Origin of the sequence: Trebonia sp. (assembly GCF_030042015.1) — a bacterium.
GTDB lineage: Bacteria > Actinomycetota > Actinomycetes > Streptosporangiales > Streptosporangiaceae > Trebonia.
Window position 1 is genome coordinate 1 of the sequence record NZ_JASIAL010000436.1, and the last position, 56,342, is coordinate 56,342.

The window sequence follows — 56,342 nt, forward strand, 5'->3', positions numbered from 1 at the left end:
ACCTCAATCGTTCAGGCGTGCCGAGGGCCGGTTACCGATTGTGCCTGCTTCCGTTTTCGGTCCCCGTGTCCGTTTCGGCTGGGTCTTGGGGTGCACGGGTTCCCGGTGTGCCCGGGAGTGCGCCGGCTCCGACCGCGCCGGCCTTGTCCTCCTTCCGTGTCGCTGGGATGGCTCGTGCTGGTCACGCGGGTGCGGGCAGGGCGCAGAGCCGGTGCCAGCAGTCCAGGAATGCCTGGGCCCATGGCCAGTCGCCGCTGATGTTGAGGGTGCGCTGGCGGGCGTGGCGGACGAGCCTGGCCGGCAGGTGCCAGATCCGGTAGCGAAGTGTGTCCGGGTTGGCGGCGCGGAGTTCCTCGTCGTGGTGGCCGAGGAGGCGGGTCCAGGCGGCGAGGTCGGCTGCGATATTCGCAGCGATGACCCACCCTGCGTTGACCTGCCAGGTTTTCGACGGGAGGTTCCGCAGTCCCATGGCCTTGGCGGTGCGGACGCCGGCGGTCTCGACGCAGGCGTGCTCGCGGTGCAGCACGTCGGTGAACTGCGGGTGGTGGCTGCCGGGAACCCCTTCGATGCCGGAGTCGGGGATATTGGTGCAGATCACGGAGTAGCGCCAGCCGGTCTTCTTCTCGAAGGCGGTCAGGTTCTTCATCTGCCGGCGCGACGGCTTCACTCTGCGGACGATGAACCGCAGGCCGTCCGGCCAGTTCTCCGCCCTGGTCAGCAGGTGCGTGATCTCGGCGACGTCCTTGTCTTCCTCGGCGGTGCCGTCCTGGCAGGTCCCGGGCTTCCACACGCCGGCGGGGACCATCGCGATGGCGTCCTCGTCGGCGGCGGTGATCATCCAGCCGGTCGTGAACAGCACCTTCTTCCTTTTCGTGTTCAGGGACAGCAGGTGCTTGATCAGGTCGTGGCTGGCCCCGGCCCCGTCGACCCGGACGAGGATCTTCCGCCGGAACCGGGACGGGACCTGTCTCAGCGCGGCGGCCAGTATCTCCTTATGATCCGTGAAGGTGTTCGACCCGGCGTTCCCGGGCCTGAGCAGCATGGCCAGGCACTCCCGCGTGTTCCGGCACCAGGCCCCCAGCGGGTGGAAACCGTATCCTTTCTTCCAGGTGGGAGCTGCTCCCTCCTTGGCGCTGTGGGCGGTGACCAGGGTCGCGTCCATGTCGATGACGACCCACCCGTCGAGGACCTTCCCTGCGACGGCCAGCCACGGGAACCCCGTCGCGGCCGCGGCGATGAGCGCCCACGCGTGTGCCCTGGCCTTCGCGCGGGCGCGGGCGATCCGGTCCAGCATCCGCGGGCTTCCTGCCAGGTCCAGGGCCCGGCGGACCGTCGGCCCGCTGGGGGCGGCACCGAACAGCGGGGCGAGGTGGGCGAGCAGGGCGATGTCGCTCATGCTCGTGGCCCCGAGCGCGATCGCTGCGGCCATCGAGACGATGGCAATCCCGCGGTCGAGCAGCGGTGACGTGCGCTTTTCCTTCAGTGCGCAGCTGAGGCCGTCCGTGAGCCCGGCCTGGTCGGCGGCCTTGCGGAGCAGGATCGCGCCGGCGTGGCCGACCAGGCCCTTTCCGCCCGCGGTGACCTTCAGGGCATCGTCCCACCCGTTATGCTTCATCGCGAAGAGCGCTCCAGTGCTGGTTTTTGCTTGGTGTGGTAACCCGCAATCTCCCAGAACCCGGGCGCTCTTCGCCTTCGGAACACCGAAAGAGGGGACGGCCGCTGCGCGGCCGTCCCCTCTTTCAAGTCCTCCGGGCCCTGATGGCCCCGCACCCATAAGGTGCACGCCCCTGCAACCAGCAGGACCGAGAAATACCAGCTCACAGCCGCTTCACAAGCGTCAGCACCGAAGTCGGTCCTTAACTGCTGAGTACTGGAGGTTGACCAGGTCTTGCTCGGCAGTAGAGAGCGTGTTCTCCGCGGTGATGCTCGGCGGGTTGACGGCGCTGAGCGTGCCCACCGCCTTGAGCGCGGCGATGACCTGCGCCGTGGTAAGCGGAGGCTGCCCATTAGCCTGCAGGTTGCCGTGGTCAGTTGTGCTCTGGCAGGTGAGCACGCCGTTAGAGGCCATGCCGCCTGGGGTCTGGCTCTGGTCGGCAAGCTGAGCCGCTGTCGCCGCCTGGGCCTGGTTACCGTCGCCTGCCGTAGGCTTCGGTGATGCTGGCGCAGCCCCGTGTGTCGTAGCAGGCGGTGCTGGCTTCGGTGCCGATGCTGAAATGCTGCCGCCGCATCCGCTGATTCCTGCTACCGTCGCCAGCACGGTCATTCCGATAGCGGCAACGATGATCCCCTTATTCATGTCAGCCCCCCGTAACATTGGTCAATAGCCAGCGCGCCCTACGCGGGCTGGACGAGATTCCGTGGAGTCCCATGGATTGTCTTTAGCGAGCGGCGCGTTCTTTCCCGCCCCGGCAAACAACATGACCATCCAAATTGATCCCCGGCACCAGTCGATCTGCGTGGATCATGATGCCCTTAACCACGGCCGCGAGCGCGGAACGGTTCAGACTGCGCGGCGGTAAATTTCCTATGGCCACGGCCGCGCTGCGGCGAGCAGAGCGCCGACTCGCCATGGACCGGTTCAAGCGTGCAACTCGGGTTCGCTCTGGCTGTGGTCGCTGATCGTGGGGGGCAGTTGTCCCGCGCGGCGCCGGGTGGGTGAGGATGCCGCCATGAGGGTTCGGTTCGCTGGCAGCGGTGACGCGTTCGGCAGTGGCGGGCGGTGGCAGACGTGCATCCACTTGTCTGGCCAGGAGCAGGTTCTGCTAGTTGATTGCGGGGCTACCAGCCTGGTGGCGCTCAAGGCCCAGGGGCTTGACCCGAACGCGGTCGGCGCGGTCGCGGTGACTCACCTGCACGGGGATCATTTCGGCGGACTGCCCTTCTTGATCCTCGACGGCCAGTTCTCCCGCCGGACCGCGCCGCTGCAGGTGGCCGGCCCGCCGGGCATCCGGGCGCGGCTGGCCGAAACGATGGAGACACTGTTCCCCGGCTCCAGCCAGGCGCGGCGGCGGTTCCCGGTACAGGTAACCGAACTGGCTACCGACGGGCAGCCGGCCGCCCTGGGCGCGGCGACGGTGCGCGGATGGCAGGTCGAGCACCCCTGCGGCGCGCCGCCGCTGGCACTGCGGGTCGACCTGGACGGCGTGAGCTTCGCCTACTCCGGGGACACGCAGTGGACCGCGGCGCTGGCCGAGGCAGCGGACGGGGCGGACCTGTTCGCCGTGGAGGCCTACACCTTCGACCGGCCCGTCCGCTACCACCTGGACTACCAGACGCTGTGCGCGCACCTCGGACAGATCACCGCCCAGCGGATCGTGCTCACTCATATGTCGCCTGGCATGCTCACCAGGCTCGCCAACGCCGACGTGCCCGCCGCTTACGACGGGATGGTCCTGGACCTGTAACCCGGGCTGGCGACCACGGACCCACGGCGGGCCAATCCCCCAGGTAAGGCACGCCGGCCCGGGTGAGTGAGGCGAACCGCCATGCTTCCCACTCACGCAGGGCCGACCGCGGAGCCAGGGGACGAGCAAACCCGGCCATCAACCGGATGGGCTGCTGTAACGAGCCGAACGCGGCGTACGCGGCCGACGGATACGCGCGCATTCGCCGGCGCCGGAGCGGTCACCGCCAGAGCCGACCGAGACGGACCGAGACGGACCGAGACGCCCTCTTCCGCCGAATAGAGGACGTTGCACCCGTGCCGAAATGAGAGTGTTGTGAGGGCGGATACTCAGGCGTCAGGTAAGGCCGATGTAACTCTTTAGTTAGAGACCGAATTGAGACATGCGCCCAATAACCTCACCCGCTCCGATGCGCGCCTCCTCCGATGGAGCGCGTTACCTGGTAACGCTCTGTCGGCAAACCAGCATGAATGGGAGAGAGCTATGCGGTGGCGAGATAGCTGCGGATAACGCAGAATTGCCGCGCACCGATGAGAGTCCGAAGGCAACGTAGATGACTGGAGATGCGGGCGGTTGCGCGGTCGTGCCGCAGCCGGCCGGTCGGCTGGTACGCGGTGTGCGATCAGCGAGGCGGCCCCCTGTTTGCCGGCACCGTGCCGCTTTCCGATCAGGTGGCCGGACGGGCGCTCGCCGGGATTGTCAACCCTGTGCGCTGTTCGGGCGTCCTATCTCCAGCGGTGAAGCCGTGTCTTGTCGGCCTGGGGGCGGGACGTCCGGCATTCTCCAATGATCATCCAATCAGGAGGCAGCTATGCTGGGCCAGCTCGCGCACAAGGAGATAGTGTTCGCCATTGTCGCGGTCATCGCCATAGTCGTAGCAATGGGCATAGCGGCTCTCATTATCAAGACCAAGAAGCCTGCCGAACTTCCGCCGAGCATGCGGCCAGAGGAGCACCATGGGCACCGTAATCGTTAATGACTATACTCTTTCTACATCCGCCGATCCCGATACGGTGGCCGTGCTGCTTGGTAAGGTGTGGACCGCTAACTCCATGCGCGCTCGTATTGGACAGATTCAGGAGCTTGGCAGGTACAGCTACCGCCTGGAGACGGCTCTGGCCGGCACATTCGATGTGCAAATCTCACCCAACGGTCGCGGCAGCGTCCTCACCACCATGATCCGGAGATCTAGGACCACGCAGGCGAAGTTCCTTCTGCTGATCCCGCTGGGGCCGAAGAAAGTGCATGCGAATATCCTGGTGCGGACCATCATCGAAAAGGGGCTATCGCAGTATCTCATCGAGCAAGGCTATGAGGTAACCACCGAAATGCATAGCCATCCGTTGAACCGATGAGAGCGAGAGCCCTGACTTGGCCCGCAGCGGCACCCGCCGCCATGCGCCGCCGTTCCAGTGCAGGGCGGTCGGCCGGGGGTCGCTGGCAAGCGGATGGGCAGATGTGAGGTAAGGACGTCGGGCCCAGGCGTTGGAGGGCGAGGTCACCGACACCGAGGACAGGCCGGTGCCCGGCGGATGAGAGATGCCGGGGGTCAGGCCGCTGTCGCCGACGGGGAGCGGGCCGGCGGCGGTGATGGTGCGGTCCGGTCACCTGGTGCGGGAGTACGCCCGGCACCTCGGCCACCTGGGTATCGTGAGCGAACTAGCTGGGACGACTTCCGGCGAGTGATCAGCGCAGTCACAATTGACCGCAGCGCCACTCCTGGCGATCTGGCCCCGCCGCACCGAACGGAGGCTGCCATGCAGCGCAGCGTTGACCGTATCTACACCACGCACGTCGGCAGCCTGGCCCGGCCTGTGGCGCTGCTGGACCTGATGCGGGCGTCCGCCGCGGGCGAACTGGTCGACCAGGAGAAATTCGATACCGTGCACCGCCAGGCGGTCGCGGACGCGGTCGCGAGGCAGCGCGCGGCCGGGCTTGACGTGATCAGCGACGGAGAGCAGGGCAAGGCGGGATTCTTCTCCTACATCGGGCAGCGGCTGAGCGGGTACACCCCGGGCGCGGGGCGCACCACCCAGGACAAGTTCCGGCCGGAGATCGACGCGTTCCCCGAGTATTACGAGGCGTACTTCAAGCGCGCGATGACCGGCGGAATGGCCGTCCCCGCCCCTTCCCTCGACTGCACCGGCCCCGTCTCCTACATCGGGCAGGAACAGATCGCGGGCGACCTGGCGGCGCTGCGCGCCGCGGTTGGCGACGCCGGCCCTGACGAGGTGTTCGTCTGCGCCGTGGCGCCGAGTGGCGTTGGCGACAATCACTACTACCGGGATGAAGAGGAGTACCTGGACGCGGTCGCCGACGCGCTGCACGTCGAGTACCGGGCGATCGTCGACGCCGGGTTCACGCTGCAGATCGACGAGCCCTTTCTCACCGAGGAGTTCAGCTACCTGCCGGCCTCCCATGCGGAGAAGCTCGAGACCGTGCAGCTGTACGTCGACGCGATCAACCGCGGCCTGGCGGGCATTCCGCGGGACCGGGTCCGGCTGCACACCTGCTACGGCATCAACGAGGGCCCGCGCGTGCACGACGCGCCGCTGTCGGACCTGATCGACACGCTGCTGCAGATCGACGCGGGCGCCTTCTCCTTCGAGGCCGCCAACCCGCGGCACGAGCACAGCTACCACGTCTTCGAAACCGTCAAGCTCCCGCCGGACACGGTGCTGCTGCCCGGAGTGATCAGCCACGCCACGAGCATCGTCGAGCACCCCGACACGATCGCCGACCGCATCGTCAGGTTCGCCGAGGTCGTCGGCAGGGAGAACGTCGTCGCCAGCGCCGACTGCGGCTTCTCCTCGCAGGCCACCTACATCCCCGAGATCCAGCCCAAGATCGTCTGGGCGAAGTTCGAGGCCCTGGCCGAAGGCGCTCGGCGGGCGACCGCCCGGCTCTGGTAGCCGGTAACAGCAAGAAGAAGGAGCGGAGGGCGGAGCACCAGCGGGGAGGACGGCACGGGCGTCACGCCGGCCCGAGGGCCGGTCGCACCGCGGGCATGCCCGGCGTCGGCCCCTCCCCGATGAGCCGCAGCAGCGCGCCGGTGTCCAGGTGCCGCTCCACGGCGTCCGCCAGCAGGTCGAACTGCGCCTGCCGCGCCGCCTCGAACGACGTGCCTGGCACCGGCTTCCAGTCGAGTCCCGCCGCCAGCGCGACCTCTGACAGGTAGGCCTGCCGGAACGCGTCGTTCTCCAGCACGCCATGCCACAGCGTGCCGTCGACCGAGCCAAGCCGGCAGCCGTCGAGGGCGTCGCCCCCGCCTGGCGCGCTGGTGAACCACGGCGATCCCCCGGTCACGCGCACCTCGCCGTGGTGGATCTCATACCCGGCTACCGGCAGCTGGCCCGCGTACCCGCACGGCCGTCCGAGCACCTTGTCCGCCGCGAACCGCGTCGTCACCGGCAGCAGGCCAAGCCCGGAGGCGACCGGCGACGTGCTCTCCACCCCGTCGTGAATAAGCCCGCCGAGAATCTGGTAGCCGCCGCAAATGCCGAGCACGGGACGCCCCGCCGCCGCCCGGCGCGCCAGCGCGGCGTCAAGCCCGCGCTCGCGCAGCCACCCGAGATCACTGATCGTGGCCCGCGTCCCCGGCACCACCACGAGGTCGGCCTCGGCCACCTCGGCCGCAGAAGCGACGAAGCGCACCGCGACCCCGGGCTCGATCGCGAGCGCGTCGACGTCGGTGAAATTGGAGATGCGCGGCAGCCGGATGACCCCGACCCGCAGCACATCGCGCGCCGCCACGGGGGCACACCCGCCGTTCGGGATGATCATCGGCGAACGCTCGACGACCACAGCGTCCTCGGCGTCGAGCCAGATCCCCGGCAGCCAGGGCACCACCCCGAGCACCGGCCTGGCCGTGAGTTCGCGCAACCGGCGCAGCGCCGGTGCGAGCAGCGCTTGTTCGCCGCGGAACTTGTTGACCACGAAGCCGCTGACCAGCGCCTGATCCGCCGCGGACAGCAGCGCCAGCGTGCCGAACAGCGCCGCGAACACGCCCCCGCGGTCGATGTCCCCGGCGACGATCACCGGCAGGCCCCGCGCCCGCGCCAGCCCCATGTTCACGATGTCGTTCCGCCGCAGGTTGATCTCGGCCGGCGACCCGGCGCCCTCGCACACCACGACATCGAACCGGGCCCGCAGGTCGTCGTAGGCCGCGAGCACCGTGTCGAACAGCCGTGCCCGTCCCTCGCCGCTCCCCCAGTACCCCGCGGCGCTGGCCTCGCCCGCCGGGTGCCCCATGACCACCAGGTGGCTGCGCTTGTCGCTGCCGGGCTTGAGCAGGACCGGGTTCATCGCCGCCTCCGCGGGCACGCCGGCCGCCGCGGCCTGCATCCACTGCGCCCGCCCGATCTCGGCGCCGTCGGGCGCGACCATGGAGTTGTTGGACATGTTCTGCGCCTTGAAGGGAGCCACCCGCACGCCCGCGCGCGCGAGCCACCGGCAAATGCCCGCGGTCAGCACCGACTTGCCGGCATCCGACGTGGTACCGGCGACCAGGAGCGACCCGCGCATCCCCCCAGTGTGCGGCAAGATGACACCATGCGCATCGAACGCCGCCTGGCCGAACTCGGCCTCGAGCTCCCCCAGCCCATGCAGACGCCGTCGGGCGTGGCGCTGCCGTTCCCGTGGGTGCGGCTATGGCCCGGCCGCGCCTTCGCCTCCGGCCACGGCCCCCTCCAGCCCGACGGCTCGCTGACCGCGACGCTCGGCAAGGTCGGCGCCGACGTCACGGAAGAACAGGCCTACGCGGCCGCCCGCGCGACCGCGCTCGCCATGCTGGCCAGCCTGCAGCGCGCCCTCGGCGACCTGGACCGGGTGACGGGTTGGCTGCGGGTGTTCGGCATGGTGAACACGGCGCCCGGCTTCTCCAGGACGCCCGCGGTCATCAACGGCTTCTCCGACCTCATCATCGACCTGTGGGGCCCCGAGGCCGGCCCGCACGCCCGCTCCGCGATCGGGGTGGCGGCGCTCCCGTTCGACATCCCGGTGGAGATCGAAGCCGAGGTTGCGGTGGATTAAGGCAATTATCCCGAACGATCCCGGCTTACTCTGTGGCAGCGGTTTACTTCTTCCGCGCGAGCCCGCCGAAGAAGCTGTGGTAAACCTCGTCCCGCTCGATGTGCTCAGGCGTCGGCGGCCGCCATTCCAGCAGGGACACGAACCCGGGCGGGAGCAGCTCCCAGTCGCCGAACCAGGTGCGGAGCTCCTCTTCCTCCCGCCAGCGGCCGCTGCCGAGCCCCTGGGCGAGGAGCTTTTCGCCCTCGATCGTCTTGGCGCGCAGTTCCGGAAGCTCAGGGCCGGGCATGCGGAAGCTTGAGATCGCGAGATAACTGCCCGACGGCATGGCGTCGCGGAGCCGGGCCACGATCCAGGCCGGATCCTCGTGATCCTCGATGTGGTGCAGGACCGCGAGCAGCAGCAGGCCGATGGGCCGGTCAAAGTCGAGCAGGCGCAGGACGGCGGGGTCGGTGAGGATGGTGGCGGGATCGCGGATGTCGGCGTTGATGATGTCGACCGTCACGGAGTCGGCGAGCAGCGCCTTGCTGTGCGTGTAAACGACCGGGTCGTTGTCGACGTAGACGACGTGGGCGTTGGGGTTGATCTCGTGCGCGACCTCGCTCGTGTTGCCCGCGGTGGGCAGCCCTGAGCCGATGTCGAGAAACTGGGTGATGCCCGCCTCGCCGGCCAGGTAGCTCACCACCCGGCGCAGGAACATCCGGTTGGCCTGGGCGGCGAGCGGCGCCTTGGGGGCGATATCCATGGCCTTGTTCGCGAACTCACGGTCGGCCGCGAAGTTGTCCTTCCCGCCGACGAAGTAGTCGTACACGCGTGCGACATTGGGCCTGGTGATGTCGATATCGGCGAGTGCCTTGCCGATGTCGCGGGGTATGCCTTCAGTCATCGAAGATCTCCATGCCGCCGTGCGCCCTGCACCCTCACGTAACACTAGCGCGTGTCGTTGGCGGTTAGTCCAGGTTATCCGCTTCTTGTGCATGCACAATCGCTATGAGGCGGCGGATGGCGCGGGCGAGCGCGCGGTCAAGTTCCTGGTCCGTATCGGGTTCCGGCGGGTTGGCACGTGCCGGTGTTTCCGGCAGGCTGCCCCCGTCAATGGTCAGGTTGTCCATCCAGTGCTTCCCGTGCGGTCAAGCGGCCTGGGGAAACGTACACCCTCGGCCAAAGCTCGCCCGGTCGCGACACGCCGGCGCTATCCCGTCCCGGTCAGCCCCCAGCGGCGGCGGATGGCGCGGTCGGCGGCCCCGAACGCGCTGTCAACGCACAGGCCGAGGATGAGGATCACGATCATGATCGCGACGGTGCTGGCCATGTCGGCCTGCGCCTGGTAGGTGGAGAGCAGGACGCCGATCGACGGCTGGTTGGCGATGAGCACCAGGAGCTCGCCGGCCAGCAGGCTGCGCCAGGCGAACGCCCAGCCTTGCTTGAGCCCGGCCACGAACGACGGCAGCGAGGCGGGCAAGATCAGGTGCCGGTACAGCGACAGCCTGCGCAATCCCATCAGCGTCCCGGCCTTGAGCAGCAGCGGCGGGGTGTAGTCCACGCCGGTGATGAGCCCATTGGCGATCGACGGGGCGGCGCCGAGCACGATGACGAACAGGATCGCGCTCGTGGTCTCGCCGAACAGGATGATCGCGAACGGGAACCAGGCGATCGACGGCATCGTCTGCAGGGCAGTGATCATGCTGCCGACCGCGGCGCGCAGCGGGGGGATGCGCGAGACGAGCGCGCCCACGACCATGCCGATCAGGACCGCCAGCGCGAAGCCGATCACGGCGCGCTCAAGCGTGGTGCGGATCGCGTGCCAGAGCAGGGCAGTCTGCGCCTGGTCCCACAGGTTGCTCAGCGTCACCCCGGGGCCGGGGAGGACGTATTTCTTCCAGCCGGTGAGGTGCACGAGCTCCCACGCGAGGATCACCAGCGCGACGGCGAGCGCCTTGGGCCACAGCCAGGCCCAGGCGCGGTAGCCGAGCCGCCCGCTGTCGCGCGCCGGGACGTCCAGGTCGAGCGCGTCCAGCCCGGCCAGCGTGTTACTTGCCATGGCGGCCTACCTCCTCGCGCAGCCGGTCGGTGATCGTCCCGGCGAGCTCGGCGACCGGCGCGGAGTCGATCCGCCGCGGCCGCTGCATGGGCACCGGGTACTCGGCGATGATCCGGCCCGGACGGCTGCTGAGCAGGATCACGCGGTCCCCCAGGCGCACCGCCTCGCGGACGTTGTGCGTGACGAACAGCACCGTGAGGTTGCGGCCGGCGCAGATCCGGTCAAGCTCGTCATGGAGGAAGTCCCTGGTCATCGCGTCCAGTGCGCCGAACGGCTCGTCCATAAGGAGGACGTCGGCCTCCTGCGCGAGCGCGCGGGCCAGCGCGACCCGCTGGCGCATGCCGCCGGACAGCTCATGCGGCTGCTTCTTGCCGAACCCGCCGAGGTGCACGACGTCGAGCAGTTCGGCCGCCCGCCTCTTGCGCTCCGCGCGGCCGATCCCGCGGGCCCGCAGCGCGACCTCGACGTTGCCTGCCGCGGACAGCCAGGGGAACAGCCCGGGCTCCTGGAACATCAGCGCGACCCGCCCGCCCACGGTGACCTGGCCGCTCGTCGGCTTGTCCAGGCCGGCGACCAGCGAGAGCAGCGTGGACTTCCCGCAGCCGGACGCGCCGATCAGGCAGGTGAACTCCCCCGGCGGCGCGGTCAGCGACACCTGGTCGAGAGCGTGCACTGCGCCGCGGCCGTGCCCGTGCACCTTGGAGACGCCGGAGAGCGTGACCGCCGCAGGCGCCTCCGTCACGGCTGTGCTCATGGCTACGAGCTGACCTGCGGCTGGCCGTCCGCGGCGAGCAGCGTGTTGAGCGGCGTGAGGTCGAAGATGCCGGCCAGGTTGACCGGCTTGAGCAGCCCGAGGCTGACGGCCTGCTGGGCGTCGGCGGTCAGCGAGGACGCGTCCGGGTCGAGCGTGAAGTCGATCTCGTTGAAGGACGCGGCCACGATGCTCGCCTTCAGCGGCTTGCCCGTGTAAGCGGCAAGCTCAGCGTTGGCGTCCGCCTGCGCCGCCGTCGGGTTGCTCTTGATGAAACCGATCGCCTCGATCTCCGCCTTCAGCAGGTCGGCGACGATCGCCGGGTGCGCCGACAGGAACGACTGGGTGACCATCAGCACGGTCGTGACGCCAGGCTCGGACAGCAGCACCCTGCCGCCGTCCTTGACCATCTCGACGTCGTACGGGGCCGGCTCGGACGCGCCCGCGATCTGCCCGGACTCGAACTCGAGCACCGCGGCTGAGTTCGGGGTGGTCGGCTTGATGGACACGTCACCGCCGCCGGTCGCGCTCGTGGTGAGGCCGTGCTGCTTGAGCCAGTACCGCAGCGCCACGTCCTGGGTGTTGCCGAGCGACGGCGTGGCCAGCGACTGGCCCTTGAGCTGGGCGGCGGAGGTGATCGATGGCTTCACGACGATCGAGGCGCCGCCGGTCGCGGCGCCGGCGACGATCTTGATGGCGGTCCCGCCGGACTTCTGCCAGGCGTTGATCGCCGGGTTCGGCCCCACGTAGGCGGCGTCGAGCTGACCCGCGAGGATGGCGGTGGTCTCCTGCGTACCGCTGCTGAAAGCGGTCGCCCGCACCGTGCCGGCGGAGCCGAGCGCGGTGGCGAAGTAGCCGTTCTTGAGCGCGACAAGCGCGGGCGCGTGCGTGATGTTCGCGAGGAACCCGAGCCGCACTGTCACCGGCGCCGCCGCGGCTTGGGTAGCTCCGCCCGAGGTGGCACTGGAGCTGCTTGAGCCTGCTGAGGAGCAGGCCGCGACGAGAAGCGCGCTGCCGGCGACGGCAGCGGCACCAGCCAAGATCCTGCGCATTAAGTGCCCATTCTCTATCGGTTTGGTAGACAGAAGGCAACTATATACCCCACCATCAAACTAGGAAACATATCAGCAAAACTTGTAACGGCGGGCGTCGGCGCTACGGCGCTACGGCGCTAAGAGTCGTCCGATTCGTCCTGCAGGTCCATGTTCAGCACGGACGGGTACTTGGCCAGGCATTCCGACAGCCGCGCGATGTCGGCGTCAGAGGCGTTGGTGACCGTGTACTCGATCTCGGCGGTCGCCGACGTCAGCGGGACGCCGGCCGGTATGGGCACGGCGCTCACGTTCGGCACCTTCGCGCACGCGGCCCGCACCTGCAGCCGGACCGAGACCGGCGTCCCGTCCTTGAACGAGACCAGCGCCTGCTCCTGCCCCAGTGCCTTGTCAAACTGCGCGCACCCGGTCAGGCCCAGCAGGCACAGCACGGCGGCCAGCACGACGACGCGGGGTAGTACACGCACAAGACGTAGCCTACGCGGCCGGCACACCGGTACCGTACGGGGTGACTAGAAAGACCTACCCTTCATGCCCTCGCGCCACATCCTCATCGTCAACGCCCGCAAGGTGACCAGGCCGGTCTTCGTGATCGGCGCGCCGCACTCCGGCGCGGACGCCGTCGGCCGGGCGCTGAAGATCTCACCAGGCTTCCACATCACGATCGGGCAGCACAGCGTGCTGCAGGCGGTCTACGGGTTCGCGCGCCGCCCGTCGCTGTACAGCGGCCGCGGCGAGGCGGCCGCTGCCGTCATGCGCGACGCCTTCGCCCAGGGCTGGCAGGTGAACCCGACCAGCTGCCTGGAGTGCACCGCCCAGTGCCGGGCGGCGGCCGGGCTCCGGCCGTCGGAGGTCGGCCCCTGCGTCGAGCTGCGCGGCCTGAAGCGCTTCGGCGACGCGAGCCCGGATCTCACCTACTGCGCCGAGGCCCTGATCGGGGCGTTTCCCGACGCGCAGATCGTGCAGGTCGTCAGGGACGGGCGGGACACGGTCGCGGCCATGCTCGGCGACCCGGTCGCGCTGTCGTGGTTCCGGTCCAGTGTGGCGAACGTCGAGTCCGAGTTCCCCAACCCGTTCTACGGGATCGAGGACGAGACGGACCGGCTCTCCTGGGCCGGGCTGTCCCCTGCGGGCAAGTGCGCGCTGCGCTGGCGGGGGGCGATCAGGCTCGCCGCGCGGCTGCGCCGGACGCTCCCCGAGGGCCAGCTGAAGACGCTGCGCTATGAGGACATGGTCCGTGACCCCGGTTCGGCGGCGGCCATCCTGACGGACTTCACCGGGACGAAGATCGCCGCGCCGGCGGCGCAGGCCCATCGCCAGGCCAGGGGCGAGAAGGCGGCGTGGCGACGCTCGCTGACCGTCAGCCAGGTGGCCGACATCGAGAAAGTCGCCGGCGAGGAACTGCGCAGGCTCGGCTACGTGTGAGCGGGCCGCGGCCTGGCTACGTGTGGGCCCCCTCCTGGCGCGCGAACTGGGTGTGGTACAGCTCGGCGTACAGGCCGCCGTCAGCGAGCAGGTTCTCGTGCGGGCCGCGCTCGACCACCTGGCCCTCGTCGATGACCAGGATCTGGCTGGCCTCCCTGATCGTGGACAGCCGGTGCGCGATCACCAGCGACGTCCGGCCGGTGAGCGCGACCTTGAGCGCGCGCTGCACCGCGACCTCGGACTCGGAGTCCAGGTGCGCGGTGGCCTCGTCGAGCACGACGACCGACGGCGCCTTGAGCAGCAGCCTGGCCAGCGCGACGCGCTGCTTCTCGCCGCCGGATAGCCGGTAGCCGCGGTCGCCGACGACCGTGTCGAGCCCGTCGGGCAGCAGCGCGATCAGCTCCCAGATCTGCGCGGCCCGGCAGGCCTCGATGAGTTCCCTCTCGGTAGCCGATGGGCGGGCGTAGAGAAGGTTGGCGCGGATCGTGTCGTGGAACAGGTGAGCGTCCTGCGTGACGACGCCGACCACGTCGTGCAGCGACTCCAGCGTGACGTCCCGCACGTCAAGGCCGCCGATCAGCACCGCCCCCTCGTTCGGGTCGTACATCCGCGACACCAGCGCGGTGATCGTGGTCTTCCCTGCGCCCGACGGCCCGACCAGCGCGGTCAGCTGCCCCGACGGCGCGGTGAACGAGACGTCGTGCAGCACGCCGGCGACGGCGCCGGTCCGCTCGGGCGTCTTCAGCGCGATCGACTCCAGGGAGGCAAGCGACACCTCGGCCGCGGTCGGGTAGCGGAACGACACGTGGTCGAAGCTGATGTCCGGCGCGGCTGAAGTCCCGTTCTCCGTCATGGTCCTCGGCAGCACGACCGCCCCGGGCTTCTCCGTGATCAGCGGCTCCAGGTCGAGCACCTCGAAGACCCGGTCGAAGCTGACCAGCGCGGTCATCACCTGCACCTGCACGTTGGACAGCGACCCGATCGGCCCGTAAACGCGGGCGATCAGCTGGGCGAGCGCGACCAGCGTGCCGAACTCGAACGCCCCCCTGACCACCAGCGAGCCGCCGACCCCGTAGACCACGGCGGTGAACAGCCCGGTCAGCAGGGTGATCCCGATGATCAGCGCCGAGCCGTACATGTCCCTGGAGACGCCGACCTCGCGGACCTTAAAGGCCTTGGACGCGAACAGCGCCGACTCCTCGCGCGGCCGTCCGAACAGCTTGGCCAGCATCGCGCCGGCCACGTTGAACCGCTCGGTCATCGTGGAGCCCATTTCGGCGTTGAGCTGCATGGCCTCCCTGGACAGCCGCTGCAGCCTGCGCCCGACGATCCGCACCGGGAAGAGGAACAGCGGGATCAGCAGCAGCGCCAGCGCGCTGACCAGCCAGGACAGGTAGAACATGGCGATCAGGATGAAGATCACCGACAGCACGTTGGACACGACGCTGGACAGCGTCCCCACGATCGCCTGCTGCGCGCCCACCACGTCCCCGTCCAGGCGGCTGACCAGGGACCCGGTCTGGGCGCGGGTGAAGAACGCGATCGGCTGCCGCTGCACGTGGTCGAAGACCTCGGTGCGCAGGTCATAGATCAGTCCCTCGCCGATCCGCGAGGAGAACCAGCGTTCGATCACGCCGAGGAGCGCGTCGAACACGGAGACCCCCGCGACGGTCAGCGCGACGACGATCACGACCCCCTCGTCGCGGGCGATGATGCCCCTGTCGATGAGCTCGCGCAGCAGCAGCGGGTTGACCACCGTGATGGCGGCGTCCAGCGCCGTCGCGAACAGGAACAGCGCCAGCTTGAGCCGATAGGGCCGCGCGTAGCGGGCGATCCTGCGGACCGTTCCGGGCTTGAGCTTCTGCTTGGTGACCGTGGGGTCCATGCGGAACCCGCGCGCCATCTGGAATCCCGGGCCGTGAACCACCATAGTCCTCTTAACCTACAGCGGTCCGGGTCAGTTCCCCTACCGGATAAGCCCGCGGCGAACTCCGCGAACCGCTATGCGATAACCTTCCCGCGCGTGGCGCCGCCCCGCCCGCGCAGGGTCACGCCGGTCTCGGTAAGGAGCCGGTGAATGAACCCGTACGATCTCCCCGTGGCCGACGCAAGCGCCCGGATGGACTCGCCCCCGTCGTAGCGCTTCTTGAGGTCGGTTGCCAGCTTGCTGCGGTCCGGCCCGGTCACCCGGGTGCCCTTCCTGAGGGTCTCGGCCACACGTACCTCCCGTATGGTGGAACTCATTGCGCTCGGCCCCCCATTTGCAATGATCACCTATCGGGGCGTACTTGGCCACCCGCTTGGTCAGGCGAGTGCGACGAGATCGGCGAAATCCTCGCTCCACGCGTCTTCGGTTCCCTCGGGCAGCACGATTACCCGTTCCGGGGATAGCGCGTCAACCGCTCCCTCATCATGAGTAACAAGAACAATCGCGCCCTGATATCCTGCGAGCGCGGCGAGGATCTCCTCCCGGCTGGCCGGGTCCAGGTTGTTTGTCGGCTCGTCAAGCAGCAGCACGTTCGCCCCGGACACCACGAGAAGTGCCAGCGCAAGCCGGGTCTTCTCGCCGCCGGAAAGGACGCCCACGGGTTTATCGACATCGTCGCCTGAGAACAGGAATGACCCCAGAACACGGCGCTGCTCGGAATCGGTGAGTTCCGGCGCCGCGGTCCGCATGTTCTCCAGGAGAGTGCGCTCGTTATCCAGCGTCTCGTGCTCTTGGGCGTAATATCCAAGGCGCAGCCCGTGTCCTGCCGTGACTTTTCCCGTGTCGGGCTTTTCCACGCCGGCGAGTAGCCGCAGCAGCGTGGTCTTGCCCGCGCCGTTAAGCCCGAGGACGACGACCCGGCTCCCCCGCTCGACGGCCAGGTCGACATCGGTGAACACCTCGAGCGAGCCGTAGGACTTGGACAGCCCGCTGGCGGTCAGCGGGATGCGCCCGCACGGCGCCGGCACCGGGAACCTGAGCCTGGCGGCCCGGTCCGCGACTCGTTCGGTCTCCACCCCGGCGAGCAGCCGCTCGGCGCGCCGCTGCATGTTCTGCGCGGCCCGCGCCTTCGTCGCCTTGGCCCGCATCTTGTCCGCCTGCGCCTGCAGCGCGGTCGCCTGCCGCTCGGCGTTGACCCGCTCCCTGCGGCGCCGCCGCTCGTCGGCCTCGCGCTGTTCCAGGTAGGCCTTCCAGCCGACGTTGTAGATGTCCAGCACGGCGCGGTTGGCGTCCAGGTGGAAGACCTTGTTCACGACCTGCTCGATCAGCCCGACGTCGTGGCTGATGACGACCAGGCCGCCGCGGAAGCTCTTGAGGTGGTCGCGCAGCCACACGATCGAGTCGGCGTCCAGGTGGTTGGTGGGCTCGTCGAGCAGCAGCGTCTGGCTGTCGCCGAACAGGATCCGCGCGAGTTCGACCTGCCGCCGCTGCCCGCCGGACAGCGTGCGCAGCGACTGGTGCAGCACCTGGCCGGGCAGCCCGAGGCTCGCGGCCAGGCTGGCCGCCTGCGCCTCGGCCGCGTACCCGCCGAGGACCGCGAGCCGGTCAGACAGGGTTCCGTAGCGCCGGATCGCCTTCTCCGCGACGCCTTCGTCCGCGTCCGCCATCTGCGCCTCGGCCTTGCGCATCGCCTCGCGCACCTCGTCGAGCCCGCGGGCGGACAGCACCCGGTCGAGCGCGAGCACGTCGAGGTCGCCGGTGCGCGGGTCCTGCGGCAGGTAGCCGACGCTGCCGGTGCGCCGGACGGTGCCCGCCGCGGGCTGGGCGTGCCCGGCGAGCACCTTCGCCAGCGTGGTCTTGCCCGCGCCGTTGCGCCCGACGAGGCCGATCCGGTCCCCCTCGGCGACCTGGAACGAGGCTTCCGCGAGCAGCAGCCGGGCGCCGGCGCGCAACTCCACGCCGCTGGCGACGATCACGGTTACCCACTCCAGCTCTGTCAGCGATAAACGGACATGACGATTTGTCGATACGGCGGGCGCTCCGCCTTCGGCGCTCCCGATCGTCGCAGTGGCGGCAAGGCCTTCAGGATAGCCGATCAGCCGGCCGGGGTCGTCAGCCTTATCCGCACGGCGAGGAACAGCCGCGGCGTGTCCCGCAGCACCGCGAGCTTCGGGTCGGGGACGGTCAGGAACCGGTCCGTGGCCAGTTCCAGGCAGGACAACAGCCGCGGGTCCTCCCGCAATCCCGCAACCGCCCGCCTGTCCCCGCCGAGCACGACCGCGTCCAGTGCTCCCCAGCGCCCGAACACTGCGGCAGCGGCATCGGCGGCCGCCTGCAGCGCCTCCGCCGCCTGCTTCTCCCTTCGCCTGGCGAACCTGTGCTGCGACCAGCCGCCGGCCGCGCTGCGCCCGTGGACCAGCCGTGAGCCGGTCTTCGAGTCCGCGAGCACCGGGGGCGACCCGGTGAAGACGCCCGCCGCGTAGCCGCCGAGCCGGACAAGCAGCACGCCCACCGTCCGCGGGATCGCGGAGTGGGCGGCGATCGCCGAGGCGTAAGCAGCCGGGCCGGCGGGGTCCGCCGCGGACGCCGCCGGCAGCCCGTGGACGGGCGGGAACGGCGGATGGCATTCGGCGACCGCGCCGTCCGCTGCTGTGAAGATCACAGCGTCCCCGGCGCGGGTCACCGCGAGGCCGGCCGGCGCGGCTTCGCCGTGCCGGCCGGCGAAGGAGTCGATCCAGCCAGGGAACCGCGCCGCCGGCACGTCGAGCCATTTACTGGCATGACCTTCGATGTTCTTCACTACGCACTGCCTCATCGTGTTTACTATCCGTACAGCAGAAGGGTGTCCACATCCAACGTCCACGTCCACGAGCCCACCGAGGAAGACCCATGCTCCCGATCGATCCCGCCGACGGTCTAGGGGGCGGCGTCGTGCCCGCGCAGCCCCTCCCCCCTCCTGCCGACGTTCTTCCTGCTCAGGCCATGGCGCATGGCGGCACGCTTGTGCGGCCTGGCGCTGTCGCCTGGGGCGGCGCCAGGGACGCGCCTGACGGAGCGTACTCCTCCTGCGAGGTGGTCGAGCAGGTCCTCGCCGCCGTCATCAAGGACCCCGAACGGATGGACGACCTGCTCCACGAGCTCGCCCGCGCCCGGCTCTGGGTCCCGCTGCCGGCCGGCCGGCGGCCGGTCACCGACGGCTCCGCGGTCGCGCTGCCGACGGTGACCTACCTGGGCGCCGAGTTCGTGCCGTGCTTCACCTCGATTCAGCGCCTGGCCGGCTGGGCCGGCTCGCCGGCGGCGGAGGCGGCCCAGGACGCGGCGCCGGGAGCGGCCGCGGACGCTTCTGGCGGCGGCAGGTACCCGCCCGGCGAGTACCAGTTCGCCGACGTCGAGCGCCCCTGGCAGCGGGCGGGGGACTCCCGCGTGGTGCCGCACATCGTCGTGCCGGCCGCCGCGCTCGCCCGGCACCTGCCCGCCGGGCTCGGTCTCGCGCTCAACCCGGGCGCCGAGGCGAGCGTGCCCATCTATCCCGAGGGCGTCACCGAGCTCGCCGCCGTCCACACCCCGGCAGCCGGCGACGCGGCCGGCGGCGTCCCTGTGCGGGTCGGGCATCCCCCGGCCGAGCCCGAGGCGCTGCTGCGTGAGGTCAGCACCGGCCTGCACGCCCTGCCGTCGGTGCGGTACGCGTCGCGTGCCTGGCTGTCGGTGCCCGGCCAGGGCGAGGGCCTGATCATTTCGGTCGCCCTCGATGACCCGGCCAGCGAACCTGCCCACGAGGCGGTCGTCGGCACGATCGAGCGCGCCGTCGCCGCGGTGCCGCTGCAGGCCCCGTTCCCGATCGACGTCACGTTCCCCGGCGAATTCGAGCCGGACCTGGTAGACGACTGGGTAGCGAAGAACACCGCCCCCTTCTACACCCGCGATTAGCAGGGGCGGCCCCTCCCGCTGGCCTTGCAGGCACGGGGCTCAGATGTTGAAGCCGAGGGCGCGAAGCTGTTCGCGGCCGTCTTCGGTGATGTTCTCCGGGCCCCACGGCGGCATCCAGACCCAGTTGATCCGGAAGTCGGAGACCACGCCGTCCAGGGCCTCGCGCGCCTGGTCCTCGATCACGTCGGTGAGCGGGCACGCGGCGCTGGTCAGGGTCATGTCGAGGGTGGCGATCTTGTCGGCGTCGACCTCGATGCCGTAGACGAGGCCGAGGTCGACCACGTTGATGCCCAGTTCCGGGTCGACGACGTCGCGCAGGGCCTCCAGGACGTCTTCGACTTCCTGGGACAGGCCCTCGTCCGCGTTCTCAGTCATGCTGCCCTCCGTTGCTGTCGGCGAGCGCCCGCGCGGTCGCGTCCTTCCACGCCATCCAGCCAAGCAGCGCGCACTTGATGCGGGCCGGGTACTTGGAGACGCCGGCGAAGGCCACCGCGTCCTCGAGAATGTCCTCATCAGGCTCGGACACTGACGCCTGGCCCTTGGACTGCATCAGCGACAGGAAGGCGTCGCTGATCTTCATCGCCTCGCTGACCGGCTTGCCGATCACGAGGTCGGTCATCACCGAGGCGCTTGCCTGGCTGATCGAGCAGCCAAGGGAGTCATAAGAAACGTCCTCGACCACCTGGTCGCCGCCGACATCCTTGAGCGTGACCCGCAACGTCACCTCGTCGCCGCACGTCGGGTTGACGTGGTACACCTGGGCATCGTACGGCTCCCGCAGGCCCCTGTGGTGCGGGTTCCTGTAGTGGTCCAGGATGATCTCCTGGTACATCGACTCAAGCTGCATGGTGCTTCCTTGCAACGCAGCGGGGACAACGGGTGTTCCTGAGCATCAGACCCCGAAGAACTGCTTGGCGTAGCGCACCGCGTCCGCGAGGGCCTCGATCTCGTCGTGCGTGTTGTAGATGTAGAAGCTGGCCCGGGTCGACGCCTGGCAGCCCAGCGCACGGTGCAGCGGCCAGGCGCAGTGATGCCCGGTCCGCACCGCGACGCCAAGCTCGTCGAGCACCTGCCCGACGTCGTGCGGGTGCACGCCAGCCACGCCGAAGGCGACGGCTCCGCCGCGGTCCTTCGTCGTGTCCGGGCCGATGATCCGCACGCCGGGGATCGCCTGCAGCGCGTCGAGCGCGTGCGCGGTCAGCGACTCCTCGTGCGCGGCCACGTTGTCCATGCCGAGCGCGGTCAGGTAATCGATCGCCGCGGCGAGGCCGGCCGCCTGCGCCACCGGCGGCACGCCCGGTTCGAACCGCGCGGGCGGGGGCAGGAACGTCGTCTCCTCCATCCGGACGACCTCGATCATCGACCCGCCGGTAAGGAACGGCGGCAACGCGTCGAGCCTGTCGGAGCGACCCCACAGGACGCCGAGGCCAAGCGGCCCGAGCATCTTGTGCCCGGAGAAGGCGAGGAAGTCGGCGCCGAGCGCGGTCACGTCCACCGGGTGGTGCGGCACGGACTGCGCGCCGTCGACGAGCACGAGCGCGCCGGCCTCGTGCGCCAGCCGGGCGATCTCGGCGACCGGCGGGATCACCCCGGTGACGTTCGACTGCCCGGTCACCGCGACGATCTTCGTCCGGCCGGTGACAAGCGACGGGTCCACGTCGAGCCGGCCGTCGGGCAGCGCCCTGAACCAGCGCAGCGTGGCGCCGGTGCGAAGAGCCAGCCGCTGCCAGGGCACCAGGTTGGCGTGGTGCTCGATCTCGGTGATCAGGATCTCGTCGCCCGGCCCGAGCGAACCGGTCAGCCCGAACGCGACCAGGTTGATCGCCTCGGTCGCGTTCTTGGTGAACACGATCTCGTCCGGCGACGCCGCGCCGACGAACGCGGCCACGCATCCCCGCGCGCCCTCGTAGATCTCGGTCGCCTCTTCGCCGAGCAGGTGCGTGCCGCGGTGCGCGGCCGCGTTGTGCCGCTCGTAGTACTCCCGCTCGGCAGTCAGCACCGCGGCCGGCTTCTGCGACGTCGCGCCCGAGTCCAGGTAGACAAGCGGCTTGCCGTTGCGAACCGTCCGGGACAGGATCGGGAAGTCCGCGCGGATCGCGGCGACGTCAAGGGGCCCGGTCACGGTCATGACACCGTCGCCTCCGCCGCCGGGGTGAATCGCTCGTAGCCTTCCTTCTCCAGGATCTCGGCCAGCTCGGGGCCGCCCTCCTCGACGACCCGGCCGGCGACGAACACGTGCACGAAGTCCGGCCGCACGTACTCAAGGATCCGGTTGTAGTGGGTGATCAGCAGCACCCCGTGGCCCGGCCTGGCGCGGAACCTGTTGATGCCCTCGGCGACGACCTTCAGCGCGTCCACGTCGAGGCCGGAGTCGGTCTCGTCGAGCACCGCGATCTTCGGGTCGAGCAGCTCAAGCTGCAGGATCTCGTGCCGCTTCTTCTCACCGCCGGAGAACCCCTCGTTGACGCTTCGTTCGGCGAACTTCGCGTCGATGGCGAGGTCGCCCATCGCGCCGCGCATCTCCTTCATGAAGTCGCGCAGCTTCGGCGCCTCGCCGCGGACGGCGGTCACCGCGGTGCGCAGGAAGTTCGACACCGACACGCCCGGCACCTCGATCGGGTACTGCATCGCGAGGAACAGCCCGGCCCGGGCGCGGGCGTCCACGGTCATCGCCAGCACGTCCTCGCCGTCGAGGGTGACACCGCCCTGCGTGACGATGTATTTCGGATGCCCGGCGATCGCGTACGCCAAGGTGGACTTGCCTGAGCCGTTCGGTCCCATGATGGCGTGCGTCTCCCCGTCCCTGACGGTGAGGTTGACGCCGCGCAGGATCTCGCGGAGGGTTCCGTCGGCTTCCGCGACGGACACGCGCAGGTCCTTGATGGTGAGGGTGGACACCTATGACTCCTGATCTATGGCGATGAGGACGTCGTCGCCCTCGATTGTCACTGGGTAGACGGGAACCGGCTCGGTCGCGGGCATGCCGGTCGGCTTGCCGCTGCGCAGGTCGAAACGGGACCCGTGCAGCCAGCACTCGATCGTGCAGCCGTCGACCTCGCCCTCAGACAGCGGCACCTCGGCGTGCGAGCACACGTCCTGGATCGCGAACACCTCGCCCCTGGTGCGCACGATCGCGACCGGCTCGGGCAGCCCGGCCAGCTCGACGGACAGAGGCTCGCCGTCGGCGAGGTCGGACAGCGCGCAGGCCCTCACAAGCTCGGTCATGCCAGCTCCGCCTCGATTTTCGCCGCGATGCGCTCCTCAAGCTCGGGCACGCCGATCAGGGCGACCAGCTCGCCGAAGAAGCCGCGGATCACCAGGCGCCTGGCCTCGTCCAGCGGGATGCCGCGGGCCATCAGGTAGAACAGGTGCTCGTCGTCCAGCCGCCCGTTGGCGCTGGCGTGCCCGGCGCCGACGACCTCGCCGGTGAGGATCTCCAGGTTCGGCACGGAGTCGGCGTGCGCCCCGTCGGTGAGCACCAGGTTCCTGTTGTACTCATAGGAGTCGGTGCCGGTGGCCTGCGGGCGGATCAGCACGTCGCCGATCCACACGGTGTGCGCGCCTTCGCCGCGCAGCGCGCCCTTGTACCGGACGCGGCTGCGGCAGTTCGGGGTGTCGTGGTCGACGAACAGCCGGTGCTCCAGGTGCTGCCCGCCCGTTTTTGCAGACGCGTCAGCGAAGCAGATGCCGTACAGCTGCGCGTCGCCGCCCGGGCCCACGTAGCGGACCGTCGGGGACAGCCGGACCAGCGAGCCGCCCAGCGTCACCGCGAAGTGCCTCAGCCGCGCGTCCCGGCCGAGCGTCGCGTGGTGGTGGCTGACCTGCACCGTGTCGTCGGCCCAGTCGGCGAGCGACACGACCATCAGGTCGCCGCCGTCGGCGACGTTGATCTCCACGTTGTCGGCGTAGGTCGCGCTGCCCTGCTGGTCGATGACCACCACGGCGCGGCCGAACGGCTGCACGTCGATGACCGTGTGGCCCGCGCTCGCGGCGCCGGCGCCGGCGCCGGTCACCCGGATGTACGTCGGCCGGGAGGCGGTTGCCTCCTTGGGCACGGTGACCGTCGTTATCAGCTCGGCAGCCGCGAACGCGCGGGCGCTCACCCGGTCCGTGGGGAGGAAGGTGCTGTCGGCAGCAAGCCGGGACCGTTCGGAATAGTCGATTTCAGGGGCGGCGTCGACGGCCACCTTCGTGCCTGACAGCAGCGGCGCGTCGGTGTGCAGGCCGCGCAGCCGGCGCAGCGGGGTGAACCGCCACTCCTCCTCGCGGCCCGTGGGCACGGCGAAGTCCGCGGGGTCCCGCGAACCGAGCGCGTGCAGGCTGGACACCGGGGCGGTCTCGACCGCCCCGCCAAGCGCTGACATCAGCCGACCGCCCCTTCCATCTGCAGCTCGATCAGCCGGTTGAGCTCGAGGGCGTACTCCATCGGCAGCTCGCGGGCGATCGGCTCGACGAAGCCGCGCACGATCATCGCCATCGCCTCGTCCTCGGTCAGGCCGCGGCTCATCAGGTAGAAGAGCTGGTCTTCCGAGATCTTGGAGACGGTGGCCTCGTGCCCCATCTCGACGTCGTCCTCGCGGATGTCGTTGTAGGGGTAGGTGTCAGAGCGGCTGATCGTGTCCACGAGCAGCGCGTCGCACTTCACGGTCGACTTGGAGTGCGCCGCGCCCTCCTGCACGTTGACCAGGCCCCGGTAGGACGTGCGGCCGCCCGCCCTGGCGACGGACTTGGAGACGATCGTGGAGCTGGTGTTCGGCGCGCAGTGCACCATCTTCGCTCCCGCGTCCTGGTGCTGGCCCGCGCCGGCGAACGCCACCGACAGCGTCTCGCCCTTGGCGTGCTCGCCCATCAGGTAGACCGCCGGGTACTTCATCGTCACCTTGGAGCCGATGTTGCCGTCGATCCACTCCATCGTGGCGCCCTGCTGCGCGACCGCGCGCTTGGTGACCAGGTTGTAGACGTTGGTGGACCAGTTCTGGATCGTGGTGTACCGGCAGCGGGCGTCCTTCTTGACGATGATCTCGACGACGGCGCTGTGCAGGGAGTCGGACTTGTAGATCGGCGCGGTGCAGCCCTCGACGTAGTGCACGTACGCGCCCTCGTCGACGATGATCAGCGTCCGCTCGAACTGGCCCATGTTCTCTGTGTTGATCCGGAAGTAGGCCTGCAGCGGGATCTCCACGTGCACGCCCTTCGGCACGTAGATGAAGGACCCGCCGGACCACACCGCGGTGTTCAGCGCGGCGAACTTGTTGTCGCCTGGCGGGATCACGCTGCCGTAGTATTCCCTGAACAGGTCCGGCTGCTCTTTGAGGGCGGTGTCGGTGTCCAGGAAGATGACGCCCTTGGCCTCAAGGTCCTCGCGGATCTTGTGGTAGACGACCTCGGACTCATATTGCGCGGCGATTCCGGCGATTAGGCGCTGCTTTTCCGCTTCCGGAATTCCGAGTTTATCATAGGTGTTTTTGATATCCGCCGGAAGCTCGTCCCAGCTCGCCGCCTGCTTCTCGGTCGAGCGGACGAAATACTTGATGTTGGCGAAGTCGATGCCGGACAGGTCCGCGCCCCAGGCGGGCAGTGGCTTGCGGTCGAAGTACTTCAGGCCCTTCAGCCGCAGGTCGAGCATCCACTGCGGCTCGTTCTTGCGGGCCGAGATGTCGCGCACCACCTCTTCGGACAGTCCGCGACGCGCGGACGCGCCCGCGATGTCGGGGTCGGCCCAGCCGAACTTGTACGTGCCCAGCCCGTCGAGCTGGTCATTCGTGGTGGTCGTCATGTTGTCAGAGCCCTCCGGACTCGCTCGTGTCGTTATCCGTTGCCATGCCCCCGCCACGGGGGCTGGCGCATGTCACGTGGGTCGTGCAGATCCCGTCGCCGTGCGCGATCGTCGCCAGCCGCTGCACCGGGGTGCCGAGCAGCCGGCCGAACGCCTCCGTCTCCGCCTCGCACAGCTGCGGGAACTCGGCCGCGACGTGCGCGACCGGGCAGTGGTGCTGGCAGATCTGCTCGCCAGCGACGTTCATCGCGCCGATCGCCGGCGCCGGGCCGGCCGACGCGGCGTACCCGTCGGCGGACAGCGCCCCGGCCAGGGCCTGCACGCGTGTGGGCAGGTCGCCCGTGACGACCGAGGCGTAACGCCGCTCGAGTTCGGACACCTGCCGCCTGGCGAACGCCGCGACGGCCTGCTGGCCCATCGTTTCGGCGACGAACCGCAGCGCGCTCGTCGCCAGGTCGTCGTAGGCGTGCTCGAACGCGCTGCGCCCTGCGTCGGTGATGACGAACAGCTTCGCCGGCCGTCCCCGGCCGCGGTTGCCGTACGTGCGAGCGATGCGCGTTTCGATCATGCCGTCGCTGATGAGGTTGTCCAGGTGCCGCCGGATGGCCGCCGGGGTGAGCCCAAGCCGTCCGCCCAGTGTCGCGGCGGTCGACGGGCCGAGCTCGAGGATCAGCCGCGCGACCTGGCCGCGGGTGCCGCGCTCGGTGAGCGTGCTGCCGTGCGCCGTGCTGCCGCGCAGTACAGCGCTCGCGCCGGACGCCTGATTCCCGGCGCCGCGCGCGGCGGCGCCGGCCGCCTCGGGCGCACCGGTCTTTTTCACAACATCATTGTGCCGTAAATGGGGAGGCCGCCGCAAGTTTTTCTCAACATCGACGTGACGTAAATCACCCTCAGCCGACGCGCTCAGGGCGCTCAGGGTGCTCAGGGGGCCGCTCACCGCGCTCAGGGCGGTGGCTCGATGTAGTGGCGTTCCTCGTAGACCTCCGCTGCCCGCTGGTTGCGGCGCCGCATGAGCGCGACCACGATGCTCGCGACGAGCCCTACGGCCCCGCCGATCATGAAGATCACGCCCACGACCTTCAAGTCGACATAACTGCCCGACCAGCTGACGGCGAAACGCAGGATCGCGCCGACGATGACGAGCAGGGCACTGACGCCAACGCTCACGGTCGCCTACCTCCCTCGAGAACCCCTGCGGACTATTGACTCCCGCGGCGGCCTCGCCCGCCTCACCCTGACGGGGCGAATCCGCCGGCTACACCACGCCGGCCAGCCCGAGGCAGCCGTTGACGATGAGCACCACGCCGCACAGGCCAAGCGCGTAGACCGCGACCGCCTTGCCGTGCGCGCGCAGCCAGTCGCTGATCCTTTTCAGCTGCCGCTCCGTGGCCTGCGGAGCGGCCAGGTAGGCCAGCAGGGGAATCCAGACGACCATGCACGTGATCAAGATGATGATCACCAGGGTCAGCGCCGTGATCGGGATGTCCGCCCGTGCGGTGGCGGGTACCTGGACGGCGGCGACGAACGTCGCCGACGGCGCGAAGATCAGCACGCCGGCCGCGAACGCCGTCCGCGCGCTCGGCATGGAGATCAGCCGGGCCATCAGCCCTTGCCGCCGCGGCTCAGCCGGGTCGGGAGCGGGCCGTTTGCGCCGGGTGACGAAGACCGCGGCGCCGACCGCGAGGATGCCCAGGCCCAGGCGCAGCCCGTAGCGCGGGTCGTGTCCGCGGGGCAGGTTCAGGCCGGTGGCGCGCAGCACGAAAAGCACCACGAGCGCCATCACCACGGTCATGGCGAAGGCGCCGATCACGTAGGAGAACGCGGTCAGCCGGGGGTTGGCCGAGCCGAGGAACACGGCCATCACGATCAGCGCCGTCGGGGAGACGGCCGCGAGGACGGCGAAACCCGCCGCCTCACCGATCACTGCCGTCGCCCCCCGGCGCGCGGTTCATCGCTGCGGCGCCGCGTGCGGGGCGGTCCCGGCCGGCCCCGGCCTGGACCGCCCGCCGATCAGCTCGATGAGGCCGAGCACCACGAGCAGCACCACCACGAGCCAGATGACGACGGCCACCGTCGGGTGGCCCCAGAAGACGAAGACCAGCGCGGCTACGGCGACCGCCGCGGCGCGCAGCAGGGTCTTGTGCGCGCCGGTCCAGTCGCCGACCGGCCCGGTCCGCACGCCCGCCCGCTCGCCGCGGGCGCGCAGCCAGTCGATGCCGGCCCGCGCCCCGGCCCTGGTCCGCACCGCGGTGACGGATGGCCCGGTCAGGAAGGCCCCGGCCGCGACGACCAGGCCGACCACCAGGAGCACCCGCAAGCCTTCCCTGACGAAGCGGATGAGGGTGTCGTAGGCGGCCGCGGCCGCGGCCGGCGGCAGCACCGACGGGGGGACGCTGTTCAGGTAGATGCTGCGGGCGATCGTCAGCGCGATGCCGAGCACGAGCATCGACGCGGACAGGCCGAGGGCCGCGCCGATCAGCGCCCGCCTGTGCCGGCGGGCCGCGTACACGCCAAGGGCGAGCAGCGCGAGCGCGAGGAAGGGCAGCACCCACCGCAGCGTGACGATCAGCCGGTAGCCCTGCTGCGCCTTGGCCAGGTTGGGCGCGGCGAACAGCGGGAACGTGGAGTTGACCGTCGGGAGCTTGTCGACGACGGTGAGCCCGCGCGCGCTGAGCTGGTGCTTCACCTCGGTGATGAGCGGGCCGAGCTGGAGCACGACCTCCCCGTTGACCACGCTGACCGCCCCGCCCCCCTGGCCGGACAGGACCCGGACCAGCCCGGCGTGCGCGATCCGGTTGACTTGCACCCACGTCGCCGCTATCGCGGGACTCGCCACTACCCGCGCGACGGCCGCGCCCACGGCGCTGTTGACGCCGCTCGCGATCTGCCCATCGAAGTTCTTCAGCAGGTCCGCGAGCCGGGTCAGGTGGCTGCTTTGCAGCTGGTCCGCCGCCTGGGCGGTCAGCGCCTGCACGTCGAGCTGGCGGGTGATCTGGTCCGTGATCTTGGCGCTCACCGCCTGCTGAATCGGCGGCTCGGAGATCAGCGGTGCCATGTTCGCCACGTACCGGTCGGTGTTGGACACCTGGTTGGCGGCCCAGACGCCAAGGACCGCGACGGGAGCGAGCACGCAGCCAAGCACGATGAGCACGGCCGACACCGGAGCGCGCCAGCGGCCCCGCCGCGCCGGCGCGGCGGGGCCGCTGGCGCGCTCATCGCGCAGATGGCGGACCTCGGCCCGCAGCCGCTCGAGTTCGGCGTGCTCGTCCTGCGAGCTCACCGCGCCCTGGGGGCCTGCCGTGCTCTTGCTCTCGGAGCCCGCTGCCGTGCCGGGCCCGTCGCTGCCCTCGGACAACGCTCGCTCCTGCCGCCGAGTCACTACCGTCGGAGGAACATGGTGCCCCGCTTCTTGGCGGCTCTTATCACCCGCCAGAGGTGAACACGGTCAGCCTGGGCTGGCCGGCGCGCGACAGTCACCCGGCGGGGGTGGCGTAGCGACGCGCCCGAGTGGCACGCAGTTTCGTGTAACCCACTCATGAACGGGAGGAACACCGATGTTCGCGATGCGCCGCGCAGCAGTCGTACGGCGCCGGCGCGGCGGCCGCGACCGCGGGGATGCTGGCCTTAGGGCTTGCCCGCTCGTGGCGCTGGGGGCCCCGCCGCCAGACGCCGACGGCCTCACAGCAGCTGCAGGCGGCGGCCGCGGGCGACGGCGTCCCGCCTGGATGTCACCCCGAGCTTGTGGTAAGTGGACCGCAGGTGGGTCTTGATCGTGTTCACCGACAGGAACAGCGCGTCCGCGATCTCCTGGTTGGTCAGGTGCGAGTGCAGCAGCCGCAGCACCGCCATCTCACTGGCGGTCAGCGGCGGTGCCGCGTCGTTCGCGGACCCGCTGCCCGCCGCCTTGGGCGGCAGCTGGCACACGAAGCGCTCCTGCACGCGGGCCGCGAACGCGGCGGCCGGGCTGGCCGGCGGCACCATGATCGCTATCGCCGAGTGGATGGCGCCGCCGAAGTCGAGGAACGGCCGGTAGGAGTCGTGCGGCTCGGCGATCATCAGCGCCTGTTCGAGCAGCGCCGCGGCCTCGCCGTGGGCACTGAGCCGGCGGTTGGCGATGGTGGCCGTCAGCAGCGCGGTGATCCGGTTCCGCAGCGTCCCGTCCGGCACGGCTGAGCCGTCCAGGCACCGGTTGGCCATCTCCAGCGCGGCCGCTGGCTCGCCTTGCGCCAGCAGCAGCCGTGCCGCCGCCACGATCTGCTCGGCGGTTCGCGGGTACCGCCCGGCACTGTCGTCCGCGCCGGCTGCCAGGCTGCCCGCCGCCGTGTCCGCCGTGTCCGCCGCGCCGGGGGCCGGGCCGAGCGCCGCGACCGCGACAGGGACGTCGCCGGCCTGGAGCGCGATGTCGGCGCCGAACGCGTCAAGCGGTGCCAGCTGCGGGCCGCACTTGTCGTGCAGCAGCAGCACGATGCCGCGGGCGCCGGCGGTGTCCCCGCCGGCCAGCGCGACACGTGCCCGGACCAGCATCCGCAGCACGTCCATGTCCGGCTCCCCCGGCAGCCAATCGAAGGCCGCGGCGTCGAGTGAATCGAGCAGCTCCCCTGCCGACCGCAGCTCGTCCCGCTCGACGGCAAGCTGCGCGGCGGTGAGGATCGCCAGGTGCCGGCCCGCGGGGTCGGCCGTGTCGCTGTCGCGAAGCCGGGTCAGTATCTCCTCGGCGGCTCCGAGGTCGCCGTAGAGCGACTCCGCGACCGCCTGCCAGCCGCGGGCACGGTCCAGTGGCCCGGTGAGCCCGGCGGCCGCCAGCTGGTGGCCTGCATGCCCGAGCGCCCGGCGCGCGTCCGCGATCCGCCACCTGCACAGCATCGCGGTGCCGAGCGCCAGCCAGAGCATGCCGAGGGCGCGATGGGCCGACAGCGTGCCGGCCCGGGCCTGTGCCTTCTCGGCCAGCGCCCACCCGTCGGCGAGCGCGCTCCCATCCAGGGCGGTCGCGCCCGCACCCACGGCCTCGGCTGTTTGCATCACCCGCAGCGCCGCCAGCCATAGCTCGACAAGGGGCCGGATGGGCGCCGGGCAGCGGGCGAGCCCTTGCTGGGCGTAGGTCCAGTAGGCAGCGGCCGATTCCGGGTCCCGGCGGCACAGCCGCGCCGCGGCCAGGGTAGCGGCCACGACAGGGTCGCCGGAGCGCCGCTCGGCGGGAAACAGCCGCAGCGCCTCCTCCAGGTCCGCCATCTGCCCAGGCACCACTCCGACGATCCCGGCCTCGGCCAGCGCCTGCGAGGCCTGGTCCCAGTCCGCCGCCTCGGCGGCGCACCGCATGGCCTGGACCACGTCGCCGCGGGAGGCGTGCCAGCGCGCGGCCCGGCCGAACAGCACCGGCACCTCCTCAGGCGTCCGCCGAAGTTCGGCCAGCAGGACCTCGCGCAGGCACGGGTGATACCGGTACTGCCCGTGGTCGTCGCGCGCGACGAAGCTGTTCTCCCTGTCAAGCTGGTCAAGGACCCCGGCGCCGCCGGACTCGCGGGTCAGCCAGTCGGCGTATTCCCCGGTGAGGCGCTCGGCGACGCTCGTGCGCCGCAGGAACAGCTGGATGTGCGCGGGCTGCCGGTCCAGGACCTCGTCGCGCATGTAATCCTCGAGGAGAGCGTCGCCGCTGATGCCGCTGATGTTGACGGTTCCGTCCCTGTTCGCGCGCAGCGCCGCCAGCCGCAGGCCAGCCATCCAGCCCTCGGTATTCCTGAGCAGGTCGTCGCGCTCGGCCGTCTCGGCGGCGAGGCCGAGCTTGGCGAAGTAGGCGTCCGCGTCGGCCGGCGTGCACGCCAGGTCGGCGGTGCCCACCTCGGCGAGGTCGCCGGCCACCCGCATCCGGGCGAGGTGCAGCCCGGGGACGCGGCGGCCGCACAAGATGATGCGCAGCGCGGGCGGCGCGTGATGGATGAGGAACCCGAGCCCCGCCAGGATGCAGCTGTCCGCCAGGACGTGCACGTCGTCGAGGACGAGCGCGACGGGCGCGGCCAGCCCGCGCATGGTGTCCATCAGGGTGATGGGCAGGTCGTCGGCGGAACTGCGGCTGCGCGGGACCAGCGCGGGCGTGAGCTCGGAGCCGCCGATCGCGAGCGCGGCGCTCATATAGGCCCAGAACCTGCCCGGTTCCCTGTCACCCTCGTCAAGGTTGAGCCACGCGACACGTCGTGACCGTGCGACGGCGGTTGCCCAGGTGGCGCAGGCGACCGTCTTCCCGGCACCGGCCGGGGCGGTGATCGCGGTGACTGGATGCGTTGCTGCCCGCTCGATCAACCCGGTCAGGCGACTGCGTGGGACTATGTCGGCACCAAGCCGGGGCACCCGCAGCTTGTCGTCAAGCAGGCATGACTCATGCCCATGCCCATGGCCATGCTTCGCCTCACCGGAGATTTGAGCGACTTGCGAAAGTTGCGTCACTTAACTCTCCCCCGTCGCAAGAACCTACCCCTACCTCGATAGGGGTAATCCAGCGATCGGTCACCGGGGCCCTCGGCCGCCGCGCCGGCGCGATCATCATAGCTGATCGTAAGTTATTTCGAATATTTGATATTCAGTCAAAAGACTCGCTTCCCCGTCAAATCACCCAGGTGGGGTGAAGACCCGCGCGACCGGCGGTCGGTACGTTCGCGACCCAGTGGCGCCGGCTTTGCCGTGGCGCCACGTCTGAAGGGAGGCAGTTCGATGAGCCACACAGACGACCAGCCGGCTCGCGACGCCGGGACACAGGCCGGCCCGCAGACTCCCGCGGGCAGGCCGCAGACAGCCCAGCCGCCGCAGGCAGCGGAGGCCACGCAGACCGTACCGGCCACGCGGCAGGAGACCAGCCAGTACGTGCCCCGCCCGGCGCAGAGCTTCGACGACGCCGGCTACGCCGAGCCGAGGCCGGCCGGCGCGGTGCTCGGCTTCTCGATCACGGCGGCGGTGCTGATGATGGTGTCCGGCCTGTGGAACTTCCTCGAAGGACTCGCCGCCATCATCAGGGGCTCGTTCTTCGTCACGCTGCCGCACTACGTGTACAACGTCTCCATCACCGGCTGGGGATGGATCCACCTCATCGTGGGCGCGGCCGTGTTCGTGGCCGGCGTGTTCCTGTTCATGGACAAGCTCTGGGCACGGATCGTCGGCATCGTCCTCGCCTGCATCAGCGCCGTGCTCAACTTCCTGTACATCCCCTACTCCCCCGTCTGGTCGGTGGTGGTGATCGCCATCGACGTGGTCATCGTCTGGGCGCTGCTGTCTCCCCGGACCCGGTACGCCGGCCAGCGCTGACCCTCGGACGGCCAGTCCCAACCGGCCCCAAGGCCCCTTAGCGGTCGATGGCGAGCGTGATGCCGTCCACGCCGCTTGCGCGCCCGGCTTGCCCGCGCACGACGGCGTCCGCGCGGGCGGCCAGCCGCAGGGGCTCGGCGATCACGTCGAGGAGTGCCCCGGCCGCCGGGGTGTGGGCCTGCACGGTCACCGAGCGCAGCCGCGCCGTGCTGCCAAGCCGCAGCTCGGCGCGCAGCGCGCGGGTGGCGTCGAGCAGCACGGTGAGCTGGTCCACGGTCCGCCGGTCCGACTCCGACCGCCACGCTGGGTCGGCGGCCGGCCAGCGCGACAGGTGCAGCGACCCGGCATCCTCACGCGCCGCGTAGAACCGCTGGTACAGGTGCTCGGTGACGAACGGCGCGAACGGCGCGAACAGCCCGAGCAGCACCCGGAACGACTCCCACAGCGTCCACAGGGCGCTCGCCCGGCCGCTGTCGTCGCCGCGGTCCGCGGCCAGCCGGTCCTTGATCATCTCCAGGTACCTGTCGCAGTACACCGACCAGAACATCCGCGACGCCGCCTGGTGCGCCTGCATGTAGTCGTGCGCGTCGAAGGCGTCGGTCGACAAATCGACAGTCTCCGCGAGGTGCGACAGCAGCCAGCGGTCCACCACGTCCCGGCCGGCCGCGGCCACGTACGGACCGGGCGGCGGCGACCCGCCAAGGTGCAGCGAGGCGAACCGCCCGACGTTCCACAGCTTGACGGCGAACTTGCGCCCGGCCCGCACGTCCTTCTCGTTGTAGCGCAGGTCCGATCCGATCCGCCCCTTGGTCGCCCACAGCCGCAGCGCGTCCGCGCCGTACTTCGCGAGCACGTCGTCGGGGACGTACCTGTTGAACCCGTCCGCCCCGGTGTGCCGCTCCAGGTCGCGCTTGGAGATCTTGCGGCCCTGCTCGTTCAGCCCCCACCCGGAGATCAGCGCCGTCCGCCACGGGAGCCGCCCGAACAGCAGCTCCGACTGCACGACCGAATAGAACAGCCAGGTCCTGATGATCTCGAAGGCCTGCACCCGCATCGACATCGGCGCGAGCGCGGGGTCGGTGCCGGCCCCCGGCATCGCCCATCCGTCGTTGATCTGGGGCGTCAGCGACGACGTCATCCAGGTGTCCATCACGTCGGGGTCGCCCGCCAGGGACGAGGAGCCGCACGACGGGCAGGCCGCCACCGGCGGGTCGTCGGCAAGCGGGTCCACCGGCAGGTCGGCGGCCCGCGCCAGCACCGGGGTCGCGCACGCGGCGCAGAACCACACGGGAAACGGCACGCCGTAGTACCGCTGCCTGGTGATGTTCCAGTCCCATTTCAGCCCGTCGATCCAGTCCTCGAGGCGCCGCCGCATGGACGGGGGAATCCACTCGATCTCGGCCGCCCTGGCGCGGAAGCGGTCGGCGTGCGACCGCACCGCGATGAACCACTGCGGCCGGATCTGGAACTCCACCGGCGTCTGGCACCGCTCGTGCACCCCGACCACCTGCCGGACCGGATCCGCGCCAGCCAGGAACCCCGCGGCTTCGAGCGCCGTCACGATCGCCTGACGCGCCTGGGCCAGCGGCAGCCCCGCGAACGGGCCGGCCAGCTCGCCGAGCCGGCCGTCCGCGGTCACCACCATCCGCAGCGGCAGCCCGTCCCGCCGCCACTTGACCGCGTCCTCGCTGTCGCCGAACGTGCACACGATCATCAACCCGGTGCCGAACTCCGGGTCCACCGACTCGTCGGTCAGCACCGGCACTTCGTGGCCGAACAGGGGGACCGTCGCCCGCGTGCCCGCGATCGGGGCGTAGCGCGGGTCGGCCGGGTGACAGTACAGCGCCACGCAGGCGGGCAGCAGCTCCGGCCTGGTGGTGGCGATGCTCAGTTCCTGACCACGGGCGGCACCCGGGAACGCGATCCGGTACAGCCGGCCCGTCCGCTCCAGGTCCTCCACGTCCGCCTGGGCGAGCGCGGTCCGGTCCTCCGGGCACCACAGGATCGGGTCGCTGGCCCGGCGCAGGTGCCCGGCCTGAAACAGCGCGATGAAGCTCGTCTGCGCGGTCCGCTGGCAGCGCTCGTCGATGGTCGAATAGCGCAGCGACCAGTCGACCGACAGGCCGAGCCGCCGCCACAGCTCCTCGTACCGCACGGCGGTGCGCTGCGTCTGTTCCAGGCACAGCCGCACGAACTCGGCCCGCGGCAGGTCGGCGGCCCGCACCCCGTACGCCTGCTCGACATACCGCTCGGTAGGCAGCCCGTTGTCGTCGAAGCCGATGGGGTAGAACACGCGCTCGCCGCGCATCCGCCGGTAGCGCACGATGAAGTCCGGCTGCGAGTAGCTCATCGCGTGCCCGACGTGCAGGTGCGCCGCGCTCACGTACGGGGGCGGCGTGTCGACGCTGAAGACCTGGCCCGCACCCGACCGGTCGTACCGGTACACGTCGCGCTCTTCCCACAGCGCGCGCGCGGCGGCTTCCACCGCCTGGTGGTCGTACTCGCTGGCCTCCATGCCCGCTGAGGGTAGCGCCGCGCTCGCCAAGGGCGAAAAGCATTTTTCAGCGGAACGAAGCGGGGCTCCTCGCCCGCCCGCCGCCGCTGCCTGCCGCCGCGCACGCGAAAGTTTGCCCTGCGTATACGGGCCATTGGTGTCTCTCGTCGTGGATGGCGCTACGCTGTGTGCGCCTCGCTCTACCGCTCCCGGTGCCCGCTCTGGTGCATGATGGAGCCAAGTCGGGGGAAGGACTGGAGTTTCATGGCTTCGCCACGGCCTGATGTCACCGAACTGCTCGACGTTCCCGTCCCGCCGGGCGGCGCGGTGATAGCCATCAGCGACCTGCACCTCCCGCCGGAGCGCACCGCCGTGTCCGGCCGGTGCTGCGAGGTGCTCGCGAGCAGGCTCGCCGAGCAGACCGCCCCGGTCACGGTCGTGCTCGCCGGGGACATCGTCGAGATGCTCGCGTTCCCCGGCACCACGGCGGGCGACATCCTGCAGGCGCACGACGACCTGTGCCAGGCGCTCGCCGGGGTCACCGGGCGCGGCGGGCAGGTCATCTACACGGTCGGCAACCACGACGGGGACCTGGCCTGGGACCTGAAGGCCGCCGACGCGGTGCGCGACCTCACCGGCGCGAAGCTCTGCCTCGCGGCCGACCTGCGGCTGCCGGGCGGCGAGCGGATCCGGGTCGAGCACGGTCACCAGCTCGACCCGTACAACTGCTTCCACGACCCGCGCAACCCGCTGGACACCCCGCTTGGCCACCACATCGTCCGCGAGGTCATCCCGAAGATCGAGTGGCTTGGCCGGGACTGGCTGACCGGCGCGCACGAGATGGCCGACCCGGGCGACTTCCCCTCGTTCGTGGCGTCCCGGCTCGTCTACCGCAAGCTGGTCCGCCACCTGTGGTGGCTGGTCCTGCTGCCGATCGTCACGTTCGCCCTGGTGCTGCCAGAACTGGGGCGGGTGGGCAGCAGGTTCCCCGACACCGCCACGGTGGTGCACGACGTCGAGATCCTCGGGTACGGCGCGGCGATCGACATCGTGATCATCGCGCTGATCCTGGCGATCATGTCCCGGCGGGCATGGACGTCGATCAGCGCGCTGGCGCTGGCCGAGCGCGGCTACGGGCAGAACACCGCGGCCAGGCTGCGGGCCGACGACCTCATCGCCGACGGCTACGCCGGCTTCGTGTCCGGGCATACGCACCATCCTGAGCTGCGCGCGCACGGCGCCGGCTTCTACGCCAACGCCGGCTCGTGCACCTCGGTCGTGGAGGCGATCGACACCATGCGCGGCATGCCGCCTGTGTACCTGCGCACCCAGCAGCTGTCCTGGCTGGAGATCACCGCGGGCGGCGACCGGCCGTGCCGCGCGCAGCTGAAGTCCGCCCGCGTCGAGCTTCCCGGGGCGACCAGGCTCGAACGGGTCATGGCGGCCGCCCGCAACCCGCACGCCTCGGCCCCCTGCTCGGTCGCGTCGTGGCCGGACGGTCCCGACTGGCCCGCGCACCGCAAGCACCTGCGCGACCGCAAGCACCTGAGCAAGCACCTGAGCAAGCACCCAACGCCGTAGACTGCGTGCGTGACCAACGAGCCCGCCGCCCAGATCACCGAGATGGTCAAGCGGTACGGGGCCCTCACCGCCGTCGACGGGCTGACGCTGACCGCGCGCCGCGGTGAGGTGACGGCCATCCTCGGGCCCAACGGCGCCGGCAAGACCACTACGATCGAGGTCTGCGAGGGGTACCGCAGCGCCGACGGCGGCGCCGTGCGGGTCCTCGGGCTCGACCCAGCGCGGGAGGCGGCCGCGTTGCGCCCCCGGATCGGCGTCATGCTGCAGTCAGGCGGCATCCCGCCGGCGGTGCCCGCCAGGGAGTACCTGACGCTGCTCAGCCGGTTCCACGTCCGGCCGCTTGAGGTGGGCTGGCTGCTGGACATCGTGGGGCTCGCCGCGTCCGCCCGCATCCCGTACCGCCGGCTGTCCGGCGGGCAGCAGCAGCGCCTGTCGCTGGCCGCCGCGGTCATCGGCCGCCCCGAGCTTGTCTTCCTCGACGAGCCAACCGCGGGGATGGACCCGCAGGCCAGGCACGCCACGTGGGACCTCATCGGCGAGCTGCGCGGCGACGGCGTGAGCGTGATCTTGACCACGCACTTCATGGAGGAGGCCGAGCGGCTGTCGGACCACGTCGTGATCATCGACGTGGGCCGCGTCGTCGCGGACGGCTCCCCGGCCGCGCTCACCGGGTCCGCCGGGCAGCTGCGCTTCAGGGCCGAGCCCGGCCTGGACACCGACAGCCTGCTCACCGCGCTGCCCGCGGGCAGCGCCGCCAAGGAATCTCCGGCCGGTCACTACCTGATCGAGGTGCACGGGCCCGTCGAGCCCAGGCTGCTCGCGGCCGTCACCGCCTGGTGCGCCGAGCGCGGCGTGCTGCCGAGCACGCTGCGGATCGAGTCCCGCACGCTGGAGGACGTGTTCCTTGAGCTGACGGGAAGGGAGCTGCGCGGATGATATCTGAGTCCGTGGCCGCCGGCCGGTTCACCCCCGCGCCCGGCGCGGCTCCGCTGCGGCGGATGGTCACCGCGCAGGCCGCCCTGGAGACGAGGACGCTGCTGCGCAACGGCGAGCAGCTGACGCTCACCCTGGTCATCCCGCTGTTGCTGCTCGCCGCCTTCAGCCTGGAGCCGCTGGTGAACTTCGGCGCGGGCATCACGAGGATCGACTTCCTCACCCCAGGGGTGATCGCGCTGGCCGTGATGTCCACCGCGTTCACAAGCCAGGCGATCGCCACCGGCTTCGAGCGCAGGTACGGGGTGCTGAAGCGGCTCGGCGCCACCCCGCTGTCCCGGCCCGGGCTGATCGCCGCCAAGACGGTCACGGTGGTCGCGGTGGAACTGCTGCAGGCCGTCCTCATCGTCGTGCTCGCGGTCGCCCTCGGCTGGTCGCCGGACGCGAGCCCCGCGGCGATCGTCACGGTTCCGCTGCTCGTGCTGCTCGGCACGGCCGCGTTCAGCGGGCTCGCGCTGCTGCTGGCGGGCACGCTGCGCGCCGAGGCCACGCTGGCCGCCGCGAACCTGGTGTACGTGGTGCTGCTCGGCGTCGGCGGGGTGGTCTTCCCGCTGACGAAGTTCCCCGCCGGGGCGCGGTCGTTCCTCGAACTGCTGCCGACAGGGGCGCTGTCCACCGCGCTGCGCGACGTGCTCGCCAACGCCGGGGTGCTCCCGGCCAAGGAGACCGTGGCGCTGCTCGTGTGGGCCGTGGCCGGGATCGCGCTCGCCGCCCGTTACTTCCGGTGGGAGTAAGAACCGCGCAGAGCGCCGGCCGCCCGCGCGGCCGGGCGGGCTTGGCGCCAGTCGCGCTGCCCGCCGCGCTGGTCCTGTCCGGCGCGGTGTCGGTCCAGGCGGGTGCCGGGATCGCCGACCGGCTGTTCGGCCAGGTGCCGCCGGCCGCGGTGACGACCCTGCGGCTGTGGGCCGCCGCGCTGATCATGGTCGCGATCGGCTGGCGGGGCGCCGCCCGGGCGGTCGCCGACCTCATCGGCAGGCGAGCCTTCCGCGACGCAGCCGCCACGGCCTCGTTCGGAATAGCTCTCGCTGTTATGAATTTCTCGATTTACCAGGCAATCGAGCGGATTCCCCTGGGCGTCGCCGTCACCGTCGAGTTCCTCGGGCCGCTGGCGGTCGCGGTGGCCGGAGCTGGCCCGCGGCGGCCGGCCAGCCTGGCGTGGGCGGGGCTCGCCGCGGTCGGCGTGCTGCTGCTCGCGCAGGGGTCCGCCGGGCGTCTCGACCTGGCCGGCGTGGCGTTCGCGCTCGTCTCGGCCGCGGGCTGGGCGGGGTACATCCTGCTCAGCAGGGCGACAGGGCAGCGGTTTTCCGGCTCATCAGGGCTGGTGATCGCGATGTGCGTGGCGGCGGTGCTGGTCACCGGGCCAGGAGTCGCCGCGGGGGCGCCGACGATGTTCAGGCTGCCGGTCCTGGCCACCGGTGCCGCGGTCGGGCTGCTGTCCTCGGTGATCCCCTACTGGCTCGAATTCGAGGCGCTGCGGCGGGTGGCGGCGCGGGTGTTCGGCGTGTGGATGAGCGTGCAGCCCGCCGTCGCGGCGCTGATCGGGCTTGCCATGCTTGGGCAGCGGCTCAGCCCGGCGGAGTGGGCCGGGATCTGCTGCGTGGTCGTGGCCAGCGCCTGCGCCGCGCGCGGGGCATTACGGGGCATTACGATGGAGGCCGTGTCTTCCTGGCTAGCGCGCGTGACGGCCGCGGTGCTGCGGCCGGCCCAGGCCACGGTGCGCGGGTTCGCGCTGGCCGCCGTGATCTCCAACGCGGTCATCATCTCGACCGGCGAGGCGGTGCGGCTGAGCTCCTCGGGCCTCGGCTGCCCGGACTGGCCGCAGTGCACCAAGGCCAGCGTGGTCGCCGCGCACTCGGTGGGCCAGACGATGCTGAACACCTGGATCGAGTTCGGCAACCGGCTGCTGAACTTCCCGCTGGTGGCGATCGCCGGGCTTGCGTTCATCGTCTGCTGGCAGTACAGGCAGGACGGCCGGCGCAGGCGTGACCTGGTGTGGCTGTCGGCCGCGCTGCCGCTCGGCGTGATCGCCCAGGCGGTCGTCGGCGGCATCGTGGTGCTGACCAGGCTCAACCCGGCCATGGTGGCGGTGCACTACCTGCTGTCGTCGGCGATCCTGGCGGCGGCGGTCGTGCTGCACGTGCGGGTGGACGAGGGCGCGGGCCCCGCGCGCTCGCTGGTCCGCACGGACCTGCGGGTGCTCGCCGGGCTGCTCGTCGCGGTGACCGCGCTGATGCTCGCGGCGGGCACCGTGGTGACCGGCACCGGACCGCTGGCCGGCACGGTGATCGACTCCGACGGGCACCGCACGACCGTGCCGCGGTTCCATTTCGCGCTGGAAAGCGTCACCCAGCTGCACGCGGACATCGGCTGGTTTATCGGCGCGCTCGCGGTGGCGCTGGTGATCGGGCTGCGGTACTCGACCGCGCCGCGGGCGGCGGTGCGGCTCGGGTGGGTGGTCCTGATCGGGCTCGGCGTCCAGGGCGTCATCGGCTACGTGCAGTACTTCAACCACCTGCCGGCCGGGCTTGTCTGGGTGCACGTCGTCGTGTCGGTGCTGCTGTGGATCTGCGTGCTCCGGCTGTACCTGGCCACCAGGGAGCGGACCGCTGAGCCGGCCGGGCCGGGGGGCGCCCCCGCCCCGGCGGTCCCGGTCACCGAAGAACTCCCGGCCCGATGACGGCGGAGGCCCCGGCTCCCCCGCCGCCCCCGGCCCCCCCGGCTCCCCCGGCTCCCCCGCCGCCACTGGACGGGTTCCGGGTGCTTGACTTCACCAGGTTCCTGGCCGGCCCGTACTGCACGATGGTGCTCGCCGACCTCGGGGCGGACGTGATCAAGCTCGAGCAGCCGGGCTCTGGCGACGACTCCCGCGTGTTCGGGCCGTTCCTGCACGGCGAAAGCTACTCCTTCGCCCAGGTGAACAGGGGCAAGCGCAGCGTCTGCCTGGACCTGAGGCAGCCGCGGGGCCGCGCGCTTGCCCTTGACCTCGCGCTGCGCGCCGACCTGGTGATCGAAAGCTTCCGGCCGGGGGTCGCGGCGCGCCTCGGCCTGGACTATGCCGCGGTCAGCGGCCGGCGTCAGGACATCCTGTACTGCTCGATCAGCGGCTTCGGGCAGACCGGGCCGTACCGGGATCGCCCGGGATTCGACATCATGGCCCAGGGCGTCACCGGGCTGATGCGGATGACGGGGCCGCCAGGCGGGCGTCCGGCCAAGGTGGGGTTCGCCGTCAACGACATCGCCGCCGGGGTCACCGCGGTGTACTCGATTCTCGCCGCGCAGCTGGTCAGGGAGCGAACCGGCGTCGGCCAGTTCATCGACATCGCACTTGTCGACGCGCTGCTCCCGTGGACCGTGTGGGAGGCGGGCGTGCTGTTCGGCCGCGGTGACGCGCCGGCCCAGACCGGGACCAGGCACCGCATGTCCGCCCCGTACCAGGCCTACCGGACCGCGGACGGCTACGTGACGATCGGCGCGGGCACCGACCGGCTCTGGCGGCGGACGGCGGACGCGCTTGGCTGCCCGCAGTGGTGCGCGGACCCGCGGTTCGCCGACAACGACGCGCGGCTGGCGCACATCGAGGCGCTCGAGGCGGAGATCGAGGCGGTCACCACGACGCGGACCACGGCGCAGTGGATCGCGATACTCGACGCCGCGGGCGTGCCGTGCGGGCCGGTGCTCTCCTACGACCAGGTTTTCGCCGACCCGCAGGTCCTGGCCCGGGAGATGGTGGCCGAGATGGATCACCCGATCATGGGCACGATCAAGGTGCTCGGCCAGCCGGCCAAATTCAGCCGGTCGCGGGCCAGGGCCGGCCGTCCGGCCCCCTGGCTCGGCCAGCACAGCCGCGAGGTGCTGGCCGAACTCGGCCTGGACAGCGCCGAGATCGGCGCGCTTGAACAGGCCGGCACCACCTACGACGCGCATCCGGGGGTGGCATGACAGACCAGCTGCTGCTCGGCCGCGCCGCCAGCGCCGCCATCCTCACGATCAACCGGCCTGAGCGGCACAACGCGCTCACCTTCGACATGTTCCGGCGGCTGCCTGGCATGCTGGCGGCCGCGGCCGGCCTGCCGGGGGTACGCGCGCTCGTGCTCCGCGGCGCCGGGACGCGGTCGTTTTCGGCCGGCGCCGACATCACCGAGTTCGCGGCCGTCCGCGCCACCGCCGACCAGGGAGCGGCCTACGACGAGGCGGTCACGGCCGCAGAAGAGGCGATCGCGGGCTTCCCCCATCCCACCATCGCCCAGATCCACGGGTACTGCTACGGCGGCGGCTGCGGGCTCGCCCTCGCCTGCGACGTCAGGTACGCCGCGCCCGACGCCCGCTTCGCTATCACCCCCGCCAAGCTGGGCATCGTCTACCCGCTGCGGTCAACCAAGCGGCTCGTGGACCTGGTCGGCCCGTCCCGCGCGAAGATCATCCTGATGTCGGGAGCCGAACTCGACGCCGGCCGCGCCCTGTCCCTCGGCCTGGTCGACGAGGTCGCCGACGATCCCGGCCGGGCGGTCGCCGAGTTCGCGGCGCTGCTCGCCGCGCGTTCGGCCGTCACTCAGCGCGCCGTACGGCACACGGTGCAGCGCATCCTCGACGGCCAGTCGTTCGATGACGAGGAGCAGGGGCGGCTGCGCGCCGCCGCGCTCGCGGGCCCGGACTACGCCGAGGGCGTGCGCGCCTTCCTGGAACGCCGCCCGCCGTCCTTCGGGTAGCGCGGCGGGCGGTGGCCCGCTCATCCCAGGCCCGCCAGCCGCGCGTCCGGGGAGTTGAGGCAATTGGGCCGTTGGCGCAGCTGGCCCGATACAGCCGGGCCGTTGGCGCAGCTGGCCCAGTCGGGGAGGTCGGGGTAGCGGCCGGAGCGGGGGCTAGTCGTTGGCTGGCCGGCGTCGGCTAGCGTGACGCCACCTGCGGATGTGCGGGCAGCGGTGCCTGGTGCACGGCGTGCCGCGCGATCCCGGCCCCGCCCGGCGGCGCCCAGGGCGCGACCGGCGGGGCCGGGTGGCGGCTCAGGAAGGACATGCGGGCCACGTACATCAGCCCGAGCAGGTCGTGCTGGCGCTGCCGGAACGTCCCGAGCGGCAGCACGCCGCGCACGGCCTTGGCGTGCAGCAGCGCGAGTTCGGTGGCGGCGAGCTGATAGTCGCCCATGGCGGCACCGGCCGGCATGCCGCCGGTCGTCCTGGCCCAGTTGCGGGCCCGCCGGCGCTCGCGCAGCGAGGCGAGCATCACCACATCGTCATCGCTCACCAGCCCGGTCGCCCGGTAGGCGGGAAGGTAGTGCGTGATCAGCGCGACTATCCGGCGCCGGTCGGCCACCAGGACCGCGACGAGCCCGGCGAGCACACAGGACATGATGGCGTACGCCGCCGTCAGGCCCCCGGCGCCGTACACGGACAGCCCGTTCCAGATCCCGTGCAGCAGCATGGCCGCCAGCCAGCCGAGCGGCACCGCCCAGCCGGCCCGGCGGTGGGTGGCGGCGTAGGCGACGCCCAGCCCGGTCATCGACGTGAAGATGGGGTGCAGCAGCGGGGATGCCACGCCGCGCAGCACGAACGTGTAGCCGAGCAGGGCGACGCCGCCGTGTTCCGGAGTGATCAGCGCGCTGATGTAGTAGCCGACGTTCTCCATCATCGCGAAGCCCAGGCCCACCATGGCCGCGTACATGATGCCGTCGGTCGGGCCGTCGATCTCGTCCCGGCGCCGCCACAGCAGGCCGGCCAGGACCAGGCCCTTGAGCGTCTCCTCGACCAGCGGCGCGCCGAACGTCGCGGACACGTACTCGCCCGTGCCCGCGCCGAGCGCCGGCTGGGTCACGTACTCCAGCCCGGCCGTGTTGATGAGCAGCGCGAACAGGGCGGCGATGCCGGCTCCCCAGGCGAACGCGAAGACCAGGGCGCCCCGCGGCTCCGGCTCGAGCCGGTCAATGAACAGCACAAGCGCGACAAGCAGCGGCACCGGCAGCAGGGCCAGCGGGAGGGCGACGAGGACGGGCACCACGCCGTCGCCCGCGGCGACGCTCTGCCCCACGTCGATGCCGAGCGCGACGATCGCGCACGCCGCGGTGATCACGATGCCGGCGATGAACGCGATGCTGGTCCGGCCCGGGGCACGCCCCTCGATCACCGCCCTGGGATCGAATACCGGGGCGGGCTCGGTCATGCCCGGAAGCATACTGGGACCGCCGGGCCGGCGAGGTTGCCCAGGTTCCCCGAATTGGTCTAGACCCTATCTGCAAGGTGGTCTAGACCTACGGAGAGTGAATGTTCCGGAAACGGTCTGCCCCGGGCGGTTCCGCCTGGCCTGGGCGGGATAGGCTCTTACCCGTGACGGCGCCAAAGCCACACGGGGGGTTTCAGCCGCAGCTACGCGTCAGCAGAAGGGATCCGTGACGGTGAGCAACCACACCCTTGACTGGTCATCCACCGACGAACGCGCCGTCGATCTGGTCCGCGTCCTGGCGATGGACGCGGTGCAGCAGGCGGGTTCTGGCCACCCAGGCACCGCGATGAGCCTCGCCCCGGCCGCGTACCTGCTCTACCAGCGCCTGCTGCGGCACGACCCGGCCGATCCGAAGTGGCCCGGCCGGGACCGGTTCGTGCTGTCCTGCGGGCACTCGAGCCTCACCCTGTACATCCAGCTCTACCTGTCCGGCTACGGGGTCACGCTCGATGACATCAAGGGCTACCGCACGTGGGGCAGCATCACGCCTGGGCACCCGGAGCACGGGCTGACCCCGGGCGTGGAGACCACGACTGGACCGCTCGGCCAGGGCCTGTGCAACGCGGTGGGCATGGCGATGGCGGCGCGCCGCGAGCGCGGCCTGTTCGATCCCGACGCCGCGCCAGGCACCAGCCCGTTCGACCACTTCATCTACTGCTTCGCCTCCGACGGCGACATCGAGGAGGGCATCACCCACGAGGCGTGCTCGCTGGCCGGGCACCACCGCCTCGGCAACCTGATCCTCCTCTACGACGACAACCGGATCTCCATCGAGGACGACACGAACGTCGCCAAGTCCGAGGACGTCGGCGCCCGCTACGCCGCCTACGGCTGGCACGTGCAGCACATCGACTGGGTGACCGCGGCGGGCTACCGCGAGAACGTGCAGGCCCTGTACGACGCGTTCGAGGCGGCCAGGGCGAACGCCGCGGCGCCGTCGATCATCGTGCTGCGCACGATCATCGGCTGGCCCGCGCCGACCAAGCAGAACACAGGGGCGGCGCACGGCGCCGCGCTCGGCGAGCCCGAGGTCGCCGCCACGAAGGAGATCCTGCACTTCGACCCGGCCGTGAAGTTCCCCGCCGAAGAGGAAGCCGTCAACCACGCCCGCGCGGTGGCCGAGCGCGGCAAGAGGCTGCACGCGGAGTGGGACGAGGCCTTCGGCGCCTGGGCGAAGGCCAACCCGGAGCGCAGGGCCCTGTTCGACCGGCTGGCCAGACGGGAGCTCCCCGCGGGCTGGGAGGCGGCGCTGCCTGTCTTCCCCGCCGACCCGAAGGGAACCGGGACCCGGCGCGCCTCGGGAAAGATCCTCACCGCGCTGGCGCCGGTGCTGCCGGAGCTGTGGGGCGGTTCGGCCGACCTGGCCGAGTCCAACCTCACGACGATGGAAGGCGAGCCCTCGTTCATCCCGGCCGACCACCAGACCGCGATGTGGCCAGGCGGCCCGTACGGGCGGACGATGCACTTCGGCATCCGCGAGCACGGCATGGGCGCGATCATGAACGGCATCGTGCTGCACGGCGCCACCCGCCCGTACGGCGGCACGTTCCTGCAGTTCAGCGACTACATGCGGGGTGCCGTGCGGCTGGCCGCGCTGATGGGGCAGCCGGTCACCTACGTGTGGACGCACGACTCGATCGGGCTGGGCGAGGACGGCCCGACGCACCAGCCGATCGAGCACCTGTGGTCGCTGCGCAACATACCGGGCCTGGACATCGTCCGCCCGGCCGACGCCAACGAGACCACGATCGCGTGGCGCACCATCCTGCAGCACACCGACCGCCCCGCGGGCCTGTGCCTGACCAGGCAGAACGTGCCCACCTTCGACAGGACCACGTTCGCCTCCGCCGAGGGGACCGCCCGCGGCGCGTACGTCATGGCCGACGGCACCGACGTGATCCTGATCGGCACGGGCAGTGAGGTGCAGATCGCGGTCGCCGCGCGGGACCTGCTGGCCAAAGAAGGTATCTCCGTGCGGGTTGTCTCGATGCCGTGCGTGGAATGGTTCAACCAGCAGGACCCTTCCTACCAGGAAGATGTACTCCCGGCGGCGATGCGGGCGCGGGTGTCGGTCGAGGCGGGCATCACCGGGCCGTGGCAGGCGTTCGTCGGGGACGCCGGCGAGTCCATCGGCGTCAACCACTACGGCGCGTCGGCCGCCGAGGCCATCCTCTACAAGGAGTACGGGATCACCGCGGAGGCGGTGGCCGCCGCCGCCAAGGCGAGTTTGGCGACGGCCCGCGCCGGCGCGGCGGCCGGCGCCGGCGCGAACACCACAGCCCAGGCAACAACGAAAGGAACGCGGCAATGAACGACGTGCTCGGGCAGCTTACCGGGGCCGGCGTGTCGGTCTGGCTGGACGACATCAGCCGCGACCGGCTGCGCACTGGCAACCTGGAGACCCTGGTCAGGGACTATCACGTCCGCGGGGTCACATCGAACCCGACGATCTTCGCCCACGCGCTGAGCAAGGGCAACGAATACGACGACCAGATCAAGGACCTGGCGGTGCGCGGCGTCACCGTGGAAGAAGCGTCGCGGATGATCACCAGCTACGACATCCGGTGGGCCTGCGACGTGCTCCGCCCGATCTACGACGCCTCGGACGGCGTGGACGGCCGGGTGTCCCTCGAAGTCGACCCGCGGCTGGCGCGGGAGACCGCCAAGACGATCGCCGAGGCCAGGCAGCTGTGGTGGCTGGTCGACCGGCCGAACCTGTTCATCAAGATCCCCGCCACCGCCGAGGGGCTGCCCGCGATCACCGCGGCGCTCGCCGAGGGGATCAGCGTCAACGTCACGCTGATCTTCTCGCTGGCGCGGTACAGCGAGGTCATGAACGCGTACCTGGCGGGCCTTGAGCAGGCAGCGGCGAACGGGCACGACATCGGCACGATCGGGTCGGTCGCGTCGTTCTTCGTCAGCCGCGTGGACACGGAGGTCGACAACCGGCTGGACAAGCTCGGCACGCCGGAGGCCCGCGCGCTGCGGGGCAAGGCCGCGCTGGCGAACGCGCGGCTGGCCTACGAGCTGTACGAGCAGAAGCTTGACACGCCGCGGTGGGCGGCGCTGCGGGCCAAGGGCGCCAAGGTGCAGCGCCCGCTGTGGGCCTCGACCTCCACGAAGGACCCGGCTTTCCCTGACACGATGTACGTGGTGGACCTGGTCGCGCCGGACACGGTGAACACGATGCCTGAGGCGACGCTGCGCGCCACCGCCGACCATGGCGTGCTGCGCGGCGACACCGTGCACGGCACGTACGAGCAGTCGCGTCAGGTCTTCGCCAGCCTTGAGCACCTCGGGATCAGCTACGACGACGTGGTGCGGGTGCTCGAGGACGAGGGCGTGGAGAAGTTCGCCGCCTCGTGGAACGAGCTGCTCGAGACCATCAGGAATGAACTGAGCCTCAACGCGTAGGCAGCGCGCCAGGGCAACGCCACAGGGAACTGGAGGTTCCGAATGACCATGCCGAACGCCGGCGCCCGAGGTCCGGCGCCGGCGAATCCGGGCGTGATCGCGTCCGCCTGCGAGCCCGCCAACCCGCTGCGCGATCCGAGGGACCGCCGGATTCCGCGAGTGGCGGGGCCCTGCGTGCTGGTGATGTTCGGCGTCACCGGCGACCTCGCGAGGAAGAAGCTGATGCCGGCCCTGTACGACCTGGCCAACCGCGGCCTGCTGCCGCCGGGCTTTTCTCTCGTTGGCTTCGCGAGGAGGAACTGGGAGCACGAGGACTTCGCTCAGGTCACGTACGAGGCGGTCAAGGAGCACGCGCGCACCCCGTTCCGGGAGACGGTGTGGCAGCAGATGTCGGAGGGCATCCGGTTCGTCCCCGGCGAGTTCGACGACGACGCGGCCTTCGAGACGCTGGCCGAGACGGTCCGCCAGCTGGACCGCGAGCGCGGCACCGGCGGGAACTACGCGTTCTACCTGTCGATCCCGCCGAAGTTCTTCCCTGTCGTGGTCGGGCAGCTCAAGATGTCCGGGCTGTCCGACCCCGGACCGCCCGACCCGGTCACCGGGCGGGCGCCGTGGCGCCGGGTGGTGATCGAGAAGCCGTTCGGCCACGACCTGGAAAGCGCCCGCGAGCTGAACCGCATCGTGGACACCGTGTTCCCCCCTGAGTCGGTGTTCCGCATCGACCACTACCTGGGCAAGGAGACGGTCCAGAACATCCTGGCGCTGCGCTTCGCCAACACCCTGTACGAGCCGATCTGGAACCGCGGGTACGTGGACCACGTGCAGATCACGATGTCGGAGGACATCGGCATCGGGGGCCGGGCCGGGTATTACGACGGGATCGGGGCCGCGCGCGACGTCATCCAGAACCACCTGCTGCAACTGCTCGCGCTGACCGCGATGGAAGAGCCGGTGTCGTTCGACGCGGACTCGCTGCGGCAGGAGAAGGAGAAGGTGCTGTCCGCGGTCCGCCTTCCCGCCGACATCGCCGCGGGCAGCGCGCGCGGCCAGTACGCGGCCGGCTGGCAGGGCGGCCACCAGGTGATCGGCTACCTGGAGGAGGACGGCATCCCGCCGGATTCGCGCACGGAGACCTACGCGGCCGTGCGCCTGGCCGTGGACACTCGGCGGTGGGCGGGCGTTCCGTTCTACCTGCGCACTGGCAAGCGGCTGACCCGCCGGATGACGGAGATCGCGCTGATCTTCCAGCGCGCGCCGCACCTGCCGTTCGCGGCCACCGACACCAAGGAGCTCGGCAAGAACGCCATGGTCATCCGCGTCCAGCCGGACGAGGGGATCACCCAGCGCTTCGGCTCCAAGGTGCCCGGCTCGGCCATGGAGGTAAGGGACGTGAACATGGACTTCGCCTACGGCGAGTCCTTCACCGAGTCCTCGCCCGAGGCGTATGAGCGGCTGATCCTCGACGTGCTCATCGGCGACCCGCCGCTGTTCCCCCGGCAGGAGGAGGTCGAGCTCTCCTGGCGCATCCTCGACCCCATCGAGCAGTTCTGGGCCGAGAACACCAAACCGGAACAGTACGTGGCGGGCTCCGCCGGGCCCGCGTCCGCCGACGCGATGATGGCGCGCGACGGCCGGGCCTGGCGCCGCCTGTAGACCGGAGGCACGCTTGTCATGACTATCGACTTGACTGACACCACCACCGAAGCCATCGACCGCGCCCTGACCGAGGCGCGCCGCCGGCTCGGCGGCATGACGGTGGGCATGGTGCTCACCCTTATCCTGGTGACCGACGAGGAGGGTCAGTACGACGCGATCCGCGCGGCCAACCAGGCCGCCAGGGAACACCCGATGCGGGTCCTCGCCGTGATCACCCGCAAGCCCAAGGCGGACTCCCGGCTTGACGCGGAGATCCGGGTCGGTGAGTCGAGCCCTGGTGAGACCGTCGTGCTGCGGATGTACGGCCCGCTCGGGCAGCACGCGGACTCGGTGGTAGCGCCCCTGCTCGTCCCTGACGTGCCCGTTGTCACCTGGTGGCCGGAGAACGCTCCCGCCGTGCCCGCGGCCCATCCGCTCGGTGCGCTCGCCCAGCGCCGGGTGACCGACTCGGCGGCGGCCGAAGATCCGGAACAGGTGCTGGCCGCCCTGGCCAGGGCCTACCGTCCCGGCGACACCGACTTCGGCTGGACCCGCGCCACGCCATGGCGGTCGCTGCTCGCGGCCACGCTCGACCAGGAGCACCCCACGCTGGAAACCGGCGAGGTGCAGGCGGAGCAGGACAACCCGACGGCGGACCTGATCACCGCCTGGCTGGGCCTGCGGCTGGAGATCCCGGTACGGCGCACCGTCTCGGCCGGCCCGGGCATCACCGGGGTGGCGTTCGCGACCTCCGCCGGCGACATCCGGGTGAGCAGGACGGACGGCCGCACTGCCACCCTGTCCTGGCCCGGGCGGCCGGACCGGATGGTCGCGCTGCATCGCAGGGAGACCGCCGAACTGCTCGCCGAGGAGCTGCGCAGGCTCGACCCCGACGACGTGTACGCCGAGACGCTCGCCCGGCTCAAGCCGGCGGGCGCCGACCTGGTGGAGGCCGGCCCGTGAGCGCGCCGCCGGAGATCCTGGTCCACGCGGACGAGCCGCTGCTGGCCAGGGCGGTCGCCGCACGGCTGGTCACCAGGCTGGTCGACGCGGTGTCCGCCGCGGGGCACGCGCACCTCGTGCTCACCGGTGGCGGCATCGGCACCGCAGTGCTCGCCGAGCTTGGCGCCGCCCCGGCCAGGGACGCGGTGGACTGGCAGCGGGTCGACTTCTGGTGGGGTGACGAGCGGTTCGCCCCCACGGGGGACCCGGACAGGAACGAGACCGGGGCGCGGTCGGCGCTGCTTGACGGGATCAACGCCGACCCGGCGCGGGTGCACCCGATGCCTGGCCCGGACGGCCCTGACGGCGACGACCCGGAGGCGGCCGCCGCGCGCTACGCGGCCGAACTGGCCGCCGCCACCCGGCCGGAAGACCATGGCCCGGTCCCTGCCTTCGACGTGCTGATGCTCGGCATCGGCCCGGAGGGGCACGTGGCCTCGCTGTTCCCTGAGATGCCCGCCGTCTACGACAGCCGGCCGGTCGTGGCGGTGCGCGGCTCGCCCAAGCCGCCGCCGATCCGCATCTCGCTGACGTTCCCGTCGATCCAGGCCGCCCGCGAGGTCTGGATCCTGGCCTCAGGCGCGGAGAAGGCGGGCGCTATCGCGCTCGCGCTGTCCGACGCGGGCCCCGTGCAGGTTCCCGCCGCCGGCGCCAGGGGGCGCAACAGGACGCTGTTCCTGGTGGACGAGGCGGCGGCCGGCAAGCTCCCGCCCGACATCGGCAGGCCCGCAGCCCACTGACCCGCGCGACTACTGAGCGGGCGGGCCGGCGGCACGCGCGTCGCAGATCGCCGACCATGACCGCCCGCAGCCGCCGGAAGCGCTGGTCCCGTGACTGACATGGCTCAGGATCAGGGCGAGCGCGATCATCGCCAAGGTCGTCGCGGTCCATACGGACACGAAAGCCCGCGCGAGCACGGGCCGGGATAGCTGTCTGCGCAGGTGCCGCAGCGGTCGCCTGCGCGGCATGTCCTCGCCCAGGGCCAGCCGGTTGAACATGGACAGCAGCGACACCAGCGTCGGCGCGGTTCGGTGGAGTTCGTCGGCGACGCGGCTCAGGATCCGCCGCTCTCGTTCGCTCAGGCTCAGCACTGCCTCCTTAACTGGGCGTGGACTTCCCGAGCATTCCGTGCTCCCGGAGCCAGGTGATCAGGTTCCCGCGGCCCGCGAACGCCAGGCCGGCGGCAAGGCATACTGCGGGCACCGCGGACAGGACGTAGCGGTAGCTGAAGCCCGCGGTCATCGGCGGCAGCACGATCAGCGCCACTCCGATCAGCCAGGGTAGCAGGGCGAGCCCCCCCCAGCCGGTACCGGGTATGCGGGTCTTGCGGCGCACGCCAAGCGCGACGCCGACCGCGCCAGCCAGCACGAACAGGAACAGGAACGGGCCGCGCAGGTAGACGACGCCCTGGTACGCCCACAGGAACCTGGCCCACGGCTGGACCACGGACGGCCGCCCGTAGTTCGCGCCGCCGTAGTCCTTAGCCGCCCTGCTGTTAGTGGCGTCGGCGGTCACCCAGCCGGGCACTGCCGCGACCGTGGGCTCGAACCGGAACAGCGAGCCGGAGCCTGTCACGTTGCCGATCGAGTTGTTCACGTTCTCCCGCGTCCACCCGAACGTAGTCAGCGTGTCCTTGGCCACCACCCGGGCGTAGTCGAGCGGCTGGGCGAGGATCGCGCGCTCGGCGAACTTCATCGTCAGCGACTCGATCTGCGGGGTGAACCGGTAGGAGTTGTCTGTCCCGGTCAGTTTCGCCAGGGGCGTTAGCTGGCCGTTCCCGTCGTAGTTCGCCCACAGGTACTCCTGGGAGTTGGGCCGCTCCGACAGCGGCGCGCTGTCACACAGCACCCGCAGGTCCGCCGGCGGGTTCATCTTCGAGCATTCGGCGAAGCTCTGCACCCGGCTGTACAGGTACGTTCCGCTTGACTCGTTGAGCGCGTATTGCCCGTAGTGGGCATGGAACCACACCATGTAGCCGGCGATCGGCACCAGTCCGGCCACCGTGGTCGCGACGATGCGGCGCCAGCCCATGCGCCGCAACAGCACGCCGATGACCACGACGACCAGCAGTATCTCCCCGACGTCCCGCACGGTGGCCGCGTAACCGATCGCCACGCCAGCGACCATCGCGGCGAGCAGCGGCGGCCTGTCCCACCAGCACAGCAGGATCAGCACCCCGGTGACGAGCGCGCAGAACAGCGTGTCCGAGGCGACCATGTGCTCGACCTGCAGCTCGAACACGTCGAAGAGCACGGGCAGCGCGGGGATCGTCGCGCCCCACCACGGCAGCCCGCGGCGGCGCAGCACCGCGTAGATGCCCGCGCCGATCGCCAGTCCCATGAGCGCTTGCAGCCCGGTGACCACGTTGAGGTTGTGGAAGGGCAGCAACAGGTACAGGAACAGCGGGTACCCGCTTGAGCGGACGACGTCCGGCGACCTGGTGACCGCGTCGGTCATGTAGTTGTACGAGTCGTTGAAGAACATGGCCGGCGGGTAGCCGAGCATGACGACCACGCGCAGGGCGGTCGCGACGGCCAGCACGGCCACGAACGGGCGGTGCGATCCGATCAGCCGGCGCAGCCGGGCGGCGGCCGAGGCAGCCGGGCTCGAGGCATCGCTGTCATCGGTCACCGGATCGGCGACGCGGTCGTTTACGGGCATCGCACCAGACTTTACAAGAACTGGGGGCCTGCGGTGGCCGCGGTTCGCTGTCCCGGCGCGGTTTAACGCCGCCTGGCGAGCGAAATGAACACGAGCGCCACGATCACCGCCACGGTCGGGGCGATGATCGCGTGCGCAGACTGGCTCGCCAGCGCGAGCACGATCCACAGGGCCACCAGCGGGAAGAAGGCCACCGGCCGGCGCCTGCGCCGCGACGACGGCGGCAGGACGCCGTTGGCGCGCGGCGGATGCGCCGGAAGGGTCGGCGGGGGCAGCGGCCGGCCGGGGACGTCGGAGCCGAGAACGGGCTGCACGGGAAGGTCGTCGGTAAGCTTGCGCAAGTCGCCCCACGTCTTGCTCGCGTAGGCGGCGGTCATCCGCTCGTCGAACTCCTCCATGGTCAGCCTGCCCGCCGTATAGGCGTCCCTGAGCGTGGTTACCACGACTTCGCGGTCCTGGTCTGACGCGCGGATCATGTGATCGCTAGCCATCGGCAGACCTTCCTACGGCTTCGAGCAGGCCTTCTTAATATTACCGGTCCGGTTTCATTATGATCTGCCCATGCCCGCGCTCCCCCCGACGGGGAACCACTTCATCGTCTGCGGGGACAGCCCGCTTGCCTACCGCATCACCCGTGAACTGACCACACGCTACGGCGAGGAAGTCATCGTGGTGCTCCCGTCCCTGCTGCGCAACCACGGTCCGCGGATCGCCGCGCTCCCGCGGGTCACCGTGCTGGAACACGACGAGCTGACGACTGAGGCGTTCGCCAGCGCCGGGGTGGCGTCGGCGCGCGCCCTCGGCCTCGTCGGACCCGACGACATCGGCAATTTCCACGCCGGCCTGCGCGCCCAGGAGCTCAACCCGGACTTGCGCCTGGTCATGGCCGCCTTCAACCGCAGGCTCGGTGAGCATTTCCGCGGCTTCTTCCCCGATTGCACGGTGCTGTCAAGCAGCCAGATGGCCGCGCCGTCGTTCGTTGCCGCCGCGCTCGGCGAACCGGCCCCCAGCCACGTCCGGGTATCCGGGCGCACGCTGTACGTCGCCAGGCGGGCTGACGTGCCCGCCGGGCATACGGTCTGCGGTCTTCAGGTGCCCGACGATCCGGCGGGCACGACCCAGCTGATCGCGCCAGAAGCGCTGCGGGACACCGCCGACGGCCTTGTGCTTGCGGTGGCGGACGGCACGCCGCGCGATCCGCTCGCCAGCAGGCGGCACCCGGTGCGCGCCGCGCTCGGCGTGGCGCAGCGGCTGGCCTGGAACAAGTTCGGCCTGGTTTTCGCGATCCTGGTCGCGGCCGTGGTGGCCGGGTACTTCCTGCTGTTGCAGGTTCCCGCTTATTCGTCCGCCGACGCGCTCTACCTGGCGGTCATGGACATCACCGGATCGGCGCTCACGATGGCCTCAGACAGCGGGGCGGAGAAGGTCTCGCAGGTGGTGCTCACCCTTGACGGCATGGCGCTGATCCCGCTCGTAACCGCCATCATCGTCGGCGCCCGGCTGACCGGGTCGATCCGCGGCGAACCGCGGCCGCGCGGCGGCCACGTCATCGTCGTCGGGCTGGGCAATGTTGGCACGCGGGTGGTCGGCGAGCTGCATGACCTTGGCTTCGACGTCGCCTGCGTCGACCGGGATCCCGAAGCCCTCGGCGCCCCGCTCGCGCGCCGTCTCGGCCTGCCCCTCGTGATCGGCGAGGCTTACCTGGAGGAGACGCTGCACGCGGCGGGGCTGGACAATGCCATCGCGCTTGTCTCGGTGACCAGCAGCGACATCGTGAACCTCGAGACCGCGCTGCAGGCGCGGGCGATGCGCGAGGACCTGCGCATCGTGCTGCGCCTGTTCGATGACGACCTCGCCCAGCGGGTGCAGAAGACCGTCGGCAACGTGGTCTCGCGCAGTGTCTCGTACATGGCGGCGCCGGCTTTCGCGGCGGCGCTGCTCGAGCACCAGGTGCTGCGCACGATAGCCGTCGGCAGGCACGTGCTGCTGATCGCCGACGTCCGGGTCGAGGCCGGCGCGGACATCGCGGGGCAGGCTGTCGCGGAACTCGAAAGCGATGGCCTCGCACGGGTCCTGGCGCTGCAATTGCGGGGCTCCCAGAAAGTCGACTGGACGCCGCACCGGGGATACCTGCTCGCGGCGGGTGACCGGGTCATTGTGCTGGCCACCAGGGCCGGACTCAGCAGATTCCTGGCCGGTAACCGGCCGGTCGCCTCGCCCTTATGACTGGCGCGTCATGGTAACCCAATAATTGGGTCTCGCGGGGCGGTTACGGGCGCGTTACGCTATTAGCGGAACTTTCAACCTGGTTGTTAGCGTGCCAGGAGGGAAGCCAGAGATTAGCCGCAGGATGGGGCCGTATCGGACCTAACGGCGCAGCACTGGTTTCGCGCCGCAAGGCCGGGATTATGGTTCCGTTACTGCCGAACCATGTGCCCGGACGACGGCAGCGGGAGCAAGCCAGCGGACGGGCTTGTCAAGCTCGGAGGCATTATGAGCGTCAGTGAGGACCGTACAGTAGAGCCCTCCGTTCAGCCCGCCGCTCCCGCGTCGGGAATCGCCGACCCAGCCCCGCTCGGGCTGGCGGCGTTCGCTCTAACCACATTCCTGCTGTCGGCAGCCAACGCCAACTGGATGACCGCCGCAACCGGCAGCGCGTGGCTCGGCTACGCGCTCGCCTACGGCGGCCTCGCCCAGCTGCTGGCCGGTATGTGGGAGTTCAGGAACAAGAACGTGTTCGGAGCTACCGCGTTCTCCTCGTACGGCGGCTTCTGGATCGGCCTGTTCCTGTGGGCACGGTTTGTCGCGCCGACCGCATCGAGCGTCGCGGTCGCCGATCACGACCTCGGGTGGATCGCGCTCGCGTTCGCGATCTTCAACACCTACATGCTGATCCTGTCCACCCAGGTGAACCTCGCGGTCTTCGGCGTGTTCCTGACCCTTGAGATCACCGAGATCCTCCTGTTCATCGGTAACTTCGCCACCAACAGCGCGACCGTCAAGGCCGGCGGTTACCTCGGCGTGATCACCGCGCTGGTGGCTTGGTACACCTCGGCCGCGGGCGTCTCGAACGGCATCGGCGGCCGATTGCGGCTACCGGTAGGCAAGCCGCTGCTCTAGCTCACCCCGCGTCAGCGGCAGTCCCGGTCAGTTCTCCTGCTCGCGCCGGGTACGGTAAGGCGGTCAGCCGCAACCGTACCCGGCGCGACGGGAGGATCGGGATATGCACCTGCAGGACGGGCCGCAGCTTGACCTGTCTGCTCAGGTCGCGAAGGTGAAAGCTAAGACGCGGCCGTGGAAGTCGATCATCGCGCTGGCGTTCGCGATCGTGGCGGCCATAGCGTCAGGCTGGGCGCACCACGACTTCAACCGGTACTTCGACGCCAAGCACGTGCCGAACCAGATTATCGCCGCGGCTGCCGCCGCGGCGTTCTGCGTGTTCGCATGCATCGCTACGTATGGGCTGGCCGGCAAGGCGCGGTCTGTGCTCGAGCGGCGTACTGGCAGGTCGCATGCCGCGGTGGTCCGGTACGCGCTGCTGCTGGTGGGCGGCTTCACCACCTTGGTGATCACGCTGCTGCTCTTTTCCGTCCCAGTTGGCCAACTGGTCGTAGGCGGGGCGCTGACCAGCGTGTTCGTCGGAATAGCCGCGCAGCAGGCGCTGTCCAACGTGTTCGCCGGGATCGTCTTGCTGCTCGCCCACCCGTTCCGGGTCGGCGACGCCATCC

General features: G+C 70.6%; 52 protein-coding genes (1 of these 52 running past the window's edge). 22 read left to right on the plus strand and 30 right to left on the minus strand.

The genetic code is table 11. The features are described from left to right. Window positions 1–181 precede the first annotated feature (181 nt). Both Q1N79_RS23305 and Q1N79_RS23310 read right to left on the minus strand, forming a co-directional pair. Window positions 182–1,615 (minus strand): IS1380 family transposase, encoded by a 1,434-nt coding sequence (locus Q1N79_RS23305; RefSeq protein ID WP_300612410.1) that lies wholly within the window; start codon window positions 1,613–1,615, stop codon window positions 182–184. Between the two features lie 222 nt (window positions 1,616–1,837). Next, window positions 1,838–2,068, minus strand: a complete 231-nt coding sequence (locus Q1N79_RS23310; protein WP_300612412.1) for a hypothetical protein — start codon at window positions 2,066–2,068, stop codon at window positions 1,838–1,840. Window positions 2,069–2,669: 601 nt separating this feature from the next. On the opposite strand from Q1N79_RS23310, the gene Q1N79_RS23315 reads away from it, so the two are divergent. The 4 genes from Q1N79_RS23315 (at window position 2,670) to Q1N79_RS23330 (ending at window position 6,316) form a co-directional block, all read left to right on the plus strand. After that, on the plus strand, window positions 2,670–3,404 hold the full coding sequence (locus Q1N79_RS23315; RefSeq protein ID WP_300612414.1) for an MBL fold metallo-hydrolase: 735 nt from the start codon (window positions 2,670–2,672) through the stop codon (window positions 3,402–3,404). Between the two features lie 956 nt (window positions 3,405–4,360). Continuing rightward, window positions 4,361–4,759: a hypothetical protein gene (locus tag Q1N79_RS23320; RefSeq protein WP_300612415.1), complete on the plus strand. Its 399-nt coding sequence runs from the start codon at window positions 4,361–4,363 to the stop codon at window positions 4,757–4,759. 184 nt (window positions 4,760–4,943) lie between these two features. After that, on the plus strand, window positions 4,944–5,090 hold the full coding sequence (locus tag Q1N79_RS23325) for a hypothetical protein (RefSeq protein WP_300612417.1): 147 nt from the start codon (window positions 4,944–4,946) through the stop codon (window positions 5,088–5,090). A 71-nt stretch (window positions 5,091–5,161) separates the two neighbouring features. Beyond that, on the plus strand, window positions 5,162–6,316 hold the full coding sequence (locus tag Q1N79_RS23330; RefSeq protein ID WP_300612419.1) for a cobalamin-independent methionine synthase II family protein: 1,155 nt from the start codon (window positions 5,162–5,164) through the stop codon (window positions 6,314–6,316). A gap of 61 nt (window positions 6,317–6,377) precedes the next feature. On the opposite strand, the gene Q1N79_RS23335 is transcribed toward Q1N79_RS23330, so the two are convergent. Next, the gene (locus Q1N79_RS23335; protein ID WP_300612421.1) at window positions 6,378–7,928 is read right to left on the minus strand and encodes a cobyric acid synthase; all 1,551 of its coding nucleotides are present in this window, start codon (window positions 7,926–7,928) and stop codon (window positions 6,378–6,380) included. A gap of 27 nt (window positions 7,929–7,955) precedes the next feature. Between Q1N79_RS23335 and Q1N79_RS23340 the strand changes: the two genes are divergently transcribed. Next, a complete protein-coding gene (locus Q1N79_RS23340; RefSeq protein WP_300612423.1) occupies window positions 7,956–8,435 on the plus strand; it encodes a RidA family protein in 480 nt (159 codons plus the stop codon). Window positions 8,436–8,478: 43 nt separating this feature from the next. Here the strand turns inward: Q1N79_RS23340 and Q1N79_RS23345 are convergent, their stop codons facing one another. From Q1N79_RS23345 to Q1N79_RS23370, 6 genes are all read right to left on the minus strand, one after another. Beyond that, the gene (locus Q1N79_RS23345) at window positions 8,479–9,318 is read right to left on the minus strand and encodes an SAM-dependent methyltransferase (protein ID WP_300612425.1); all 840 of its coding nucleotides are present in this window, start codon (window positions 9,316–9,318) and stop codon (window positions 8,479–8,481) included. A 64-nt stretch (window positions 9,319–9,382) separates the two neighbouring features. After that, entirely contained in the window at window positions 9,383–9,544 is a 162-nt protein-coding gene (locus Q1N79_RS23350) for a hypothetical protein (protein ID WP_300612427.1), read from the minus strand. An 80-nt stretch (window positions 9,545–9,624) separates the two neighbouring features. After that, window positions 9,625–10,473, minus strand: a complete 849-nt coding sequence (locus tag Q1N79_RS23355) for an ABC transporter permease (RefSeq protein ID WP_300612429.1) — start codon at window positions 10,471–10,473, stop codon at window positions 9,625–9,627. Continuing rightward, window positions 10,463–11,227, minus strand: a complete 765-nt coding sequence (locus tag Q1N79_RS23360; RefSeq protein WP_300612430.1) for an ABC transporter ATP-binding protein — start codon at window positions 11,225–11,227, stop codon at window positions 10,463–10,465. The genes Q1N79_RS23355 and Q1N79_RS23360 overlap by 11 nt, the downstream gene beginning before the upstream one ends. Before the next feature lie 2 nt (window positions 11,228–11,229). Beyond that, the gene (locus Q1N79_RS23365) at window positions 11,230–12,147 is read right to left on the minus strand and encodes an ABC transporter substrate-binding protein (RefSeq protein ID WP_300612431.1); all 918 of its coding nucleotides are present in this window, start codon (window positions 12,145–12,147) and stop codon (window positions 11,230–11,232) included. 248 nt (window positions 12,148–12,395) lie between these two features. Beyond that, on the minus strand, window positions 12,396–12,743 hold the full coding sequence (locus Q1N79_RS23370) for a hypothetical protein (RefSeq protein ID WP_300612433.1): 348 nt from the start codon (window positions 12,741–12,743) through the stop codon (window positions 12,396–12,398). A gap of 64 nt (window positions 12,744–12,807) precedes the next feature. Here Q1N79_RS23370 and Q1N79_RS23375 point away from each other — a divergent pair, with 64 nt between their 5' ends. Continuing rightward, a complete protein-coding gene (locus Q1N79_RS23375; RefSeq protein WP_300612434.1) occupies window positions 12,808–13,701 on the plus strand; it encodes a sulfotransferase in 894 nt (297 codons plus the stop codon). Between the two features lie 16 nt (window positions 13,702–13,717). Here the strand turns inward: Q1N79_RS23375 and Q1N79_RS23380 are convergent, their stop codons facing one another. From Q1N79_RS23380 to Q1N79_RS23395, 4 genes are all read right to left on the minus strand, one after another. Continuing rightward, window positions 13,718–15,604 carry an ABC transporter ATP-binding protein gene (locus tag Q1N79_RS23380; protein WP_300612436.1) on the minus strand — a complete coding sequence of 629 codons (1,887 nt, stop codon included), beginning with the start codon at window positions 15,602–15,604 and terminating at the stop codon, window positions 13,718–13,720. Window positions 15,605–15,702: 98 nt separating this feature from the next. Further along, window positions 15,703–15,918 (minus strand): helix-turn-helix domain-containing protein, encoded by a 216-nt coding sequence (locus tag Q1N79_RS23385; RefSeq protein ID WP_300612438.1) that lies wholly within the window; start codon window positions 15,916–15,918, stop codon window positions 15,703–15,705. An 87-nt stretch (window positions 15,919–16,005) separates the two neighbouring features. Then, window positions 16,006–17,604 carry an ABC-F family ATP-binding cassette domain-containing protein gene (locus Q1N79_RS23390; RefSeq protein WP_300612440.1) on the minus strand — a complete coding sequence of 533 codons (1,599 nt, stop codon included), beginning with the start codon at window positions 17,602–17,604 and terminating at the stop codon, window positions 16,006–16,008. Between the two features lie 119 nt (window positions 17,605–17,723). Continuing rightward, window positions 17,724–18,443, minus strand: coding sequence for an acVLRF1 family peptidyl-tRNA hydrolase (locus Q1N79_RS23395; protein ID WP_300612442.1), 720 nt, complete (start codon window positions 18,441–18,443; stop codon window positions 17,724–17,726). A 74-nt stretch (window positions 18,444–18,517) separates the two neighbouring features. On the opposite strand from Q1N79_RS23395, the gene Q1N79_RS23400 reads away from it, so the two are divergent. Beyond that, a complete protein-coding gene (locus Q1N79_RS23400; RefSeq protein WP_300612444.1) occupies window positions 18,518–19,555 on the plus strand; it encodes an enhanced serine sensitivity protein SseB C-terminal domain-containing protein in 1,038 nt (345 codons plus the stop codon). 39 nt (window positions 19,556–19,594) lie between these two features. Here Q1N79_RS23400 and Q1N79_RS23405 read toward each other — a convergent pair whose 3' ends face one another. The 12 genes from Q1N79_RS23405 to Q1N79_RS23460 all read right to left on the minus strand — a co-directional run bounded on the left by Q1N79_RS23405 (window position 19,595) and on the right by Q1N79_RS23460 (window position 31,625). Beyond that, window positions 19,595–19,930: a metal-sulfur cluster assembly factor gene (locus Q1N79_RS23405; protein WP_300612446.1), complete on the minus strand. Its 336-nt coding sequence runs from the start codon at window positions 19,928–19,930 to the stop codon at window positions 19,595–19,597. After that, window positions 19,923–20,402 (minus strand): Fe-S cluster assembly sulfur transfer protein SufU, encoded by a 480-nt coding sequence (gene sufU, locus Q1N79_RS23410; RefSeq protein WP_300612448.1) that lies wholly within the window; start codon window positions 20,400–20,402, stop codon window positions 19,923–19,925. The genes Q1N79_RS23405 and sufU overlap by 8 nt, the downstream gene beginning before the upstream one ends. A 45-nt stretch (window positions 20,403–20,447) precedes the next feature. Further along, window positions 20,448–21,683 carry a SufS family cysteine desulfurase gene (locus Q1N79_RS23415; protein ID WP_300612450.1) on the minus strand — a complete coding sequence of 412 codons (1,236 nt, stop codon included), beginning with the start codon at window positions 21,681–21,683 and terminating at the stop codon, window positions 20,448–20,450. Further along, entirely contained in the window at window positions 21,680–22,453 is a 774-nt protein-coding gene (sufC, locus tag Q1N79_RS23420; protein ID WP_300612452.1) for a Fe-S cluster assembly ATPase SufC, read from the minus strand. Before sufC ends, Q1N79_RS23415 begins: the two co-directional genes overlap by 4 nt. After that, complete coding sequence (locus Q1N79_RS23425; RefSeq protein WP_300612454.1) at window positions 22,454–22,780, minus strand: non-heme iron oxygenase ferredoxin subunit; 327 nt, start codon at window positions 22,778–22,780, stop codon at window positions 22,454–22,456. Then, window positions 22,777–23,919, minus strand: coding sequence for a Fe-S cluster assembly protein SufD (gene sufD, locus Q1N79_RS23430; protein WP_300612456.1), 1,143 nt, complete (start codon window positions 23,917–23,919; stop codon window positions 22,777–22,779). Before sufD ends, Q1N79_RS23425 begins: the two co-directional genes overlap by 4 nt. Beyond that, the gene (gene sufB / locus Q1N79_RS23435; RefSeq protein ID WP_300612458.1) at window positions 23,919–25,331 is read right to left on the minus strand and encodes a Fe-S cluster assembly protein SufB; all 1,413 of its coding nucleotides are present in this window, start codon (window positions 25,329–25,331) and stop codon (window positions 23,919–23,921) included. The genes sufD and sufB overlap by 1 nt, the downstream gene beginning before the upstream one ends. A 4-nt stretch (window positions 25,332–25,335) precedes the next feature. Continuing rightward, complete coding sequence (locus Q1N79_RS23440) at window positions 25,336–26,070, minus strand: metalloregulator ArsR/SmtB family transcription factor (protein ID WP_300612539.1); 735 nt, start codon at window positions 26,068–26,070, stop codon at window positions 25,336–25,338. A gap of 203 nt (window positions 26,071–26,273) precedes the next feature. Beyond that, a complete protein-coding gene (locus tag Q1N79_RS23445; RefSeq protein WP_300612460.1) occupies window positions 26,274–26,498 on the minus strand; it encodes a DUF6458 family protein in 225 nt (74 codons plus the stop codon). A gap of 88 nt (window positions 26,499–26,586) precedes the next feature. After that, window positions 26,587–27,255 carry a GAP family protein gene (locus Q1N79_RS23450; protein WP_300612462.1) on the minus strand — a complete coding sequence of 223 codons (669 nt, stop codon included), beginning with the start codon at window positions 27,253–27,255 and terminating at the stop codon, window positions 26,587–26,589. A 24-nt stretch (window positions 27,256–27,279) separates the two neighbouring features. Then, window positions 27,280–28,686, minus strand: coding sequence for a hypothetical protein (locus tag Q1N79_RS23455; protein ID WP_300612464.1), 1,407 nt, complete (start codon window positions 28,684–28,686; stop codon window positions 27,280–27,282). A gap of 323 nt (window positions 28,687–29,009) precedes the next feature. Next, window positions 29,010–31,625 carry a LuxR C-terminal-related transcriptional regulator gene (locus Q1N79_RS23460; protein WP_300612466.1) on the minus strand — a complete coding sequence of 872 codons (2,616 nt, stop codon included), beginning with the start codon at window positions 31,623–31,625 and terminating at the stop codon, window positions 29,010–29,012. A gap of 408 nt (window positions 31,626–32,033) precedes the next feature. Between Q1N79_RS23460 and Q1N79_RS23465 the strand changes: the two genes are divergently transcribed. Next, window positions 32,034–32,621 carry a hypothetical protein gene (locus tag Q1N79_RS23465; RefSeq protein ID WP_300612468.1) on the plus strand — a complete coding sequence of 196 codons (588 nt, stop codon included), beginning with the start codon at window positions 32,034–32,036 and terminating at the stop codon, window positions 32,619–32,621. A gap of 37 nt (window positions 32,622–32,658) precedes the next feature. On the opposite strand, the gene Q1N79_RS23470 is transcribed toward Q1N79_RS23465, so the two are convergent. Further along, window positions 32,659–35,136, minus strand: a complete 2,478-nt coding sequence (locus Q1N79_RS23470; protein WP_300612470.1) for a valine--tRNA ligase — start codon at window positions 35,134–35,136, stop codon at window positions 32,659–32,661. A 243-nt stretch (window positions 35,137–35,379) separates the two neighbouring features. Between Q1N79_RS23470 and Q1N79_RS23475 the strand changes: the two genes are divergently transcribed. Genes Q1N79_RS23475 through Q1N79_RS23500 form a run of 6 tightly spaced genes read left to right on the plus strand, consistent with a single transcriptional unit; the run spans window position 35,380 to window position 42,395 of the window. Beyond that, entirely contained in the window at window positions 35,380–36,696 is a 1,317-nt protein-coding gene (locus tag Q1N79_RS23475; protein ID WP_300612472.1) for a hypothetical protein, read from the plus strand. Window positions 36,697–36,738: 42 nt separating this feature from the next. Further along, on the plus strand, window positions 36,739–37,632 hold the full coding sequence (locus tag Q1N79_RS23480) for an ABC transporter ATP-binding protein (protein ID WP_300612541.1): 894 nt from the start codon (window positions 36,739–36,741) through the stop codon (window positions 37,630–37,632). Further along, on the plus strand, window positions 37,629–38,423 hold the full coding sequence (locus Q1N79_RS23485; RefSeq protein ID WP_300612473.1) for an ABC transporter permease: 795 nt from the start codon (window positions 37,629–37,631) through the stop codon (window positions 38,421–38,423). The genes Q1N79_RS23480 and Q1N79_RS23485 overlap by 4 nt, the downstream gene beginning before the upstream one ends. Further along, window positions 38,414–40,366 carry a COX15/CtaA family protein gene (locus tag Q1N79_RS23490; protein ID WP_300612475.1) on the plus strand — a complete coding sequence of 651 codons (1,953 nt, stop codon included), beginning with the start codon at window positions 38,414–38,416 and terminating at the stop codon, window positions 40,364–40,366. Before Q1N79_RS23485 ends, Q1N79_RS23490 begins: the two co-directional genes overlap by 10 nt. Further along, a complete protein-coding gene (locus Q1N79_RS23495; protein WP_300612477.1) occupies window positions 40,363–41,628 on the plus strand; it encodes a CoA transferase in 1,266 nt (421 codons plus the stop codon). The genes Q1N79_RS23490 and Q1N79_RS23495 overlap by 4 nt, the downstream gene beginning before the upstream one ends. Further along, window positions 41,625–42,395, plus strand: a complete 771-nt coding sequence (locus tag Q1N79_RS23500; RefSeq protein ID WP_300612479.1) for an enoyl-CoA hydratase-related protein — start codon at window positions 41,625–41,627, stop codon at window positions 42,393–42,395. Before Q1N79_RS23495 ends, Q1N79_RS23500 begins: the two co-directional genes overlap by 4 nt. A gap of 178 nt (window positions 42,396–42,573) precedes the next feature. Here the strand turns inward: Q1N79_RS23500 and Q1N79_RS23505 are convergent, their stop codons facing one another. Further along, the gene (locus Q1N79_RS23505) at window positions 42,574–43,842 is read right to left on the minus strand and encodes a PrsW family intramembrane metalloprotease (protein ID WP_300612481.1); all 1,269 of its coding nucleotides are present in this window, start codon (window positions 43,840–43,842) and stop codon (window positions 42,574–42,576) included. 226 nt (window positions 43,843–44,068) lie between these two features. Here Q1N79_RS23505 and tkt point away from each other — a divergent pair, with 226 nt between their 5' ends. The 5 genes from tkt to pgl are packed head-to-tail and all read left to right on the plus strand — an operon-like array spanning window position 44,069 to window position 50,693. Continuing rightward, window positions 44,069–46,213 carry a transketolase gene (gene tkt, locus Q1N79_RS23510; protein WP_300612483.1) on the plus strand — a complete coding sequence of 715 codons (2,145 nt, stop codon included), beginning with the start codon at window positions 44,069–44,071 and terminating at the stop codon, window positions 46,211–46,213. Further along, on the plus strand, window positions 46,210–47,316 hold the full coding sequence (tal, locus tag Q1N79_RS23515; RefSeq protein ID WP_300612485.1) for a transaldolase: 1,107 nt from the start codon (window positions 46,210–46,212) through the stop codon (window positions 47,314–47,316). Before tkt ends, tal begins: the two co-directional genes overlap by 4 nt. A 42-nt stretch (window positions 47,317–47,358) precedes the next feature. Then, a complete protein-coding gene (zwf, locus tag Q1N79_RS23520) occupies window positions 47,359–48,969 on the plus strand; it encodes a glucose-6-phosphate dehydrogenase (RefSeq protein ID WP_300612487.1) in 1,611 nt (536 codons plus the stop codon). Between the two features lie 18 nt (window positions 48,970–48,987). Beyond that, the gene (locus Q1N79_RS23525; RefSeq protein WP_300612489.1) at window positions 48,988–49,914 is read left to right on the plus strand and encodes a glucose-6-phosphate dehydrogenase assembly protein OpcA; all 927 of its coding nucleotides are present in this window, start codon (window positions 48,988–48,990) and stop codon (window positions 49,912–49,914) included. Continuing rightward, the gene (gene pgl / locus Q1N79_RS23530; protein WP_300612491.1) at window positions 49,911–50,693 is read left to right on the plus strand and encodes a 6-phosphogluconolactonase; all 783 of its coding nucleotides are present in this window, start codon (window positions 49,911–49,913) and stop codon (window positions 50,691–50,693) included. The genes Q1N79_RS23525 and pgl overlap by 4 nt, the downstream gene beginning before the upstream one ends. A gap of 9 nt (window positions 50,694–50,702) precedes the next feature. Here the strand turns inward: pgl and Q1N79_RS23535 are convergent, their stop codons facing one another. The 3 genes from Q1N79_RS23535 to Q1N79_RS23545 all read right to left on the minus strand — a co-directional run bounded on the left by Q1N79_RS23535 (window position 50,703) and on the right by Q1N79_RS23545 (window position 53,105). Further along, the gene (locus tag Q1N79_RS23535) at window positions 50,703–51,044 is read right to left on the minus strand and encodes a hypothetical protein (RefSeq protein ID WP_300612493.1); all 342 of its coding nucleotides are present in this window, start codon (window positions 51,042–51,044) and stop codon (window positions 50,703–50,705) included. A gap of 7 nt (window positions 51,045–51,051) precedes the next feature. Beyond that, on the minus strand, window positions 51,052–52,614 hold the full coding sequence (locus Q1N79_RS23540; protein WP_300612495.1) for a hypothetical protein: 1,563 nt from the start codon (window positions 52,612–52,614) through the stop codon (window positions 51,052–51,054). Window positions 52,615–52,676: 62 nt separating this feature from the next. Next, window positions 52,677–53,105, minus strand: a complete 429-nt coding sequence (locus Q1N79_RS23545) for a DUF1707 domain-containing protein (RefSeq protein ID WP_300612497.1) — start codon at window positions 53,103–53,105, stop codon at window positions 52,677–52,679. A gap of 70 nt (window positions 53,106–53,175) precedes the next feature. Between Q1N79_RS23545 and Q1N79_RS23550 the strand changes: the two genes are divergently transcribed. The 3 genes from Q1N79_RS23550 to Q1N79_RS23560 all read left to right on the plus strand — a co-directional run. Further along, window positions 53,176–54,840 carry an NAD-binding protein gene (locus tag Q1N79_RS23550; RefSeq protein ID WP_300612499.1) on the plus strand — a complete coding sequence of 555 codons (1,665 nt, stop codon included), beginning with the start codon at window positions 53,176–53,178 and terminating at the stop codon, window positions 54,838–54,840. A gap of 267 nt (window positions 54,841–55,107) precedes the next feature. Further along, window positions 55,108–55,734, plus strand: a complete 627-nt coding sequence (locus tag Q1N79_RS23555; RefSeq protein WP_300612501.1) for an acetate uptake transporter — start codon at window positions 55,108–55,110, stop codon at window positions 55,732–55,734. 103 nt (window positions 55,735–55,837) lie between these two features. Beyond that, window positions 55,838–56,342, plus strand: partial view of a mechanosensitive ion channel domain-containing protein gene (locus Q1N79_RS23560; RefSeq protein ID WP_300612503.1) — the 5' portion only. Its footprint extends 170 nt past the window's final position; the window shows 505 of its 675 coding nt (coding positions 1–505); the start codon lies at window positions 55,838–55,840; its stop codon lies off the right edge, out of view.

Coding starts and splice junctions, on each gene's coding strand:
- Q1N79_RS23350 (WP_300612427.1), bottom strand. CDS start 9,544: ATGGACAACCTGACCATTGACGGGGGCAGCCTGCCGGAAACACCGGCA.
- zwf (WP_300612487.1), top strand. CDS start 47,359: ATGACCATGCCGAACGCCGGCGCCCGAGGTCCGGCGCCGGCGAATCCG.
- Q1N79_RS23480 (WP_300612541.1), top strand. CDS start 36,739: ATGGTCAAGCGGTACGGGGCCCTCACCGCCGTCGACGGGCTGACGCTG.
- Q1N79_RS23405 (WP_300612446.1), bottom strand. CDS start 19,930: ATGACTGAGAACGCGGACGAGGGCCTGTCCCAGGAAGTCGAAGACGTC.
- Q1N79_RS23335 (WP_300612421.1), bottom strand. CDS start 7,928: ATGCGCGGGTCGCTCCTGGTCGCCGGTACCACGTCGGATGCCGGCAAG.
- Q1N79_RS23395 (WP_300612442.1), bottom strand. CDS start 18,443: ATGAGGCAGTGCGTAGTGAAGAACATCGAAGGTCATGCCAGTAAATGG.
- Q1N79_RS23310 (WP_300612412.1), bottom strand. CDS start 2,068: ATGGCCTCTAACGGCGTGCTCACCTGCCAGAGCACAACTGACCACGGC.
- Q1N79_RS23330 (WP_300612419.1), top strand. CDS start 5,162: ATGCAGCGCAGCGTTGACCGTATCTACACCACGCACGTCGGCAGCCTG.
- Q1N79_RS23465 (WP_300612468.1), top strand. CDS start 32,034: ATGAGCCACACAGACGACCAGCCGGCTCGCGACGCCGGGACACAGGCC.
- Q1N79_RS23425 (WP_300612454.1), bottom strand. CDS start 22,780: ATGACCGAGCTTGTGAGGGCCTGCGCGCTGTCCGACCTCGCCGACGGC.
- Q1N79_RS23470 (WP_300612470.1), bottom strand. CDS start 35,136: ATGGAGGCCAGCGAGTACGACCACCAGGCGGTGGAAGCCGCCGCGCGC.
- Q1N79_RS23345 (WP_300612425.1), bottom strand. CDS start 9,318: ATGACTGAAGGCATACCCCGCGACATCGGCAAGGCACTCGCCGATATC.
- Q1N79_RS23525 (WP_300612489.1), top strand. CDS start 48,988: ATGACTATCGACTTGACTGACACCACCACCGAAGCCATCGACCGCGCC.
- Q1N79_RS23545 (WP_300612497.1), bottom strand. CDS start 53,105: ATGGCTAGCGATCACATGATCCGCGCGTCAGACCAGGACCGCGAAGTC.
- Q1N79_RS23485 (WP_300612473.1), top strand. CDS start 37,629: ATGATATCTGAGTCCGTGGCCGCCGGCCGGTTCACCCCCGCGCCCGGC.
- Q1N79_RS23400 (WP_300612444.1), top strand. CDS start 18,518: ATGCTCCCGATCGATCCCGCCGACGGTCTAGGGGGCGGCGTCGTGCCC.
- Q1N79_RS23500 (WP_300612479.1), top strand. CDS start 41,625: ATGACAGACCAGCTGCTGCTCGGCCGCGCCGCCAGCGCCGCCATCCTC.
- Q1N79_RS23380 (WP_300612436.1), bottom strand. CDS start 15,604: ATGGCGCGCGGGTTCCGCATGGACCCCACGGTCACCAAGCAGAAGCTC.
- Q1N79_RS23320 (WP_300612415.1), top strand. CDS start 4,361: ATGGGCACCGTAATCGTTAATGACTATACTCTTTCTACATCCGCCGAT.
- Q1N79_RS23355 (WP_300612429.1), bottom strand. CDS start 10,473: ATGGCAAGTAACACGCTGGCCGGGCTGGACGCGCTCGACCTGGACGTC.
- Q1N79_RS23550 (WP_300612499.1), top strand. CDS start 53,176: ATGCCCGCGCTCCCCCCGACGGGGAACCACTTCATCGTCTGCGGGGAC.
- Q1N79_RS23375 (WP_300612434.1), top strand. CDS start 12,808: ATGCCCTCGCGCCACATCCTCATCGTCAACGCCCGCAAGGTGACCAGG.
- Q1N79_RS23415 (WP_300612450.1), bottom strand. CDS start 21,683: ATGACCGTGACCGGGCCCCTTGACGTCGCCGCGATCCGCGCGGACTTC.
- sufU (WP_300612448.1), bottom strand. CDS start 20,402: ATGCAGCTTGAGTCGATGTACCAGGAGATCATCCTGGACCACTACAGG.
- Q1N79_RS23495 (WP_300612477.1), top strand. CDS start 40,363: ATGACGGCGGAGGCCCCGGCTCCCCCGCCGCCCCCGGCCCCCCCGGCT.
- Q1N79_RS23305 (WP_300612410.1), bottom strand. CDS start 1,615: ATGAAGCATAACGGGTGGGACGATGCCCTGAAGGTCACCGCGGGCGGA.
- Q1N79_RS23340 (WP_300612423.1), top strand. CDS start 7,956: ATGCGCATCGAACGCCGCCTGGCCGAACTCGGCCTCGAGCTCCCCCAG.
- Q1N79_RS23555 (WP_300612501.1), top strand. CDS start 55,108: ATGAGCGTCAGTGAGGACCGTACAGTAGAGCCCTCCGTTCAGCCCGCC.
- tal (WP_300612485.1), top strand. CDS start 46,210: ATGAACGACGTGCTCGGGCAGCTTACCGGGGCCGGCGTGTCGGTCTGG.
- Q1N79_RS23325 (WP_300612417.1), top strand. CDS start 4,944: ATGCCGGGGGTCAGGCCGCTGTCGCCGACGGGGAGCGGGCCGGCGGCG.
- sufD (WP_300612456.1), bottom strand. CDS start 23,919: ATGTCAGCGCTTGGCGGGGCGGTCGAGACCGCCCCGGTGTCCAGCCTG.
- Q1N79_RS23505 (WP_300612481.1), bottom strand. CDS start 43,842: ATGACCGAGCCCGCCCCGGTATTCGATCCCAGGGCGGTGATCGAGGGG.
- Q1N79_RS23360 (WP_300612430.1), bottom strand. CDS start 11,227: ATGAGCACAGCCGTGACGGAGGCGCCTGCGGCGGTCACGCTCTCCGGC.
- Q1N79_RS23315 (WP_300612414.1), top strand. CDS start 2,670: ATGAGGGTTCGGTTCGCTGGCAGCGGTGACGCGTTCGGCAGTGGCGGG.
- Q1N79_RS23540 (WP_300612495.1), bottom strand. CDS start 52,614: ATGCCCGTAAACGACCGCGTCGCCGATCCGGTGACCGATGACAGCGAT.
- Q1N79_RS23475 (WP_300612472.1), top strand. CDS start 35,380: ATGGCTTCGCCACGGCCTGATGTCACCGAACTGCTCGACGTTCCCGTC.
- sufB (WP_300612458.1), bottom strand. CDS start 25,331: ATGACGACCACCACGAATGACCAGCTCGACGGGCTGGGCACGTACAAG.